This is a genomic window from Mesorhizobium sp. LHD-90 (assembly GCF_030929505.1).
Taxonomy (GTDB): Bacteria; Pseudomonadota; Alphaproteobacteria; order Rhizobiales; family Rhizobiaceae; genus Kumtagia.
In genome coordinates this window covers 1-55981 of sequence record NZ_JAVFVV010000018.1, presented here as the reverse complement: position 1 = coordinate 55981, position 55981 = coordinate 1, and the positions used below count along the sequence as shown (strand labels likewise).

The 55981-nt window shown below is 64.7% G+C and carries 59 protein-coding genes (1 of these 59 cut by a window edge); 12 read left to right on the top strand and 47 right to left on the bottom strand.

All coding sequences use genetic code 11. The features are described 5' to 3' along the window. From RB623_RS22860 to RB623_RS22735, 26 genes are all read right to left on the bottom strand, one after another. On the bottom strand, positions 1–633 hold the beginning of the coding sequence (locus tag RB623_RS22860) for a heme lyase CcmF/NrfE family subunit (protein ID WP_308059399.1). Its footprint begins 1356 nt before the window's first position; the window shows 633 of its 1989 coding nt (coding positions 1–633); it begins with the start codon at positions 631–633; its stop codon lies off the left edge, out of view. Next, complete coding sequence (gene ccmE / locus RB623_RS22855) at positions 633–1085, bottom strand: cytochrome c maturation protein CcmE (protein ID WP_308059316.1); 453 nt, start codon at positions 1083–1085, stop codon at positions 633–635. The genes RB623_RS22860 and ccmE overlap by 1 nt, the downstream gene beginning before the upstream one ends. A gap of 7 nt (positions 1086–1092) precedes the next feature. After that, the gene (gene ccmI, locus RB623_RS22850) at positions 1093–2229 is read right to left on the bottom strand and encodes a c-type cytochrome biogenesis protein CcmI (RefSeq protein ID WP_308059315.1); all 1137 of its coding nucleotides are present in this window, start codon (positions 2227–2229) and stop codon (positions 1093–1095) included. A gap of 179 nt (positions 2230–2408) precedes the next feature. After that, positions 2409–2828, bottom strand: coding sequence for a hypothetical protein (locus RB623_RS22845; RefSeq protein ID WP_308059314.1), 420 nt, complete (start codon positions 2826–2828; stop codon positions 2409–2411). A 107-nt stretch (positions 2829–2935) separates the two neighbouring features. Further along, positions 2936–4354 (bottom strand): ATP-binding protein, encoded by a 1419-nt coding sequence (locus tag RB623_RS22840; protein WP_308059313.1) that lies wholly within the window; start codon positions 4352–4354, stop codon positions 2936–2938. Next, positions 4351–5016 carry a response regulator transcription factor gene (locus RB623_RS22835; RefSeq protein ID WP_308059312.1) on the bottom strand — a complete coding sequence of 222 codons (666 nt, stop codon included), beginning with the start codon at positions 5014–5016 and terminating at the stop codon, positions 4351–4353. Before RB623_RS22835 ends, RB623_RS22840 begins: the two co-directional genes overlap by 4 nt. Positions 5017–5085: 69 nt before the next feature. Beyond that, a complete protein-coding gene (locus RB623_RS22830) occupies positions 5086–5391 on the bottom strand; it encodes a hypothetical protein (protein ID WP_308059311.1) in 306 nt (101 codons plus the stop codon). Positions 5392–5471: 80 nt separating this feature from the next. Then, on the bottom strand, positions 5472–5678 hold the full coding sequence (locus RB623_RS22825) for a hypothetical protein (protein WP_308059310.1): 207 nt from the start codon (positions 5676–5678) through the stop codon (positions 5472–5474). 32 nt (positions 5679–5710) lie between these two features. Continuing rightward, the gene (locus tag RB623_RS22820; RefSeq protein WP_308059309.1) at positions 5711–9610 is read right to left on the bottom strand and encodes a glycoside hydrolase/phage tail family protein; all 3900 of its coding nucleotides are present in this window, start codon (positions 9608–9610) and stop codon (positions 5711–5713) included. Positions 9611–9697: 87 nt separating this feature from the next. Continuing rightward, positions 9698–10144 carry an NlpC/P60 family protein gene (locus tag RB623_RS22815; RefSeq protein ID WP_308059308.1) on the bottom strand — a complete coding sequence of 149 codons (447 nt, stop codon included), beginning with the start codon at positions 10142–10144 and terminating at the stop codon, positions 9698–9700. After that, positions 10141–11031, bottom strand: a complete 891-nt coding sequence (locus RB623_RS22810) for a DUF2163 domain-containing protein (RefSeq protein ID WP_308059307.1) — start codon at positions 11029–11031, stop codon at positions 10141–10143. The genes RB623_RS22815 and RB623_RS22810 overlap by 4 nt, the downstream gene beginning before the upstream one ends. Continuing rightward, complete coding sequence (locus RB623_RS22805) at positions 11028–11675, bottom strand: DUF2460 domain-containing protein (protein ID WP_308059306.1); 648 nt, start codon at positions 11673–11675, stop codon at positions 11028–11030. The genes RB623_RS22810 and RB623_RS22805 overlap by 4 nt, the downstream gene beginning before the upstream one ends. 151 nt (positions 11676–11826) lie before the next feature. Beyond that, the gene (locus tag RB623_RS22800; RefSeq protein WP_308059305.1) at positions 11827–12393 is read right to left on the bottom strand and encodes a phage tail tape measure protein; all 567 of its coding nucleotides are present in this window, start codon (positions 12391–12393) and stop codon (positions 11827–11829) included. Between the two features lie 42 nt (positions 12394–12435). Beyond that, positions 12436–12660, bottom strand: coding sequence for a rcc01693 family protein (locus RB623_RS22795; protein ID WP_308059304.1), 225 nt, complete (start codon positions 12658–12660; stop codon positions 12436–12438). Continuing rightward, a complete protein-coding gene (locus RB623_RS22790; protein WP_308059303.1) occupies positions 12657–12998 on the bottom strand; it encodes a gene transfer agent family protein in 342 nt (113 codons plus the stop codon). Before RB623_RS22790 ends, RB623_RS22795 begins: the two co-directional genes overlap by 4 nt. Further along, positions 12995–13411 (bottom strand): phage major tail protein, TP901-1 family, encoded by a 417-nt coding sequence (locus RB623_RS22785; RefSeq protein ID WP_308059302.1) that lies wholly within the window; start codon positions 13409–13411, stop codon positions 12995–12997. The genes RB623_RS22790 and RB623_RS22785 overlap by 4 nt, the downstream gene beginning before the upstream one ends. A gap of 170 nt (positions 13412–13581) precedes the next feature. Beyond that, positions 13582–13992 (bottom strand): DUF3168 domain-containing protein, encoded by a 411-nt coding sequence (locus RB623_RS22780; RefSeq protein ID WP_308059301.1) that lies wholly within the window; start codon positions 13990–13992, stop codon positions 13582–13584. Next, positions 13973–14161 (bottom strand): hypothetical protein, encoded by a 189-nt coding sequence (locus RB623_RS22775; protein WP_308059300.1) that lies wholly within the window; start codon positions 14159–14161, stop codon positions 13973–13975. Before RB623_RS22775 ends, RB623_RS22780 begins: the two co-directional genes overlap by 20 nt. Next, on the bottom strand, positions 14158–14493 hold the full coding sequence (locus tag RB623_RS22770; RefSeq protein WP_308059299.1) for a phage head closure protein: 336 nt from the start codon (positions 14491–14493) through the stop codon (positions 14158–14160). The genes RB623_RS22775 and RB623_RS22770 overlap by 4 nt, the downstream gene beginning before the upstream one ends. After that, the gene (locus RB623_RS22765; RefSeq protein ID WP_308059298.1) at positions 14493–15062 is read right to left on the bottom strand and encodes a head-tail connector protein; all 570 of its coding nucleotides are present in this window, start codon (positions 15060–15062) and stop codon (positions 14493–14495) included. The genes RB623_RS22770 and RB623_RS22765 overlap by 1 nt, the downstream gene beginning before the upstream one ends. Before the next feature lie 339 nt (positions 15063–15401). Beyond that, positions 15402–16655, bottom strand: coding sequence for a phage major capsid protein (locus RB623_RS22760; protein ID WP_308059297.1), 1254 nt, complete (start codon positions 16653–16655; stop codon positions 15402–15404). Beyond that, the gene (locus RB623_RS22755) at positions 16652–17344 is read right to left on the bottom strand and encodes an HK97 family phage prohead protease (protein ID WP_308059296.1); all 693 of its coding nucleotides are present in this window, start codon (positions 17342–17344) and stop codon (positions 16652–16654) included. Before RB623_RS22755 ends, RB623_RS22760 begins: the two co-directional genes overlap by 4 nt. Further along, a complete protein-coding gene (locus RB623_RS22750; protein ID WP_308059295.1) occupies positions 17341–17673 on the bottom strand; it encodes a DUF6107 family protein in 333 nt (110 codons plus the stop codon). The genes RB623_RS22755 and RB623_RS22750 overlap by 4 nt, the downstream gene beginning before the upstream one ends. 117 nt (positions 17674–17790) lie before the next feature. Continuing rightward, positions 17791–18966: a phage portal protein gene (locus tag RB623_RS22745; RefSeq protein WP_308059294.1), complete on the bottom strand. Its 1176-nt coding sequence runs from the start codon at positions 18964–18966 to the stop codon at positions 17791–17793. Positions 18967–19077: 111 nt separating this feature from the next. Then, positions 19078–20400, bottom strand: coding sequence for a terminase large subunit domain-containing protein (locus RB623_RS22740; protein ID WP_308059293.1), 1323 nt, complete (start codon positions 20398–20400; stop codon positions 19078–19080). Continuing rightward, positions 20315–20812, bottom strand: coding sequence for a hypothetical protein (locus RB623_RS22735; RefSeq protein WP_308059292.1), 498 nt, complete (start codon positions 20810–20812; stop codon positions 20315–20317). The genes RB623_RS22740 and RB623_RS22735 overlap by 86 nt, the downstream gene beginning before the upstream one ends. 379 nt (positions 20813–21191) lie before the next feature. On the opposite strand from RB623_RS22735, the gene RB623_RS22730 reads away from it, so the two are divergent. Further along, entirely contained in the window at positions 21192–22382 is a 1191-nt protein-coding gene (locus RB623_RS22730; RefSeq protein WP_308059291.1) for a TIR domain-containing protein, read from the top strand. A gap of 152 nt (positions 22383–22534) precedes the next feature. On the opposite strand, the gene RB623_RS22725 is transcribed toward RB623_RS22730, so the two are convergent. After that, positions 22535–23401, bottom strand: a complete 867-nt coding sequence (locus tag RB623_RS22725; protein WP_308059290.1) for a bile acid:sodium symporter family protein — start codon at positions 23399–23401, stop codon at positions 22535–22537. Positions 23402–23567: 166 nt separating this feature from the next. Here RB623_RS22725 and blaOXA point away from each other — a divergent pair, with 166 nt between their 5' ends. Continuing rightward, a complete protein-coding gene (blaOXA, locus tag RB623_RS22720; protein WP_308059289.1) occupies positions 23568–24359 on the top strand; it encodes a class D beta-lactamase in 792 nt (263 codons plus the stop codon). Positions 24360–24395: 36 nt separating this feature from the next. Here blaOXA and RB623_RS22715 read toward each other — a convergent pair whose 3' ends face one another. From RB623_RS22715 to RB623_RS22685, 7 genes are all read right to left on the bottom strand, one after another. Next, positions 24396–26534 (bottom strand): calcium-binding protein, encoded by a 2139-nt coding sequence (locus RB623_RS22715; protein ID WP_308059288.1) that lies wholly within the window; start codon positions 26532–26534, stop codon positions 24396–24398. A gap of 175 nt (positions 26535–26709) precedes the next feature. Then, entirely contained in the window at positions 26710–26967 is a 258-nt protein-coding gene (locus RB623_RS22710; RefSeq protein ID WP_308059287.1) for a DUF1127 domain-containing protein, read from the bottom strand. Positions 26968–27694: 727 nt separating this feature from the next. Beyond that, the gene (locus RB623_RS22705; RefSeq protein WP_308059286.1) at positions 27695–28261 is read right to left on the bottom strand and encodes a dihydroxyacetone kinase subunit L; all 567 of its coding nucleotides are present in this window, start codon (positions 28259–28261) and stop codon (positions 27695–27697) included. Positions 28262–28296: 35 nt separating this feature from the next. Then, complete coding sequence (locus tag RB623_RS22700) at positions 28297–29295, bottom strand: dihydroxyacetone kinase subunit DhaK (RefSeq protein ID WP_308059285.1); 999 nt, start codon at positions 29293–29295, stop codon at positions 28297–28299. Between the two features lie 34 nt (positions 29296–29329). After that, positions 29330–30349, bottom strand: coding sequence for an ABC transporter permease (locus RB623_RS22695; protein ID WP_308059284.1), 1020 nt, complete (start codon positions 30347–30349; stop codon positions 29330–29332). 87 nt (positions 30350–30436) lie between these two features. Beyond that, on the bottom strand, positions 30437–31903 hold the full coding sequence (locus RB623_RS22690; protein WP_308059398.1) for a sugar ABC transporter ATP-binding protein: 1467 nt from the start codon (positions 31901–31903) through the stop codon (positions 30437–30439). A gap of 102 nt (positions 31904–32005) precedes the next feature. After that, the gene (locus RB623_RS22685) at positions 32006–33031 is read right to left on the bottom strand and encodes a sugar ABC transporter substrate-binding protein (protein ID WP_374121729.1); all 1026 of its coding nucleotides are present in this window, start codon (positions 33029–33031) and stop codon (positions 32006–32008) included. Positions 33032–33503: 472 nt separating this feature from the next. On the opposite strand from RB623_RS22685, the gene RB623_RS22680 reads away from it, so the two are divergent. The 5 genes from RB623_RS22680 (at position 33504) to RB623_RS22660 (ending at position 40892) form a co-directional block, all read left to right on the top strand. Further along, entirely contained in the window at positions 33504–35741 is a 2238-nt protein-coding gene (locus RB623_RS22680) for a calcium-binding protein (RefSeq protein WP_308059282.1), read from the top strand. A 308-nt stretch (positions 35742–36049) separates the two neighbouring features. After that, a complete protein-coding gene (locus tag RB623_RS22675) occupies positions 36050–38206 on the top strand; it encodes a PBP1A family penicillin-binding protein (RefSeq protein ID WP_308059281.1) in 2157 nt (718 codons plus the stop codon). 108 nt (positions 38207–38314) lie between these two features. Continuing rightward, a complete protein-coding gene (locus RB623_RS22670; RefSeq protein ID WP_308059280.1) occupies positions 38315–38893 on the top strand; it encodes a DUF1214 domain-containing protein in 579 nt (192 codons plus the stop codon). Beyond that, positions 38886–39491: a DUF1254 domain-containing protein gene (locus tag RB623_RS22665; protein ID WP_308059279.1), complete on the top strand. Its 606-nt coding sequence runs from the start codon at positions 38886–38888 to the stop codon at positions 39489–39491. The genes RB623_RS22670 and RB623_RS22665 overlap by 8 nt, the downstream gene beginning before the upstream one ends. A 378-nt stretch (positions 39492–39869) precedes the next feature. Then, a complete protein-coding gene (locus RB623_RS22660; protein WP_308059278.1) occupies positions 39870–40892 on the top strand; it encodes a hypothetical protein in 1023 nt (340 codons plus the stop codon). Here RB623_RS22660 and RB623_RS22655 read toward each other — a convergent pair. From RB623_RS22655 to RB623_RS22645, 3 genes are all read right to left on the bottom strand, one after another. Beyond that, positions 40879–41223, bottom strand: coding sequence for a DUF1491 family protein (locus tag RB623_RS22655; RefSeq protein WP_308059277.1), 345 nt, complete (start codon positions 41221–41223; stop codon positions 40879–40881). The genes RB623_RS22660 and RB623_RS22655 overlap by 14 nt on opposite strands. A 72-nt stretch (positions 41224–41295) precedes the next feature. Continuing rightward, positions 41296–42144 carry a peptidoglycan-binding domain-containing protein gene (locus RB623_RS22650; RefSeq protein WP_308059275.1) on the bottom strand — a complete coding sequence of 283 codons (849 nt, stop codon included), beginning with the start codon at positions 42142–42144 and terminating at the stop codon, positions 41296–41298. After that, a complete protein-coding gene (locus RB623_RS22645; RefSeq protein WP_308059274.1) occupies positions 42119–43891 on the bottom strand; it encodes a HAMP domain-containing sensor histidine kinase in 1773 nt (590 codons plus the stop codon). Before RB623_RS22645 ends, RB623_RS22650 begins: the two co-directional genes overlap by 26 nt. A 441-nt stretch (positions 43892–44332) precedes the next feature. On the opposite strand from RB623_RS22645, the gene RB623_RS22640 reads away from it, so the two are divergent. Both RB623_RS22640 and RB623_RS22635 read left to right on the top strand, forming a co-directional pair. Continuing rightward, positions 44333–44707, top strand: coding sequence for a DUF5330 domain-containing protein (locus RB623_RS22640; RefSeq protein WP_308059273.1), 375 nt, complete (start codon positions 44333–44335; stop codon positions 44705–44707). A gap of 123 nt (positions 44708–44830) precedes the next feature. Then, entirely contained in the window at positions 44831–45250 is a 420-nt protein-coding gene (locus RB623_RS22635) for a SufE family protein (RefSeq protein ID WP_308059397.1), read from the top strand. Between the two features lie 19 nt (positions 45251–45269). Here RB623_RS22635 and RB623_RS22630 read toward each other — a convergent pair whose 3' ends face one another. After that, positions 45270–46091, bottom strand: a complete 822-nt coding sequence (locus tag RB623_RS22630) for a DUF6456 domain-containing protein (RefSeq protein ID WP_308059272.1) — start codon at positions 46089–46091, stop codon at positions 45270–45272. Position 46092: 1 nt separating this feature from the next. Then, positions 46093–46503: a helix-turn-helix domain-containing protein gene (locus tag RB623_RS22625; protein WP_308059270.1), complete on the bottom strand. Its 411-nt coding sequence runs from the start codon at positions 46501–46503 to the stop codon at positions 46093–46095. Between the two features lie 204 nt (positions 46504–46707). On the opposite strand from RB623_RS22625, the gene RB623_RS22620 reads away from it, so the two are divergent. Beyond that, positions 46708–47067 (top strand): cytoplasmic protein, encoded by a 360-nt coding sequence (locus RB623_RS22620; protein ID WP_308059269.1) that lies wholly within the window; start codon positions 46708–46710, stop codon positions 47065–47067. Positions 47068–47081: 14 nt separating this feature from the next. On the opposite strand, the gene RB623_RS22615 is transcribed toward RB623_RS22620, so the two are convergent. Beyond that, a complete protein-coding gene (locus RB623_RS22615) occupies positions 47082–47507 on the bottom strand; it encodes a MucR family transcriptional regulator (RefSeq protein ID WP_308059268.1) in 426 nt (141 codons plus the stop codon). Positions 47508–48029: 522 nt separating this feature from the next. On the opposite strand from RB623_RS22615, the gene RB623_RS22610 reads away from it, so the two are divergent. Further along, positions 48030–50144 (top strand): S9 family peptidase, encoded by a 2115-nt coding sequence (locus RB623_RS22610; RefSeq protein ID WP_308059267.1) that lies wholly within the window; start codon positions 48030–48032, stop codon positions 50142–50144. A 9-nt stretch (positions 50145–50153) separates the two neighbouring features. Here RB623_RS22610 and RB623_RS22605 read toward each other — a convergent pair whose 3' ends face one another. Next, positions 50154–50507 (bottom strand): helix-turn-helix domain-containing protein, encoded by a 354-nt coding sequence (locus RB623_RS22605; protein WP_308059266.1) that lies wholly within the window; start codon positions 50505–50507, stop codon positions 50154–50156. A gap of 105 nt (positions 50508–50612) precedes the next feature. Here RB623_RS22605 and RB623_RS22600 point away from each other — a divergent pair, with 105 nt between their 5' ends. Next, on the top strand, positions 50613–51317 hold the full coding sequence (locus RB623_RS22600; RefSeq protein WP_308059265.1) for a glutathione S-transferase family protein: 705 nt from the start codon (positions 50613–50615) through the stop codon (positions 51315–51317). A 63-nt stretch (positions 51318–51380) separates the two neighbouring features. Here the strand turns inward: RB623_RS22600 and RB623_RS22595 are convergent, their stop codons facing one another. The 6 genes from RB623_RS22595 to RB623_RS22570 all read right to left on the bottom strand — a co-directional run. Continuing rightward, positions 51381–52322: a DMT family transporter gene (locus tag RB623_RS22595; RefSeq protein WP_308059264.1), complete on the bottom strand. Its 942-nt coding sequence runs from the start codon at positions 52320–52322 to the stop codon at positions 51381–51383. Between the two features lie 192 nt (positions 52323–52514). Further along, positions 52515–53468, bottom strand: a complete 954-nt coding sequence (locus RB623_RS22590) for a cytochrome c (protein WP_308059263.1) — start codon at positions 53466–53468, stop codon at positions 52515–52517. Positions 53469–53479: 11 nt separating this feature from the next. Further along, on the bottom strand, positions 53480–53917 hold the full coding sequence (locus tag RB623_RS22585; RefSeq protein ID WP_308059261.1) for a cytochrome c: 438 nt from the start codon (positions 53915–53917) through the stop codon (positions 53480–53482). Between the two features lie 174 nt (positions 53918–54091). Next, a complete protein-coding gene (locus RB623_RS22580) occupies positions 54092–54691 on the bottom strand; it encodes a superoxide dismutase (RefSeq protein ID WP_308059260.1) in 600 nt (199 codons plus the stop codon). 180 nt (positions 54692–54871) lie between these two features. Then, positions 54872–55747, bottom strand: coding sequence for a branched-chain amino acid aminotransferase (locus RB623_RS22575; protein WP_308059259.1), 876 nt, complete (start codon positions 55745–55747; stop codon positions 54872–54874). A 53-nt stretch (positions 55748–55800) separates the two neighbouring features. Continuing rightward, the coding region (locus RB623_RS22570) for a hypothetical protein (RefSeq protein WP_308059258.1) at positions 55801–55981 on the bottom strand (181 nt) is incomplete at its 5' end.

The following is a 55981-nucleotide window of genomic DNA, read 5'->3' as shown; positions in this document are numbered from 1 at the left end:
CAGCGTCCAAGGGCGGACCCAGCGTGCCCAGGCGGCGTCGATGCGTCCGTCGATCAAGGCCGCGACGGCGAAGGAGAAGCACACCGAGAAGCCGACATAACCAAGGTAAAGCAGCGGCGGATGGATGGCGAGCCCGACATCCTGAAGGATCGGGTTCAGGTCGCGGCCTTCGAAAGGCGCGGGCTCAAGCCGGATGAACGGATTGGACGTCGTCAGCACGAACAGCAGGAAGGCAGCGCCGATCCAGCCCTGCACGGAAAGCACATTGGCGCGCAGCGTCGCCGGCAGATTGCCGCCGAACACCGCGACGAGCGCCCCAAAGAAGGTCAGGATCAGCACCCACAAAAGCATGGAGCCTTCATGGTTCCCCCAGGTGCCGGTGACCTTGTAGAGCATCGGCTTCGCCGAATGCGAATTCTCCCAGACATTGGCCACGGAGAAATCCGACTGGACATAGGCCATCACAAGCGCGGCAAACGCGATGCCGGTCAGCGCGAAGCCGGCGACGGCGACGGGGCCACCGGTGGCCATCAGCCGCGCATCGTTCGTGCGGGCGCCGACCAGCGGCACGAGCGACTGCACCAGCGCCAGCGCCAAGGCCAGGACCAATGCGAAATGGCCGGTCTCGACGATCATGATCCCGGCCTCGCGGTCTCGTCCTGCCAGACGCCTTTTGCCTTCAGGCTGTCGGCGACTTCCTTGGGCATATAGTTCTCGTCATGCTTGGCGAGAACGCTGTCGGCGGCGAACACGCCGTCTGCACGCATCGTGCCCTCGGCGATCACGCCCTGTCCCTCGCGGAACAGATCCGGCAGGATGCCCACATAGGCGACCGGCACCGATTTCTCCTGGTCGGTGATGGCGAAGGAGATCTCCGTGCCCTGCCCTCGCTTCACCGTGCCGGCTTCGACCAGCCCCCCGAGGCGGATGCGCTGGCCGGGCTCCAGCACAGCCGCCTGGAGTTCCGTCGGCATGTAGAAGAATGAAGCCTTTTGCCCAAGCGCATAGAAGGTGAGCGCTGTCGCCGCGCCGAGGAAGGCCAGCGCGCCGGCGATAACGGACAGTCTCTTCTGCTTGCGGGTCATCAAATTCTCATTCCGTCGAAGCCAGGCCGAGGGAGGCCGCCAGCGAAGTCAGCCGTTTGCCGTCTTCGCTGCCGCTGTCTAGCGCCGCCAGTCCGCGTCCCAGAGCCTCGCGCGCCTGATCGGCCTTGCCAAGCACGACATAAGAACGAACCAGCCGCATCCAGCCTTCCACGTCCTTGGGGTTCTCCCGCAGCTTTGCGTCGAGGCCGCTCACCATCTGCTCGATCATGGCGGTGCGATCGTCGGCCGTCATCGACGCGGCGGCGTCCATCTCCTCCTGGGTCGGGACGGGCCCGGCGGGCTTTTGCACGGCGGCGCTGCGGCGGTTCGCCTCCGTGATCGCCTCCTGCACCGGGCCTCGCCAAGGACTGTCGGCTGGCAGGCCGCCAAGCAAGGCCTGCCAGGCGGCGGCGGCTTCCTGCAGCTTTCCCTCCTGAGCCAGCCCGCTCGCCAGGTAAAAGCGCGATTTCGGATGATCGGGCTGGGCGGCAAGCGCCTGCTTGAACGCATCTTGCGCCTCGGCCGTCACGACCCCACCGGCCCCATAGGACAATGCCTCGCCGAGGCCCGCCAGCCTGTCGGCGCTGCCGCCGAGCAATCTGATGGCGTTGCGGTAGGCCGCTGCCGAATCCTCCGAACGGCCGGTCCGCAGATAGATCGGCGCCAGCACATCCCAGCCACGTCCGTCCTCTGGGTTGGAGGACAGATGCGCCTCGGCGCGCGCCACCAGCTCCTCCATCGTATTTTCGGCCGGATCGGCTTGAAGCCTAGCGTTGAGTGGCTGGCCGGGCAGCAGCGGCGAACCAAGCTCGGCATAGAGACCCCAGCCGACGATCGGCACGGCCAGCACCGCGGCCGCGCCGACCACGCGTGGCAGCCGCGCGGGCCTATCCGCACCGCCGCCATCCTTCGTTCCGGCCAGCTTGAGAATGCGACGGCCGATCTCGGCGCGGGCTTCCTCGGCCTCGGCGGGCCCGATCAGCCCGCGCGCGGCGTCCTTGTCCAGTTCGCCTAGCTGGTCGCGATAGACCTCGATGTCGTGATCGCGGGCAATGTCCGCCTGCCGGTTCTTCACGCTCAACGGCAGCATCACCGCCAGGCTGGCGGCCAGTGTCAGCAGCGCTGCGACGATCCAGAATAGCATGCGCCTTCAATATCCGTCCCGACGCGGTCTGCCAATTCGCCGGCACTGCGGCTGATTGACTGCCGCCTTGCTACTCCGAACCATCGTGATGCGTCGAAATTCAGGTTGGTGTTGGCGATTTAGGCCAGGCCGAGCCGAAAACGACGGGTTCCGGGTTATTGCGCAGCGACCTGCGGAATCTAGCTCAGCGTCGCCCAGCTTCCGTCGGCATTGCGGCAGGCCGTACCGCGCGCCGTCCTCGTGGCGCCGTCGATCACGATCGTGTGCGAATACTGCCGGCAGTCCTGCGATCCGACCCGGTAGGGCTGCGCCGGCACCACGCTTCCCGACCGGCCGTCCCGGTCGCCTGTCCAGGTCACCGTCTGACCGCTTCCGGTATATTCGAGCGCCTTGTATTCGGCCTCCAGCGCCTTGCGCCTGTCGCCCGCGCTCAGGCCCTTTCCGGCATCGCCGGTGACCAGCCCGTCGACCATGCTCGCCTTGCCGCCTGTAACCGTCGGCGTATCGACGGTCGATCCCGGCTTGCCGCCGAGGCTCGACGTCGTCCCGCAGCCGGCCAGAACCAGCAGAGCGGCAAGCAGCGCCAAGCGAATCGTCATGTCCACCACCGATCGAGGCCGCCTGCGGCATGGAAACGGACCGCCGCGATACTGTTGATGTTTGACCGAAATTTGGCCGCAGCCGCACGATTCCGGCCCAGCCCTGTCTACTCGACGCGTCGCAGCAGTACAACCGCCCTCAGCCCACCGAGCGCCGCGCGTTCGAGGCTGATCCGGCCGCCATATTCGTTGACCAGATCTGAGACGATTGACAGACCGAGCCCGCTGCCGGGCTTGGTCTCGTCCAGCCGCTTGCCGCGCTGCATCACCTCGCGCGCCCTGTCGGGCGGAATTCCCGGCCCGTCGTCCTCGATCACGATCGAAAACATGGCGTGCTCGTCGATCGGCGGCGCAGCCGCGAGCGACACCACTACCCGGGCCCTCGCCCATTTCATCGCATTGTCGAGCAGATTGCCGACGATTTCCTCCAGATCCTCACGCTCGCCGGCGAAGATCATCTCCTCGGCCGGCGGCGCGAAGGATATCGCCGTGCCGGCGTTGAGCTTGGCCATCACCCGAACCATGCGCTCGAGCAACGGCCGCACCGGCGTGCGGTAGACGACGCTGTCGCGCTGCGCTGCGATGCGGGCACGTTGCAAGTAGTGTTCAAGCTGGCTCTGCATGGCGCTCGCCTGGTCGGCGATCAGCCTGCCCCGGTCGCCGCCCAGCGCCCGCGCCTCGTTGAGCAGCACGGCCAGCGGCGTCTTCAGCGAATGCGCCAGATTGCCCACCTGGGTGCGCGAGCGCTCGACGATGCGGCGGTTGTTCTCGATCAGCGCGTTGGTCTCGTTGGCGAGCGGCTGGATTTCTGTCGGAAAAGTGCCGCCGAGCCGTTGCGCGGTGCCCTCGCGCACCTGCGCCAGCGCCGCGCGCACGCGGCCAAGCGGACGCAACCCGAACAGGATGGCGACGGCGTTGATGGCGATCATGCCGACGCCGAATAGCGACAGATAGGTGAACAGTCGCCATTCGAAGATACCGATCTCGGCATCGAGTTCCGTGCGGTTGCCCATGACGCGAAAACGCGCCACGCGGTTCTGCGCGTCGAGAACGAACTCGCTCTCGAAGACTTCCAGTTCCTCGCCACCGATGCCGTCGGTCAGGTAGTTGCGCTGGAAGCTGGCGTTGAATGGCGCTTCCACGATGCTCGGCGAGGGCACGGACCGCGTCATGGATAGTGACCGCAAGCGCCCGCCGAGGCCCTCCGAAACGGGCTCGACTTCCCAGTACCAGCCCGATTGCGGCTCGGAAAACCGCAGGTCACCGAGGTCGGGCGAGCCGGTGAGAAAGCCGGATTGGGAGACGCCGACCGAACCGATGAGATTGAACAGATGCGCCGAGAGCAGGCTGTCGAAACCGCGCTCGCTGGTCTCGCGATAGAGCGCGGCGATCACCGTGTAGATGACGATCAGCGTGACGATCGCCCAGATGGTCGAGAAGGCGACGACGCGAAAAGCGAGGGAACGCGGCGCGCCGGAGAGCAGCCAGCCGCGCCGACTGATGCCTGCTTTGGCCTCCGCCGTCACGCCTCCGGCTCGCGTATGCGATAACCCATGCCGCGCACCGTCTCGATCATGTCGATGCCCATCTTCTTGCGCAGACGCCCGACGAACACCTCGATCGTATTGGAATCGCGATCGAAATCCTGGTCGTAGAGATGCTCGACCAGCTCGGTGCGCGACACCACCTCGCCCATGTGGTGCATCAGATAGGCTAGCAGCCGGAACTCATGCGAAGTCAGCTTCAGCGGCATGCCGTTCATGTCGGCCTTCGACGCCTTGGTATCGAGCCGCAGCGGTCCGCAGGTGAGTTCCGAAGACGCGTGGCCCGCCGCCCGGCGAATCAGCGCGCGCAGCCTGGCCAGCACCTCCTCGATATGGAACGGTTTCGTCACATAGTCGTCGGCACCGGCGTCAATGCCCGACACCTTGTCGCTCCAGCGGTCGCGGGCCGTCAGGATAAGCACCGGCATTTTCCGGCCGTCGCGGCGCCAGCGCTCGACCACGCTGATGCCATCCATCTGCGGCAGGCCGACGTCCAGCACCACGGCGTCGTAAGGCTCGGTGTCGCCGAGGAAATGCCCTTCCTCGCCGTCGAAGGCTTTGTCTACCGCGTAGCCGGCGTCGGTCAGCGCCTGGACAAGCTGCCGGTTGAGGTCCTTGTCATCCTCGACGACGAGTATCCGCATGGAATCATCCGTCCGAACTGGGTGCGGCCACCTTACAGGAGCTATGTATTGTGGTGAAATCGAGTGCCGTCAGTTCAGCGGCACCACGATCTCTGTGCGGCGCGGGCGCTGCCCGTCCTTGCCGGGCACCAGCACGACGATGACGCAGACCGGCTGGCCGCCCCGGCTGGACTGGCTGGCGCGCGCCAGGGTTCCTCCGTTCTGCGCGGCGACCTGCTGGCCGATTGCGTAGCAGTCGGACTGGGCAAGCTGGATGGGCAATGCTTGGTCCGATACCTGCGGCAACAGCGGCATGGCGTTCACCTGGGCCACAGACAGACCACCTGCGCAAAGCAACGCCGCAAATGCCTGAAGGTATGAGAAAGCCCTGTTCATGCGGTCGTTCTAGCCCATTCCTTCTGAACACGGAATGAACACGTCTTACAATAGCGAGCCCGTCGAAACACGGCTTTTCTTCATTCTATCCGCGTCTGCGCCGCAACCCGGCCAGCCAGGGCGACGACGCCCGCGACGGCGGCCACCGCCTGCAGGATCGCGTCGACCAGCGCGGCGTCGTCGACGCCGTCCAGCGGCACGCCGAACAGGCCGAGCAGCGCGGTCGCGATGGTGACGAGCGCCGCCCAGACCGTGCGGGACATGAACCAGGGTTTGGTGTCGTTCATGGCTTTCCTTTCAAAGGGTTGAGAAGGTTTGTTTAGAAATTGAATCGGCGCGTCGCCGCAGTTCCCCAGCCGGCCGACAGGCTGAGCTGGCACACTGCCGCTTCGATCTCGGTCGGCAAGCCACCGAAATCCACCACGATTTCTGCCTCCGGATAGGTCCATGCGGCGACGCCCACGGTCTGTGACCGGACCACCGGCTCGCCCGGCAGCGAAATGTCGATCCGGTACTTTTCCACTTCCTCGCCGAGCGGGATTTCGGTCGCCGCCCAGTCGTCGGCATCGAAGCGACCGCGCCGCACCCAGGTGAAAGCGAGGTCACCGCTGGCCTGCGGTTTGCAGCGCAGATGCACCGGCGCCAGAGGCAGCCGCGCCCGCAAGCCGCCCGTCGCCGACTGGCTGACGAAGGTTTCGTCGGAGACGATCGCTCCCGACGGTCCGATCTTCCAGTTGAGCGAAAGGCCGATCTCGCCAGCCAGCAGCCCCGCCGGTTTCAGGCGATCGTCCAGAAACACGAACGGCGCGCCGGCGGACGCACCTGCCGCCATGGCGTCGCCGGTGCCGAGCTGCCCGCGCAGCAGGTACCCGAGGCGCCAGACGCCGGGCTCGATCTCCTCCGCGGTCTCGAACTGCACGATCTCCCAGACGCCGCTTTGGCTGCGCACGGCAGCCGCGTTGGCCCCGGAAAGCAATTGCATGCGGCTGACGCCGGCGGCCTCCGAGTCGAAGAGCATGACGGTAAGCACTGACGAACGGTCCACCCGTCCCTCGACGCTTCCGGGCGGCAGCGCCTCTACCAGTTCGCCGAGGTCGGCTGGATGATCGATCGTCGCCCGCGGCTGGAATCCCGTTTCTTCGGGTGACGCCAGCAACACCTGGCTTTTCCAGGGCTTCCGCCAGGCCGCCACGCGAAAGTGGTGCTGCGGCGGCAGGGCTGTCGTGCGCGCCGGAAGATCGAGAAACAGCACATGCGGCTTGCCGGCATGAATGACCGGCGGCGCATCCGCCGGCCCGGGGGTGCTCGTCCACGGAACGGGCGCGCCGCGCTCGATGCGCATGGCTTTGAGCCTCCGCACCAGCCCGTCCTCGATCTCTGTGACAAGGAACTCGCTGCCGTCCTCGCCCGGCAGCCGGATGATGGCTCCGGGCTCAAATCCCCGGCTGTAGCTCGCAAGCGACAGCACCACATTTTCACGAGCGGCCCACAGCCGACGGTGCCAGTCCGCCACAAGCGCGGCGCCCTGCCCCTGCTCCAGCACGCCGGGAAAGCTGACCATCCGCTGCAGCCGCCCGGCCGCACCGGCGTGAAAGCTGCGCGCCGAGGCCGACTGGTAGCCGGCAAGATGGTCGCGGAACGCAAGCACCGCTTCCGTCGGCAGCTCGTGATCCGGAACACGCACGCGTTCGAAGTTCGCGACACCTTCCTCCACGACCGCCTCCGCTATCACCAGCGGCGCGGCGGCGCGCGCCCGGGCCGAACGGAGGACCAGCCCGTCCGGATGCTCGCCGACCGCGAGGTCAAAAAGGTCGACCAGCGGTTCCAGCGCCGCGCGGGCCGATCCCGGATCGTCGATGACAAGACCCTGCAGTGTGCCGTCGGCGTCTGCCACATCCGCCACCGGCAGGCCGTGATCCGCAAGGATGGCGTTGATGACCGCGCCGAGATCTGGCGCTTCCAGCCGGCCGTTCAGCCAGTGGCCGAAATGCCAGTTCGAGCCGTCGGCCCAGACTTCGCCTTGAAGCGGAAAGGCAGGAAACGGCCGCGCGTCCCAGCACCAGACATAAATTCGCTCATGGTCGAGCATCCGCCCGCCATAGACCGGCGAAAGCGGGTTCTTCACTGGGTCGAATGTAGGGCTGGCCGGATCCCAATGCGCGGCATGCGCTTCAAGGAACCGTTTTGGCGCAAGGTCGCTGCGGCCGCCGTTCGAGAAGTATGGCGTAAAACTCTCGCTCGACTTCGGATCGACAAAGACGTTCGGCTGGTTCGGCCCCTTGTCGATCGCCGGGCAGCCCAGTTCGGTCAGCCAGATCGGCTTGCCGCGTGGCGTCCAAGCCGTCGGCGTCGGCAGTTCGATGCCACCGATGCGATCGAAATGCTGGCTCGACCACCAGCCGACGAGGTCCTTGGTACGGAACACCCAGGGCTTTCCGTAAGCACCGTCCTCGATCGGCGTGCGGTTGCGCGCCTCGCGGTCGGCGGCGCTTGCATAGAACCAGTCGAACCCCTCGCCGGAATCGATCGCCGCGCGCAGCGTCTTCGGATCGTAAGGGCCGCTCGCCCCGTCGGGATTGCCGGAGCGGTAGTCCGCATCGCGCCAATCCGAAAGGGGCATGTAATTGTCGACGCCGACGGCACTTATCGACGGCCGCGCCCACAGCGCATCGAGGTGGAAGAACAGATCGCCCGACCCGTCGCGCGGATGATGGCCGAAATATTCGCTCCAGTCCGCACCGTAGCAGATGTCGGTTCCCGGCCCGAGCAGCGCCTTGACCTCGTCGGCCAGCGTGCACAGCGCTTCGACGAAGGGAAATGCGTTGATCCCGTCGCGCAGGGTGGTGAGCCCGCGCATTTCCGAGCCGATCAGGAAGGCGTCCACCCCGCCGGCGGCCTGCGCCAGATGCGCATAATGCAGGATCAGCCGGCGAAAACCCCAGTCACCCTCCGCCCCGCCGAACGCCACAGTCCCGCCGCCGGCCGAAAACTCGCCAACCTCGGCCTCGCCGCAGAACGCCTCGACCTGCGTCCGGGCCGTCGCCGTCTCGTCAGCGGAACCCGGCGCTTCCGGTCCAGGAAAACACGAAATCCGCCCGCGCCACGGATAGGCGGCCTGCTCTTCGCCGCCATGTGGATCGGGCAGGCCGTTGCCCTCGGCGATGTCCATCATGATGAACGGATAGAGTGCCACCCGCAGCCCGCGCGACCTGATCTCGGCGATCGCCGCCATCACCGACGCATCGGTCGGTGTCCCGCCATAGGCCGAGCCGCCGCCATGGCTTGAAACCGCCAACGCTTCGGAGCGCGCGATGCCCGAGACGATCCAGGGTTTCGAAAAATCGGCGCCCGCCGCCGCTGTGACGCCTGGCCGGATGCGGCACTCGCCGGCGCGCAGATCGTCGCCGAACCACGACACCACCAGCGCCACGTCGGTCAGGTTGGGGCAAAGCATCTGCAATTCGTCGAGCGAGGCGACGATGTCGCTCGGCGCGAAGAGCACGTGGCGGTTCTCCGCCACCTCCTCGCCCGGCCTGGCCTTCTTCACCACCACCGTCGGATCGAGCCCGTGTTCGGTCGAGCCGGGGATCAGCGCCACGCCCCTTATGTCATGGCGCAGCCTGCCCACCGGCCGCAGCACCTCGAACTGCAACTGCGGGATACGATTGCCATAATCGCTCAGCGGCAGCCGCTCGAACACGGCATAGGCGATGCCGCGATAGGCCGGCGTATTGTCCGTGCCCTGTCTCGCGGCGATCAGCGGTTCCGGCGGCTGGTCGGCGCCGCCCTTATGCACACGCATCTCGATGCCGTTGAGATCGAGCTCGCGCCCGTCCGCCCAGACGCGCCGCACGCCCGCGATCTCGCCCTCGCACAGCGCGAAGGCCACGTTGGCGAAATAGCTGTATTCGGTGACTTTCGCGCCGCCCTTGCCGCCCTGACGGCGGGTGGTCTTGGTTTCCTCGAAGCGCGTCGCCCAGATGATCGTGCCGCCCAGCCGCGCCGTGCCGTAGAGGCGCGGGATCGGCGCGCCCTCCTCTGCCGAGAAGGGCCTTGCGCCGGCCAGCCGCGGCCCCTCGACGCGGCGCGTACCGTCGATCAGCGCGCGGTCCAGCGCATAGCCGGCGAACGCGCCCGCCGCAGTGCCGACCGCGCTGCCGATCGGGCCGAACAGACCGCCCAGGTAGGCGCCAGCCGCCTCAAGGAGAAGAACCGCCATCGCAAAATCCCGTTGCGCCGGACGGCCGCTCCCGCTTCATGCGGCCATGCGACTTCCGGAAATTTTCGATGAAAAATCGAGAGAAACTCAGCCGATCTCGGGAAAGGCGAACGCCGCCGCGATCCGTTTGCGCCATTGGGGGACCAGCGCGCTGACCACCACCGCGCTGCCCTCGTAGGCGTGCACGAAGCGGTCGGGCGCCACCAGGATCGCCGCGTGCTTGGCCGGCAAATGCGCCCGCCAGCGGAACAGGATCAGGTCGCCCGCTATAGCCTCCGCCAGCGGTTTCTCCCGGCAATGCCGCCGCGCCGCCTGCAAAAACCGATCGCAGCCGCCCGTCTCCGCCCAGTCGACCGAATACGGCCCCGGCTCCTCTGGAACCGCGCCATAGACCGCCCTCCAGACACCGATTAGCAAGCCGAGGCAATCGCAGCCGACGCCTTTGCGCGCGCCCTGATGCCGGTAAGGCGTTCCCACCCAGCCGAGCGCTTCCGCCACGATGCGGGCGTTCACGTCATCGGTTCCGTCGCTCATGGCACAAGCGGCCCGCCATCGAACACGTCGCCGTCGACAGCGTAGCCATACGCTGCGTCGTTGCCCGGCAAATGCGGAAAGCCCTGAAAGTTCACGGCATTGCCGAACTTTTCTCGACAGGTCGAAAATGCCTTATCACAGCCCGCCCGCACCAGGAACGCGTCGCCTGTTTCGGGCGAAGGCCCTTCTTCCGGCTGCAGCGACAGGCTGACGCCGCCGGCGGCTTTCAGATGCCCAATGACATGCGACTTGGCCCCGGCCCGCGCCCCGCTCGTCCATTCGACCAAGCCGAACGAAAACCAGCCGGCGGCAAAACCCTCCAGCCCCGAGACCCGCAGCAGATCCGGCGCCTCGATGGCCAGCACCGTCCCCGTTGCCGAAAAGCCGGGCTGGTCGAGCACGAAGCGGCAGCGCGCGTCGCCCAGTTCAGCGTCGCAGCGGCGCGCGATCACGCGGCCATTGACCTGGTCCAGCGCGTGCATGCGGCTCTTCAGCTCGGCGACGAAAGCGCCGTCCCGCCGTGTGATCTTGCCGATCGTGGCGCGGCGCAGCCGGGCGAACTCTCCCGGCGCGCGCCAGTTGACCAGAAACGTTTCGACCGTCGCGTCGTCATAAAACCCGCGCGCGATGTCGGCCTCGTCGATCTCGTCGGAAGACAGCGCGCCCTCGACATCGACCGTGTCGACCGCCAGTCCCATCGTGTCGCGCGCCTCCGTAGCGCTGAAGCCGGTCAGCGGCCGGAACGTAGTCCCGTCCACCGTCAGCGCGTTGTCGTGGTCGGTAAAACCCTTGACCGTGCCGTCGCGCCGCGTCAGCCGCCAGCAATGGCAGACGGTCGTCGCCGTGCCGGCGAGATGCGCGGCCAGCGCCTCCGGATAGATCGTCACAGCCTCACCTCCACCAGCGGGATCGAGGGGATGGCACCCGCCTTGAAGGCGCTGATGCCGACCTCCAGCCGGTCGATGTCGAAACGGACCGGCACGTCGAACTCGAATCCGGCAGTCACCGCTTGCCCCTCCTCTGGAATGGCGGAAGGCGAAAAGACGATGTCGCCGGTCGAGTCGTCGAAGCTGTAGTCGGCCGGCGCGGCGATGATGCCGGTGACGGCCACCGCCAGGCTGGTCAGCACCGGTTTTCGGATCGGCCGCGCATAGGCGCCGTCACCCGCGCCATACAATTTGACCAGCGGAAACCGCGCCGTCACGCCGTCACCGGTGCCGAGCATCTGGTCGGAGGGAGACGGTGTCGCGTCCGCCCGGCACGACTTCATGTCGAACGGATCGCGGAAGCGGAAGGCATGCAGCGAGCCGCGCCGCGCTTCGAAGAAGTCGACGATCTCGTAGAGATCGGCCAGCGAGCGCAGCCCGGTGCCGACGTCGTAGCGATGCCGCGAATGGGCGAAGCGCGCGTTGCGTTTCTCGCGGCCCGACGTCAGCGTGACGATCTCGTTGCGCCGCTCCGGCCCGCCGGTCGCGCCGAAGGACACGGCGGTCGGAAGCCGTACGTCGTGGAAGGCGGAAAGTTCAGTCATGTGGATCCCTAAAGAGGGGAGTAGGGGAGTAGGGGAGTAGGAAAAGGCTCTCATATGCGGCCGGAACTGCAATTCGCCATTTTTCAGGGAACGACAGCCTCCCCTATTCCCCTATTCCCCTATTCCCCTATTCCCCTATTCCCCTATTCCCCTAAAACGTCCTCATCCCCCGCGACACCGCCCGTGCCAGCATGCCGGTCACCTGCGCTTCCGATTTGCGGAAGGAGGCCGCGTCCTGGGTGGTGACGTTGAAGACGATGTTGACCGGCCCGCCGCCATTGCCCTGCGCGGCGACGCCCAGCCGTCCGTCGGCGCCGCGCCTGAGCGGCAGGATCGCCTCGGCACCGGCCTCGCCCATCAGGCCAAGGCCGCCGCCGGCCGGAAAATAGGTCGGCGCCGAAACCACGCCGCCGGAGGCGAACGGCACGACACCGCCCTTGGCAAAGGGCAGCGCGCCGGAAAGTCCGCCCGTCAGCCCTGAAAACAGCGAACCCACCAGGCCTTGCAGCGGCTGCAGCCCCTGGTTCAGCGCCATGCCGGTCAGGTTGAGCGCGATGCGCCGCAGCACGCCGTCCAGCTCGCGCCCGTCGATAACCGCGCCGCGCAGCGCACCGGTCAATTGCGAGCCGAATCCCGCGGAAAGCCGCTGCAGACTGTCCAGCGCCGTCAGGAACGGCTGCGTGTCGGCCTCGATCGAGACCACGACATTTTCGGCCATATCAAGAACTTCCCATGCAGGAGTGTGCCGGGCTCACCGGCCTCATCGGTTTGGCAGCGCGTCCGGGAATGCCATCATCAGCGCCGCCAGCTCGTTGCGCCCCGGCGGCGCGCTTGCGCCGGTCTTGAAAAAGCTCATGGCCCGCTCGATCTCGCGCGGCGTCATTGCCCAAAAATCGTGCGGAGAAAGCCGCAGCAGGCCGAACCCCACGGCCATCGCCGTGTCCCAGGGAAAAGGTTCGCCGCCTTTGCCCGCCGCGGCGCTCAAGGGTTTTGCGACATCTCCGCAGGCTGCTTCGCGCCGAATGTCGCTGCCAGCAGGTCGGAGACGATTTTTGCAAAACCCGCCACCCCGTCCGCCGCCTGCATGCGCGCCACCTCCTCGTCGGAAACCGGGTTGCCCCCTCCCCGCAGCCCTGCCCCGACGATGCGGATCAGATCGCGCGCCGACAGCCGGCCTCCGGCGAAACGCTCGATCAGCGCGCCGAGATCGTCGGCTTCATAGGCCGCCTCCAGCTCCGCCAGCGCACCCAGCGTCAGGCACAGCCGAAAGCCTTGCCCGTCGAGTTCCGCGGCCACCTCGCCGCGCCGCCGGTTGACGCTCATGGCGCCACCGCGAAGCTGATGGCGCCGGCCGATTCCAGCCCGATCTCGAAGGTCATTTCGCCGTCATGATTGCCCGAATATTCGAGCGCGGCGATCTGGAACGGCCCCTCGACCACGCCGAAATCCGGGATCGCCACCTGCCAGTCGACGATCTCCGCCGAGAAGAAGCGGGTGCGGATCGAGGCGTCGGACTGTGCATCCCTGAAAATGCCGGAGCCGCTGACGGAAGCGCGCTGTACGCCGCTGCCGGCCAGAAGCTCGCGCCAGCGTCCCGCCGAATCCGCGTCCGTCACGTCGACGGTCTCGCTGTTGAAGGCGAGCCGCCGCGCCCGCAGGCCGGCGACAGTGATGAAATTACCGAGACCGTTGAGATCGATCTTGAGCAAGAGGTCCTTGCCCTTCTGTGCAGCCATCTTTTGGCCTCCCGAGATGATTTTTTTAGTGCGCCGCCGCTTACTCCCGTCGAGCGCATATGGGCTTGCGTCGTCCAATGATCCTCCACGCCTCGCCTACGGCGAGACGCGTAGGAGAGACGAACCGGCAAAGCCGGATCGGACAGGATAATTGTCCGTATGCGATTGGACTACCCCGCTACCTCTATCAGCGCCCGGAACCGCATCAGGCCGTGATGCACCGATGCGTCCTCGTCGAAGCGCACCTCCGAAAACTCCAGGCGCAGGCTGACCAGATGATAACCGACAAGTTCCAGCGGCGCGTCATGGAGCAGCGTTTTCGCGCGCTCCATGATCGCCAGCGTCTCCTTCTTGCCTTTCGCCGTGGACCAAACATGCAGCGTGAACAGATGCTCGTCGCCGCTCTCGGTGCCGGTACTCCAGTCGAACACGCTGGTTCGGCCGAAGGTGATGTAGGGAAAGGCCACATGCCCCGGCGCGAGGTCGTGGATCTTGCCGGCGCCCAGCAGCGAGGTCAGCGCGGCGTCGCCGCCCAGCGCGGCGAAGATCGACTTCTGCAGTTCAGCGGCGGATTTCGTCATCGTCGGCATCCATCATGGCGGGCGGCGCCGGCCGGCGGCGGGGCGTGGAGAGGCCGCCCTCGAAGCCGCTCTTGATATCGGGATATTCCACTTCATCCGCAAGCTGTTGCGCCTGGATTCTGAGAGTTCGAATCAAGCTGTCCACGGTCAGCTTCATCGACAGTTTCATTGTCCGGCCTCGCGCACGCGGCAGCTCAGATAGCGTCCCGACTCGTCGGGATCGTGAACGGTCAGGATCTCGAACAGCCGCGCCAGCCGGACGAAACGCATGCCAGGCAAGACGTGGTCGCGGCGCCGGATGGTGATGCGGTGGGTGTTCTCCTCCAGCGTCTGGTCGGCGCCTAAGCGGCTGGCCTGCGAGACCGGTTCGATCAGCCCGAACACGGTCGCGACCTCCTGCCAGGTCTGGATATGCCCACCCAGCCCGTCGGCTGCCAGCGCCGCCGCCTGCAACGACAGTTCGATGCGCAGCGCGCCCGGATCGAGAAAGGTCGAGCGCATCAGAGCCTCCTGTCGCGATGGGCTGCGATCATCCGCTCATATTGCGGCGGATAGGCCACAGGCTGCTCGTCGGGGCCGAAACTCGCGCGGAATTCGTACCAATGCGCCACCAGCACCAGGATGGCGCGGCGCAGCAGGTCGGGCACGTCGGGTCCCGCCTCGCCGAAGCCGGCGCGGAAATCGATCTCCAGCCCGTTCAATGCCCGCATCGGCTCGGGTCGCGCGCGGAAGAAGAGTCTCGCCGGCCGCGAAATGAGGTCGGCCTGGTAGTCGCCCGCGCTCACCAGCGCGGCTTCGCCTTCGGTGCCGTAGGCGGTCACCGCGATGATCTCCCGAACGGGATGGCGCATCAGCAGGACGACATCGCTGCGGGGGACGGCGTCCAGCGCCAGCCGCCAAGTCTGGTCGATCAGCGCCAGCCCGGTCGCCCGCTCGACGTCTTCGCGCGCGGCACGGATCAATCCCTCGATCAGCGTGTCCTCGGACGAGCCGGCGAGCCGCAGGAAGCTTTTGGCCTCCGAAACGGTGACGGGCTCCGCCTCCGGCGCTCCGGTGAGAACCAGTGTCATCAAAAACCTCGCGGTTGAGAGACCGTCTGAAAATGGTTCAGGGCGGAACGCCGTTTGCAGCCCGCCCTCAGCCATTTTCAGACGATCTGGGAAAAGGAGCGGCCCCGGCGGGAGAAGACCGGGGCCGCGACGGCACTCGCGACGCAGGGCGCAGGAATGAGTGACCGCCCGTCGGCTATGTGCCGTTTAAGATGGCTCCAAGCCTGCCCATAAAATTCGTCAGGCCGTGGCGAAAAGGGTGTTTGGAGAGCACCGGAGCGGAACGTACGTTAAGTACGTGAGCACCGGAGCGCAGCCAAACGCCATTTGCAGCCCGGCATGGCGGATTTTCGGGCAGGCTTACGTCGTGCCGTATTTCAGCAGCTTGATCGCGTCGAAATCCTGCACGCCGCCGCCGACGCGCTTGGTCGTGTAGAACAGCACGTAGGGTTTTGTGGAATACGGATCGCGCAGCACGCGCACCCCGGTGCGGTCGACCACCAGATAGCCGCGGGCGAAATCGCCGAAGGCGATCGGCGTCCCGTCGGTGGCGGCGTCGGGCATGTCCTCGGCCTCGACCAGCGGAAAGCCCATCAGCATGGCGCGGCTGCCCGGCGTCACCGGCGGCTGCCACAGATAGTTGCCGTCGGCGTCCTTGAGCTTGCGGATCGCCGCCTGGGTTTTGCGGTTCATCACCCAGTTGGCGTTCTGCCGGTAGCCGGCCTTCAGAGCGTAGACCAGGTCGATGAGCTTGTCAGACGGGTTGCTTGCCGGCAGCGCGCCGGCCACGCCCGTTGCGACATAGCCGATGTTGCCCCAGGTCCAACTCGCTTCGGCCACATTGCCGTAGTCGAGAAAGCCCTTCGGCTTGCTGGTGCCGTTGCCATTGACGAAGGCCGTGCCCTCCTGCTCGGCGAATGCGGTCTCGATCTCCGCCGCGATCCACTGGTCGAGATCGACCACCGCATCCTCCAGCAGCGCCGGCGTCGCCGCCGGCATGGCATAGAGTTCGGCCGTCGGAAACTGCAGCTCCTCCAGCGTCGGCGAGTTGGTCTGCGGCCGCGCCGCCACCTCCGCCACCCAGCCGACCGCCGGCCCGGTTCTCGAGAACGGCTTTTTCAGCACCGCCGACGAAACCTGGCGCACCGAAGCGATGGCGCGGATCGGCGAAATCTGCGCCAGCCGCTTGCCGATCTCGGCCTCGATCTCGTCGGGCACCAGGTAGCCGCCGTCGGCGCCGGAGCCGATCGACATCGCCTTCAGATCGAGCGCCCGCATCGCCCGCTCGTCGCCGCGCCTGAGATAGGCGTCGAACGCCGCCTTGTGCTCGGAGGGCGCGGCCCTGCGGCCGGCGTCGCCGAGCGGCGGGCGCACCCGCTTCAGCGCCAGTTCGTCCAGCGCGCGTTTCTGCTGGTCGAGCGCCTTCGAGATGCGCTCCACCTTGTCGGTGGTGACCGCGTCTGCGCCGAGCCGCCGCTCGATCTCCGCCAGCTTCTCGTCATTGGCCTCCTTGAAGGCCTCGAATGTCGTCATGAAGTCGCCGAAAGCCTCGGCGAGGCCGGTGGCGTCCGCCGACTTCAATTCCAGCCCCGTGGGGCCCGTGCGTTCCGTCATGGTCGTGAAATCCTTGTTGGATGCATGATGCGTGTGGCCTCGCGAAGCCTGCTCACGAGGTCGTCCGACGATCCCGGGGCGGCGTCCCGCTCGCCCACGAGGGTGGCGTAGCCCTTGGCGATCACCGTGCGGGCCTCGCCGCGCGTCAGCCCCGCGTCCCGCGTGAGCCAGCGTTCGAATGTGCGCACCGTGGGCAGGCTCGCGCGGCCCTTCACCGCCTCGACGCGCGCGCCGGGCAGCATCGGGAACGTCACCACCGAGATCTCCCACAGGTCCGCCTCGACGATGCGGCGCACGCCGCTCGCCGGGTCGGTCGTCGCCTTCACGGTGCGAAAGCCGATCGACAGCCCGTCCAGCGCGCCGGCGCGCATCAGCGACAGCACCTCGCGCGCCCTGGCCGCGTCCTTGGCGAGCCGGCCGCGCACGAACAGGCCGCGCGCGTCCTCCGAAAGCTCTGTCCAAACGCCGATCGGCTCGCTCGGGTCGTGCTGGTAGAGCATGCGGATGCCGGCGATGCCCCGGTCGCGCAGCGAGCGGGCGAAGGCGCCGCGCATCATCATATCCTTGCCGAGGTCGATAGCGCCGAACAGGCTGGCATAGCCGCGAAAGCTGCCGTCTCCCTCCACCTGCGCCAGTCTTACGCCGGCATATTTGCGCTCGGCCGCCAGCGCGCCGTTTCGTCTGTTCATTTGCCGCTCCTGAAAATCCTGCCGGCGATGCCGGCCGCGAAGGCGCGGCTGATCAGGCCGAGCGCCCACCAGGCGCAGAGGCTTGCAAGCGCCGCACCCATCAGCACCATCTCGCCGGGGCCGATCGCCTTCGCGATGCCGAGTTCCGTGGCGATCTTCAGCCCGGCGGTGCCGCCGAAGACGAGGCCGCAGACCAGCCCGACGGCGAAGCGTATCGCCGCCTCGCGCGGTCCGGCCGGCAGCATGTAGGCAAGCGAGATCGCCGAGCCGGCGACAGCACCCGCCCCCTTGGCGGCCCATAGCAAGGCCGCTTCGTTGAAATCGGTCATGATGTGATTGTCCGGTGGAAAATCAGCGAATAGCGAATAGGGAGTAGCGAATAGGGAAGAAATCCATTGACTTGCCCCTGCCCGCACCAACGCTCGCTATTCGCTATTCGCTATTCGCTATTCGCTTCTTCCGTACCCCACCGCCTGCCGCTTCTCGTCGTCGGTCAAGAAATCCGCAGCCCCCACTCTCGTCCACAGGGCCTCGCGCTCGGCGGCAAGCCCGTCGACCTGGTCGGCGTCGTACCAGAGCCGCAGGCCCTCGCCGAAAGCCGGCGCCAGCCACGCGGAGAATTCTCGCAGGGTGCGACCCACCATCGGCAGCACGGTCATGCGGTAGAAGGCGCGGTTCGCCTCCTGGTAGTTGGCGTAGGTCAAGTCGCCCGGAATGCCGAGCAGCATAGGCGGCACGCCGAAGGCCAGCGCGATGTCGCGGCTGGCCGAATGTTTGGTCTCGACGAAATCCATGTCCTTCGGCGACAGGCCCATGGCCTTCCAGTCGAGCCCACCCTCCAGCAGCATCGGCTTTCCGGCGCGTGCTGCTCCCGAATATTGTTCCTTCAGATCGGCCTTCAGCCGGTCGAACTGCTCGTCGGTGAGGTTGCCGCCGTCCTTCGGAGCATAGATCAGCGCGCCGGAGGGCCGCGCCGAATTGTCGAGCAGCGCCTTGTTCCAGCGCCCCGCCGCATTGTGCGTGTCGAGCGCCATCAGCGCCGCCTCCAGCGGAGGAAACCCACGATGGTCGTCGAGCGGATGGAACAGCGAAAGCTGCAGCGCCCCGCCCTCGTCGGCCCGGCCGAGCGGCACGGCGCGCCGTGCCTTGTCGGTGCGGTATTCAAGTACGGCCGGCCAGCCGGCTGCGTCGCAGGTCACCGACACCCGGTCGGGTCGCAGCAAGTGTAGCTCGCGCAGCACCTCGCCGGCCTCGACCAGCTCGACATAGGCGTTGCCGGAAATCAGCAGGTGTCCGTAGAGCGCCTCCAGGAACGTCGCGCCGGCCTGCCGTCCGTTCGGCCGCTCCAAGAGCGCCAGCAGCGGATGTTGCGACAGTTCGGCCTCGCCCTCGTAGAGCAGCCACGGCACCGCCGACGCCGTCTCGGCGATCAGCCGCACCGCGCGGTGCACGACCGGGTTCTTCATGAACCCTTCGCGCGCCAGCGTCGCGTAGTCGCGCCGCGTCCACGCCGCCTCGGCCTGCATGTGCAGGGCGACGAAACCGCCCGGCCACGTGCTCTTGGCCTCGGGCACAGTTCCGCCGTTCCGGGCGCTGCCGCGCCAGGGCCATTTCAGTCGCATCGGCGATCCTCGGTTAAGAGCGAATAGCGAATAGGGAATAGGGAATAATTCCATTGACTTGGCCGGAACCAAATCGATCCTCGCTATTCGCTATTCGCTATTCGCTATTCGCTATTCGCTCAGAGTCCTGATCTTCGGCTCCGAATACCTGTCCGGCAGCAGTTCGCTCACCGCCCACACCAGCGCGTCGACGCGGTCCGGCGAGCGGCCGCCGGAGAGCCCGTCGGGACCGAAGTCGCACATCTCGTCCTCCAGCGCGGCGAAGCGGCCGGCATGCACAACCCTGCGCTGCTGGTAGAGCATCGCCACCGGCTCGGCCCGCGTCCATTTTCCGCGCCGCGCCCGCACCGCTTTCACCGGCACGCCGGCATCGAGCGCGCGGATCACCGCGCCCACCATGTCGCCGCCCTGGTTGACCTCGGCGACGATGCGATCGGCCTCCAGCAGGTGGAACAGTTTCACCGCGGCGCCCGCCCAGTCCTGCGGCTTTGCCGCGCGCAGCGAGGCATCGGCCAGCACCACCACCCGCCCGTCGCCGGCCAGTCCCGCCGCGACGATGCCGCAGGCATCCGACGAACGCCCGGCGCTCGCCGGCGGGTCGACCGCCACGACGATGCGCCCGACCTCCGGCACATCCGCCTTATAGGCTGCCTCGACCTGCTCGCGCGACCACAGCGCGTCCTCGCGGTCCTCGATCAGCTCGCCGTCAAGCTCCTGCCGCCCGAACCTGGTCTCGCCATAGCGCTCCTTCACCGCCGCGATGAAACCCGGCGCCAGGTTCTTGGCATTGCCCACCGTCGCCAGCCTCGTTACGATCACCTTCGGGTCGGCGATCAGCCGCTTCATCAGCTTTGTCGGCCGCGGCGTAGTGGTGATGATCTGCCGGGGCAATATCCCCAGCCGCAGCCCGAACTGCAGCATGTCGAAGGTCGCCTGTGCGTTCTTCCACTTGGCCAGCTCGTCGCACCAGGCTGCCTCGAATTGCGGCCCGCGCAGGCTTTCCGGATCCTCCGACGAAAACACATGCGCCACCGCGCCGTTCTGCCAGACCAGTCGCCGCCGGCTCGGCTCGTAGCGGGCGACATTGTCGCGCGCCGTCGCCCTTATGCCCGACGGCCCCTCGATCATCACCTCGCGCACGTCCGACAGCGTCTCGCCCACCAGCGCGATCAGATTGTGCCGCCGCCTGCCCTTGGTGAAAGGCGGCAGGCCGCGCGCCACGGCATTGATCCATTCGGCGCCGAGCCGCGTCTTGCCGCCGCCGCGCCCACCGGTCACCAGCCAGGTCGCCGGCTGGCCGAGCAGCAGCGGATATTGCGGCGGACGCGCCTGCGTGACCCACTGCCCGTCAGCCAGGCTCGCCCCGTACAGGCCCAGCACCCTGAGCGACCATTGCCGCTGCAAATTCCTTTGCGAGACGGACAATTCTTTCATTAACGCGGTCAAGGACGTCTGCGAGGTCTTCATCTCTTCGGATCTGGTTTTCCCGCGCACTCTCTTCGGAGCGCAAAATCTCGTCGATCTTCTCCAGCCCGCGGATCATGGCGAGCAGCGTGTCGATCTCCTGCCTGTCGTTCTTGCCGTCATCGCCGTCTTGCAGCGCCTCGACCTTGTCGAGCAGCCCGGTCGCCATCGCCCGCAGCCGGGCGCCGATGTCCGGCTCCGGCTCGCGGCCGATCGCCCAGCCCTCCTTCTTCGCGTCGGCCCGCAGCGTCCTCAGCGAGCGCGCGCTGGCGTCGGCCAGCAGTTCCAGCGTCGGCTTTGCGCCCTCCGCCAGCATCCGCAGCGCCCGCTGGCGCGACAGCGGCCGGTTCGCCCGCTCCCTGAGCGGCGATTCTTTTGTCATTTTCGATTTTCCCTGATTGTGCCCGAACGGCGCCACAGGGCCTCTTCCCCGTTGAGGAGGAGATGGCCGGCAGGCCAGAGGGGGTCGCCGGCGATTTGCTCACCTGCGCGCCACTCACACTTTTCGGACGATAGCTGAAACCTACCAGACCACCGTCACGCCGTCAAGGACTTTCTTCCTATTTCGTTTAGGGATCAGAGGTAGGTTTTTGGCATGTGGACGACTGCATGTGTTCTTAGCGTAAGGGCCGCTCTCTCCCCAATTTGTGACTATGCAGCATATCGCACCCAGCCTTTGCCGGCGCGAATCGGAATAGGCTCTACCGACGCGTCGCGACCGTGCTATTCTTGAATCAAAGATTCGACGTCGAGGACGCATCTTGAAGATTTTCCTTGGATATCCTTCCGAACACGAGAAAGTCGCGTGGAAAGTCTATGGGTTTCTCAACGAGAAGGGAGACGACGTGTGGTTCGACAAGGAATCGCTCGTCGCCGGAACAGACTGGGATAGGGAACGCGACAAGGGACAGCGGGAAGCGGAACTTGTCATCCACCTATGCTCAGAAGCCATCCTCAAACGGTCTGGCGTAGTAAACCGGGAAATCCGGCAGACGTTGCGGCTCGTCGAGGACCAGCCGCTGGGAGCGCTCTATGTGATCCCGATCCGGCTCGAACCGATCAAGCTGCCCGTCGAACTCACCCGCTTCCAGTATTTTGATTTCGGCGACGACTGGAAGGAGCGCCTGTCAGAAGGTGTTGAGAAGCGGCGGGCGCAACTGTCGGGCGACGCGCCTAAACCGCCGAGGCAGCAGACTGTGATCGAGCAAAGGTCGTTAAAGGGATCACAGAAAATCGAGTTCGATGACATCACCAAGTCCTACGAATGTCGTGGAGAATACCTCCACTACGACGAGGAAGGACTGTACTGGACTTACCTGAACGGCGCGATCGCCTCCGAGGTACTGGAAGGGTTTTACGGAGCCCGCAGCGATTTCAAGAGACTCTTTGTCGAAGACGGCGAAGAGATGAACGAGAATGGCCAAAAGCATGAATGGTCGATCAGCACGGAAGAATTTTTCCGTTCCGATGATATGTTGTCCCTGAGATTCTATTCATACATCGGTTTTGTTGGTGCTGCACACCCTAATCACTACATCACGACACTAAATTTCTTTGGAGAGGATGCTGGATCGCTCGATATCCAGAATCTGCTCGGACATTCGGCAGAGTTCGCGCAGAGAGTCATAGCCTACTGCGAGAAGATCATCCTCGCGGAGTTCGAAGGCGAGATCGGCAAGAACTCCTTCTTCGAAGGCTATAAAGAAACCGAGGACGACCTCTGGAAGTTGCTTGGGCAGTTCGGATTCGACAGGAAGGGACTGACCTTCAACTTCTCGCCTTATGACGTCCTACCATTTGTTTTCGGTTCGCACGAAGTACAAGTACCCTGGCGCTTCCTCGAAGGCCTGATCTCGGATGACTACAAGGACATCATTGAGAAGCTTACGAACCGGCAGCAGGCCATGCCGAGCGGCTCGCTTCGCGAGCCCTTCCCCCAAGAGGGAGGGTAAGCCGGCCGCGCCACTCACACTTGTCGGATGATAGCTGAAACCTACCAGACCATCGTCACGCCGTCAGGGACTTTTTTCCTATCATTCGCAAAAAAGCCCAAGAGCGAGAGGTTCGGGTTCGGAACCGAGCTTCGTTCGCTCGGCAATGCCGCTCATGCCGGCGCGCCGCGATTGAGCGCCCAGACAAAAAAACCGCCGACGATATAGGCCACCAGCCCATAGGCCGCAGGCGGGATCGCCATTTCGGGATTGTTCAGCATGTATTGGCTCATCGCCAGCGCGATCACGAGCGCGGCGTTGTGCACGCCGGTCGACATGGCGAGCGCGACAGCCTGCCGGCGATCGACCCCGAGCATGCGCGGCACGAAATAGCCGAGCCCAAAACTCATCAGGCTGAAGACCAGCACGAGCGTGCCAACCGAAAGCCCCCACGTGGCCAGCAGCCTCCATTGCCCTATCAGTGCGGCCAGGACGACCGCCGCCAGGAACAGCGTCGCCAGCAGCTTCACCGGCCGGTCCATGCGCTTGGCGAGCGCGGGATGTTTTCCGTGGATGAAGGCGCCGATCAGCGCCGGAACGATGGCGATCAGGAATATCTGCAGCACCTGACGGAATTCCAGCCTGACGGCAGTCGCCTCGCCGTAAAAGGTCGTCAGCGAGAGATTGGCGACGATCGGAAGGGTGGCCATCGCCAGAAGCGAGCCGACCGCTGTCATGGCAAGGCCGAGCGCCACGTCGCCGCGCGCAAGATGCGTAAACAGCGCGGCCGAGGTTCCGCCGGGACTCGCGGCCAGCAGCATCATGCCGACGCAGATCGCCGGCGGCAGGCTGGAGACATAGACCAGCGCAAAGCACAGCGCCGGCAAAAGAATAGCCTGACAGACGAGCCCGACGATCAGTGGCCCCGGCCGCGCCAGCACGCGAGTAAAATCTTCGAAGCGCAGCGACAGGCCGAGCCCAAGCATGATTATGCACAGGGCCACCGGAAGGCCGATGCTCAATGCCGGACTTGACTGCATGCGCGCGCTCCGGGTTCGAGGCGCATAATAGTTCTGAGAAATCTCCGAAGTCTTACCGCGATCCCGCCATGCCGGCGCCCGGTTCGAACGGATGATGACTCATCTCCGCTTAACCCTCGCCCGCTATCCCTGCCTCGGCGGGCCCAATCAGACATGGAAACGGAAAATGCGTATCCTGATCGCTCTTGCCCTGGCGCTGCTGCCCGTCTCGGCCCAGGCCAAAACCCTATGCACGGCGCTGGCCGACGCCGCCACCGGAAAGATGCTCATGCAGGAGGGCGATTGCGAAACGCGGGTCACGCCGGCTTCGACCTTCAAGATCGCGCTCGCCCTGATGGGCTACGATTCCGGTTTCCTGAAGGACGAGCACACGCCGCTGCTGCCGTTCAAGGAAGGCTATCCGGACTGGATCAAGGCATGGCGCACCGACACCGATCCGGCCGCCTGGATGAAAAAATCCGTCGTCTGGTATTCGCAGCGGATCACCGAAAACCTCGGTGAAGAGCGTTTTCGCGCCTATACCCAATCGCTCGGCTACGGCAACGAGGACGTTTCCGGCGATCCGGGCAAGAACAACGGGCTGGAGCGCTCGTGGATCGGCTCGTCGCTGAAGATCTCGCCGGCCGAGCAGGTCGGCTTCCTGCGCAGGCTGGTGCGGCGCGAGCTGCCGGTCTCGCCGGCCGCCTTCGACATGACCGCCGCGATCACCGCCCAACCACCGCTGCCCGGCGGTTGGGAGCTGTACGGCAAGACCGGCTCCGCCTTCTTGCGCAAGCCCGACGGCTCGCAGGACCGCACCCGCGCCTATGGCTGGTTCGTCGGCTGGGCGGCGCGCGGCGAGCGCTCGATCGTCTTCGCCCGCCTCATCCAGACCGAAAAGCGCGAAGCCATCGGCTCCGGCCTCGTCGCCCGCGACACATTTCTGAAAGAACTGCCGGGGCTGCTGCCGAAATCCTGAGCCGGCCGCGGCCGGCTCGACCGAGACGACGACACCTCAGATGATGAAGAAGTCGCCCGCCGTCAGGCCCGGCGCTCCGGTGAGGGTGGCGATGACGGTCACCCCGCCGGCGGCGGAGCCGTTGGCGTCGTAGCGCAGGATGCCGGTGTCGGTCTCGTAGACGAAGCGCTGGTCGAGCGTCGTCGCAACGCCGGTCGCATTCGCAACGAAATATTTGGCGGCGAGCGCACCGTTGGCGAGACCGCCGAATACATCGCCCTCGAAACGCAGCGCATCGTTGTTGCCCGTGGAATTGCGGAACTCGCGGATGGTGTCGCCGCCGTCGCTCAGCGCCAGATAGTCGAACCTGTCGTTGCCGGTCCCGCTGCTGAGCGTATCCTTGCCGGCGCCGCCGACGATCACGTCGTTGCCGGCGCCGCCGGAGATCGCATCGTTGCCGCCGCGCCCCTCGAGCTTGTTGATGCCGCTATCGCCGCGAAGCACGTCACCGAAGTTGGACCCGACTACCGCCTCGACCCCCAGTTGGTTGTCGCCCTCGGCGTCGCCGGTGCCGGCAAACGCCCCGTCGAGCGCGAAACGCACACCCTTGTCCGCGCTGGCGTAGCTGATGGTGTCAAAACCGTCGCCGCCTTCTAACCGGTCGCGCCCGGCGCCGCCGTCCAGTACGTCGTTGCCGGCCTCGCCGTGAAGCTGATCGTCGCCGCTCCCGGAGATCAGAACGTCGTTGCCGCCCCGGCCGCCGATGGCGTCCTTGCCGGCGCCGGTCTCGATCACATTGGCGAGGTCATTGCCGATGCCGATGAAATCGCCGGTCGCCAGCGAGGTCAGTTTTTCGAAATTGTCGCCGAGCTTGTAGCTGTTCAGGAAGCTGAGAACCGTGTCGGTGCCCTGGCCCGCAACTTCGATCACCACATCGCCGATGGCATCGACGACATAGACATCGTTGCCGATGCCGCCCTCCATGGTGTCGAGACCAGTGCCGCCATCCAGAAAATCGTTGCCGGTGCCGCCATAGAGCCGGTCGGCGTCGGCGCCGCCATAGAGCTGGTCGTTGCCGGTCTGGCCGAAAATGTCGTCCTCGCCCGCTTCGCCGAAGATCAGGTCGTCGCCGCGGACGATGACGACCGAATTGTCTTCGAAGGCCGTTTCGCCATAGATGCGATCGCTGCCTTCGCCGCCGTAGATGGTGTCGTTGCCGCCGACGACGCGAGCGCCGTTCTCGATCCGCTCGGCATCGCCGGAGATGACGTCGTCGCCACGATTGCCGCGCAGCCGGTCGTCGCCCGCATACAGGCGCCCGCCGGTGACATACTGGACGTCGCCGTAGATTTCGTCGCGCACCAGGCCGCCCTCGATCCGGTCGTCGCCGCCATAGACCAGCGTGTCGGAGTTCTGCGCGGCCGCGTCGCCGATCAGCGTTCCATGAAAATCGGGGCCGGCGGCGATGTAGTCGTTGCCGCCAATCAGTTGAGCCACCCGGCCCTTCATGCCTTCGACGATCACCACATCACCGACCGCCATTGCCTGGGCGTGTGTCGACTGGATGTAGATGGTGTCGTTGCCGCCTGTGAGCTTTCCGGAAGCAAAAAGGACTTCGGCATCGCCGGAGAAGGACTGGAACGCCGTGGTGGCGGCCCCGGTTATGTCGTCCACGCCGCCGCGGTAGTCGACGAGCGCGGAAGTCGTGCTCCTGCTTCCAACCTGGGAAACGTCGCCCATTGCGGTGGTGTTGGCATCGCCGGGCTGGATGATGTCATTGCCGCCGGTTGCGCCCGCCCGCGCGGAAATACCGTCGCCGAACAGCTTGAACTCGGCATCGGGACGGGCAGTCGTCAGCGAGGCGCCGGTGATGACGTCGTTGCCTTCCAGGAACCGCCAGAAACTGTCAGGCCCGGCGAGCAGGGCCTGTGGTTCGAGGGAGACGCCGGTGATGACGAGCTCCGGCCGGTTGGCGTCGTAGGCGCCGGTATCCAGTTCTATCTTGGTGACAGTGCCGGACACCGGCCGGCCGCCGCCATAGGTCATGTTCTCACCCTGCAAAACGACGGAACTCCCGGCGGGCGTGAGATAATTGAAGTAGAACGGCAGTGTCGCCCCCGCCGTGCCGAAGGTGACGAGGTTGGGGTCCGTCATGTCGAGGGACGCGGTTGCTTTGGTGAGATCCAGGGTAGCCATAGTGATAGTTCCTTTTGAAGTTGGTGATCCGGCAGCGAACACACGCGCCGCGACGGCCTCGGGCCGTTTGGGGATCGAACGAGTTGAATTGATTCAGGCGAGAAGACGCGGCGGAACGAGGCTGGCTTTCGAGCCGGCTTCGTTCTCCGCACCGGTGGCCGGGGAAATCAGCAGGTCATTCGCCGGATCGCCGTAGCCAGCCTGCGGACTTCGCCTTGGGGAAACGCATCGGGAATGAGATCTCGCAGCGCGTGATGCCGATGTCCTTCAGCATGTGGTCCGGCATCGCGCGCAGGCTGGCATGGCTCAGCCTGATGCGGTTCGCGCGCTGCACAAAACCCGTTGCCCGGCCGAATTTCGGCCCGAACGCGCGGGCGATCGTCATGACATCGAATATGCGGGAGGCGGGCTGCGTCCTCCTGGAAGTGTTCATTGTCTTTCTCCTTTGGCATCTTGCCTTGTGCCCTTAAGGAGACATGTTGAACCTTCAAACAAGTTCTAAAACTGTACCTCGTTAAAAAATCAATGATTACCTAGAATCGGCTCGCATCCGGAAATGCCGAATTCAACATTTCTTGTGCATCTTTCCAACCAAATCGTCGAAGGAAAAATCGAGGCACGCCACCGCGCTGCCGGCACGCTTCCCCGTGAAGTACCTATAGCGCTCACACGTCTCGGATGTTGGACGGTGGCTTGCTGATTGGCCAAACACCGCTGGGTTCTTCACCGGCTTTGGCTTCACCGCTGTCGAGGACTGGATTCCGGACACTCTCCGCTTCGCTTCGCTCGCTCACGAGGTCGGGAATGACGACAGACACGACCCGCCTCGGTTAATCTCCAACGTTGACGATTAGCTGAAACGGATAATGACTGTCGTTATTCCCGACCTCGTGAGCGAAGTGAAACAAAGCGGAGAGTGTCGGGAATCCAGGCCTCGGATTCGACGCTACAAAGGCGGTGCGGAATCCCCCGATGTCAGGCAGGCTGAAACCGACTCTTGGCATCATGCGTGCCGGGTGCGTGGTGCACGTGGCGACGCGGGCGTGCCCCGATGGTGGGGCACGCCCGCAGCCAGCCGATTCAGTTTCAGTATCGCCTGCGACCGGACCGAACACAGATGCGGGCAATCCGCGGTAAGGAGCTCCGTCGCTAGTCGCGCCTCAAACCGCGTCGATCATCACCTTGAACGCCACCATGCCCGGATCGTCCATGCCGATGGTGCGTTCGGCAAAAATCCGCGCCCGTCCGATCTTGTTCGGCCTGTCGCGGAATTCGGCCATCGCCCGGTCCGTGCCTTGCCGCAACGCCGCCAGCAGTTCCGCCGGATCGTCCTTGCCGGCCCCCGCCTTCGCCGCGCCCGAGACTGCGTCCATGACCGTCTTGTCGCCGAGGCTGGCCTTTCCGCGCGCCATCATCGCCTCGACTGCCTTGTCGAGAAAACCCGGCACCTCGTTCCAGGCCACCTCGGTCCGGCCCTTGGTCAGTTTCGCCGCCGCCATCATGCTGGTCGCCAGCAGCGTGCCGAAGCTCGAACTCGAAACCTTCGACACCGCGCCCGCCCCCTGCATCAGCGCCATGCCGACATCGTCCGGCCAGGCATCCTTGGTGCGGTCGAGTTCGCGAAACGCTTTTATCAGCGTGATCCCCAAATCGCCGTCGCCGATCTGCCCGTCGAGAGAGGTCAGTCTTTCATGCTCGGTTTCCAGCACCGCCAGAATTTTCGCCACGACACTTCTAAGTTGAACGACCGTCAGCCCCACAATCACACCTTCCAGAAGGCGCAGGCCGCCGGCGCGGTCAAAAACTTTTCCAGTTCGCCGTCCAGCGGCAGGACGGTCAGCGAGGCGCCCGCCATCTCCATCGAGGTCGCGTAGCGGCCGACCAGCGGATGGGCGATTTTCAGCCCCGCATCCTCGATCCGATCCGCGATGCGATCGTAGAGGATGAACAATTCCTCGACCGGCGTGGCGCCGAGGCTGTTCACCAGCACCGTCACCCGCTCTCCGCGCGGCAGCGACAAGTCCGCCAGGATCGGATCGAGCAGCGCGTCGGCTATGTCGTTGGCCGGCCTCAATTTTCCGCGCTTCACGCCGGGTTCGCCATGGATGCCCATGCCGACCTCCATCTCGTCGTCGCCTATTGAAAACGTTGGCTTTCCGGCCTGCGGCACGGTGCAGGGCGACAGCGCCACGCCCATCGAGCGGCAGCCGTCGGCTGCCTTCTGCGCCACCCGCGTCACCTCGTCCAGGTCCAGCCCGGCCTCCGCCGCCGCGCCGGCGATCTTGAATGTCAGCACCATGCCGGCGACGCCGCGCCGCTTCTCGCGCTCATTGAGCGGCGCGCTCGCCACGTCGTCGGCAAGCAGCACCGTGGTCGAGGAAATGTCATCGAATTCAACCATTTCGCCGGCCATGTCGAAATTCATGACGTCACCGCCATAGTTGCCGTAGAGCCGCAAGACCCCTGCCCCGCCATTGGCCTCGCGCATCGCGGTCGCCATCTCGTCGGCGGAGGGAGAGGCAAAGACGTCGCCGCAGGCGACCGCGTCAAGAAACCCCGGCCCGACATAACCGGTGAAAATCGGCAGGTGCCCAGAGCCGCCTCCCGAGACTATCCCTACCTTGCCCTGGATCGGTCCGTCTGCTCGAACAACAACCCGTGTCGTATCCTGTGCGAGGCGATAGTATTGCGGATAGGCGCGGCAGAGTCCGCGCAGCGTTTCCTCCGCATAACTGAACGGGTCATTCAAGATCTTCTTCAAGGCAATCCTCCGAAACGATGCCGCGCCGGGAAAATTACTCGCGCGCGCTTTCCCTGAGCTTCTGCGCATAGACATTGATCACCAGCGCCGCCAGCAGGATCAGGCCGCGGATCAATATCTTCAGGAAACTGTCGATCTGGATGTGGTCGAGCCCGTTGTTCAACACACCCAGCACCATCAGGCCAATAATGGTGTTGCCGATGCCGCCGCGCCCGCCGAACAGGCTGGTGCCGCCGACCACCACCGCGGCAATGGCGTCGAGCAGGAACGTGTCGAACTGGTTCTGCTGCGCCGAACCGAAATAGGCGACGCCGATCATGCCGGCGATGCCGGAGCACATGGCCGAAATCACCATGACCGCGCCGATGATCATCTTGACGTTGACGCCGGAAAACTCCGCCGCCTCGCGGTTTCCGCCGACCATGTACACGTAGCGGCCGAAGCGCGTGTAGGTCAGCACCAGATGCGCCACCAGCATGAACAGCAGACAGACGATGATCGACCATTTGACCCCGAGGATCGTGCCGGAGCCCAGCGTGGTGATCAGGTCGGGAAAATTGTAGGCGATCTGGCCGCGTACCAGCATGGCAGACATGCCGTTGGCTATCTGCATCATGGCAAGCGTCATGATGAAGGAAGGGATGCCGATGCCCACCACTCCAAAGGCGGTTACCAGCCCCAGCGTCAGGCAGGCCGCCAGTGTCAGGATGATGGCGATCCAGCCCTGCACCGGCAGGTTGGCGATGTTCACGTATTCCGGCTGGATGGTGAAATAGGCCACCAGGATCCCGATCGCGTTGGCGATCGCCGCCACCGACAGGTCGATCTCGGCGGTCAGGATCACGAAGGTCAGGCCGACGGCGATGATGCCGGTGATCGAGGCCTGGCTCAAAATGTTCATGAAATTATCGAAGGTGCGGAAGCTCTCGGCCTGGGTCGAGAAGAAGATGACCAGCACGATCAGCGTGAACACCGGCGCGATGTTGCGCATCTGCTCGGCGAGGAACCGCTTCAGTTCGAAGGGTTTTGGGCCGGTCTCGGTTTGCAAGGTCATTTCGAACCAGTTTCCCTCTGTACTGACTTACCTTGCCGATGCTTCACGACCAACATCCGCACGTCGGCCGACCTCTCGCTTCGACCCTTACGCCGCATCGAGCAGGTCCGTCTTGTCGATGTGGCCGCGCGTGAATTCCTTTGCCACCACGCCGCGCTTCAGCACCGTTACCCGGTCGGCCAGCGTCAGGATCGTCTCCGGCTCGGTCGACAGCACGAGGATGGCGACTCCACGATCACGCAGCGATTTTACGATGCGGATGACGTCCTCCTTGGCGCCGACGTCCATGCCGCGCGTCGGCTCCGACAGGATCAGCACCTTCGGCAGTTCGGTCAGCCATTTGGCCAGCGCAACCTTCTGCTGGTTGCCGCCCGATAGATTGCCGAGCGCGATCTCCGATTTCGGCGGCCTGATCTGCAGGTCCTGGATGTGCCGGGCGGCGATCTCCCGCTCCTTGCGCGGCTTGAGCAGGATCGGGTGGATGCGGCCGAGGATGGCGATGGAAATATTCTTGAACACCTGCTCGGTGCGGAACAACATCATGCGCCGGCTCTCCGGCAGGTAGGCGATGCCGGCGCGGCGCGCCGACGCCGTCGAGCCGAAGCGCACCGTCTTGCCGCTCAGCGCCAAGGTGCCCGCCCTGAGGCTGCCCTTGCCGAACAGCACGCGGGAAAGCTCCACCTGTCCGCAACCCATGAAGCCGTAGACGCCGGTGATCTCGCCGGCCCTGAGTTTCAGCGAAACGTCGCGGACCATCTGTCCGTCGCTCAAGCCGCTGGCTTCCAGCACGACGGGCTTGGCATCGTCGCCGCTGAGTTCCGAGCTTTCGCCCATATGCATGTCGGCCGCGCCGCGGCCGATCATGTGGGCGATGACGGAATCCTTGGTCAACGCCCGGGTTTGCTCGGTCACCACCTTGCGGCCGTTGCGGAACACCGTGACGCGGTCCGAGATCGCCAGCACGTCGTCGAGGAAATGCGAGATGAAAACGATGGTGCGGCCCTGGCTTTTCAGCCGCCGCAGCGCCTCGAACAGCCGCGCCACTTCCGGCGGAGACAGGGCGGAGGTGGGCTCGTCGAGAATGATGATCTTTGCGCCGGAAAACAGCACGCGCGACAATTCGACGAGCTGCTGGATGCCGACCGGCAGGCTGCCCATGCGAGCTGTCGGCTCGATGTCGAGACCGAGGCTTTTAAGCTGCACCCTCGCCTCGCGGCGCATGCGGCGCCAGTCGACGACGCCGCCGGCGACCAGCGGCTGGACGCCGAGGAAGACGTTTTCGGCCACCGTCAAATCCGGCACGATTGACAGTTCCTGGTGCACCATGCCGATGCCGGCAGCCAGCGCCTCGCCCGGCGAGCGGAAATGCACGCTCTTGCCGTCGACGCGCATGTCGCCCTCGAACCCGTGATGGACGCCGGCGATGATTTTCATCATCGTCGACTTGCCGGCGCCGTTTTCGCCGACCAGCCCGTGGATCTCGCCAGGCGCGAGGTCGAAATCGACGTCGCGCAAGGCATGCACGCCGCCAAAAGCCTTCGACACGCCGACCATTTCCAGGATCGGCGCGCCAGGCGAGGCGGCGGATGAATTGGCCGGGGGCTCGGTCGAGCCCCCGGCCGCTATCGAAGCGTTGTCAGCCAAAGTCGCGGCCGGTCAGATCAGAAAATTCTTCTGCAGCCAGAGATGGCCGGGAGCCGTCTCGGCGGTGATGACCGGACCGTCGGCCCAGATGTAGTTCGGGATATCCTTGCCGGTCTTCTCGCCGCCGTTGACCGCGGCCACGCCGGCCGCGACCGCCCAGCCATGGATGCGGCAGGACGGATTGCGCACGGTCGCGACCATGGTGCCGTCGAGAACGGCGTTGACCGCCGGCGGCATGGCGTCGACGCCGCCGATGAAGATGCCGGTGCGGCCCTTGGCCTTCATGACGTTGTGCGCGGCCAGCGCCATGTCGTCATTGTGGAAGAAGGCGCCGGCGATGTCCGGATACTTAGTCAGCAGCGATTCCCAGATGCGGGCAACCTTGGTGACGTCCCAATCCGCCGGCTGGTCGTCCACCAGCTTCACGTCCGGGAAGTTGGCGATGACTTCCTTGAAACCCTTGGCGCGGCCCTGGGCGCCGGTATGGCCGAGCGCGCCCTGGGTCATGACGACGTTGCCCTTGCCGCCGATCGCCTTCATCAACTGGTTGGTCACCACCGAGCCCATGAAGATGTTGTCCGGCGCGATGAAGGTGTGCAGCGCAAGCTGGCCTTCCGGCGCCATCATCGTGTCCATGGCGATCACCGGCGTACCGGCATCGATCACCTTCTTGATCGGGTCGTTGAGCGTGCCGATGCCAAACGTTTGCAGGGCGACGAAATCCCACTTCTGCGTGGCGAGGTTATCGACCGCGGCGCGCTGCTTGGTGGCGGACAGTTCACCGTCGAACCAGGTGATTTCGACATTCATGAGCTTGGCCCAGGCTTCCGCCGCCTGCTTGCCTTGCGCGCACCAGCTTGCCTGCAGGCCGGCATTGCCCATGGCGGCCTTCAGCGGCTTGGCCGAAGGCTTCAGTTCCTGCGCCATCGCCGGGTCGAAACCCGCCGAGCCGAGCAGCGCGCCGGCAAGCGCGGTGGCGCCGATCGCCTTGAAGATATCGCGGCGCGTCTTGGATTCCTCGATAAGATCGTCGAGCACTTGAATTCCTCCCATTGCCCCGGCCGCCCGGCCGGATCGCGTTACCATCCGTCGCGCCCGCAACCGGTTTCGGGAAGCACTCCTCTCGCTCGCCCAAGGGGTTTTCTGCGCGCCTCGAAAAATAGGGTCGAAACCGCTGAAAGGTCAACACGATAAGGTGCCGATTTTGTCGAATGCCAGTGGGGGTGAAAAATGTTGGACCTTGGGTATGGCGAACCGGACCTGACGCAGCGTCACATCACCGATTGCCCATTATATTGATCGAATTGACTGCCCTTGGAGAAATCCTCCAAACTGTGCGGTATTGGCTGCCGGAGCACCAACAAGACACAAAAAACCGGATATGCAAAATCTACTCAACGGTGCCTTGTCTTCGAAGATTGATGCGTTTATTCGATCTACAAGGCAGGGCACACGCCAATTTGTCCTTTGGTCTGATTTGGCGCAAACGACTCGAAAAAGGGGCTAAAACGTGGGGTTTCAAAGGGACGGCAGCGAATTTCTGGTTAACACTACGACTAATTGGGATCAGTATAATAGCAGTGTAACGGCGCTGAACGATGAGCGTTTTGTCGTTACCTGGACGGATTATTCAAAAATAGACACCGATATACGGGGACAAATCTTCAACACCGATGGCTCGAAGGCAGGTGGAGAATTTCTGGTCAATACCACAATCGCTGGAGATCAATATGGAAGCAGCGTGACGGCGCTGTCAGACGGACGATTTGTCGTAGCCTGGACGGACGAGAGCCAAACTGGAAACGACACCAGCAATACCGCCGTCCGCGCACAGTTCTACAACGCGAATGGTTCCAAAGCAGGTGCCGAACTCTTGGTCAACACCACTACGATGGGCGAACAGCGGGACCTCAGTGTCGCAGCGCTGACCAATAATCGCGTCGTCTTCACGTGGACAGACCGAAGCGATATGGATGACAATATCAATATCTTCGATATTCGCGGACAAATCTTCGGCGCCGACGGATTGAAAAAGGGTGGCGAATTCCCTGTCAATACGATCATTGAGGGCCAACAAACCGGAAGCCACGTGGCCGCACTAGCTGACGGCCGCTTCATAGTTACCTGGTTTGATCTCAGCCTAGGTGGTGGAGACGGTAGCGATTCCGCCGTGCGCGCGCAATTGTTTAATGCCAATGGCTCAAAGGCTGGCGGGACCTTCCTGGTAAACACGACAACTAACAATTTCCAGGGTGGGCCAAGCGCGATAGGCTTAACCGATGGCCGCTTCGTCGTCACTTGGACCGATGAGAGCAAAACAGGTGGTGATTTGAGCTCAGAGGCCATTCGAGGACAAGTCTTCAATGCGAACGGCTCCAAGGCAGGAGGCGAATTCCTGGTCAACAGCACAACCGAGCGTGCGCAAAACAGCAGCAGCACAACGGCCCTCAAGGACGGTCGTTTCGTTGTTACTTGGACAGAAGAGAGTCAGTTCGACCGCGACCCTTATTTCGCAGTCGTGCGCGCACAAGTCTTCGCAGCCGATGGTTCGAAAAGCGGCCGCGAGTTCATTGCAGGCACAACCACGAAGGGTCAACAAAGCAGTAGCGTAGCCGCGCTGACCGATGGTCGTTTTATCATTAGTTGGACGGACCTAAATGGCACCGGCGGAGACAGCAATGGCAGGGCCGTGCACGCACAGATATTTGACGCCACACGCTACATCGGCGATGCCACAGCCGAAAACGTCACCGGTGGTGCCTTCGCCGACACGTTCACGGGCCTAGGTGGAAATGACGCGCTGGGGGGGGCCGCTGGCAATGACAAACTGTTCGGCGGAGACGGCATCGACCTTCTCATCGGCGGCCTCGGCGCCGACTACCTCAGCGGCGGAACCGGCCGCGACACCGCCTCCTATGCGCAAGCTGTCGTCGCCGTCAGAGTCAACCTCGCCGATGCCTCGCTCAACGCCGGCGAGGCCAAGGGCGACACGTTCAACTCCATCGAGAACCTCGAAGGTTCGGCCTTCAACGACACGCTGGAGGGCAATGCCTCCGCCAACCATATCGAGGGCGGTGCCGGCACCGACACGCTCAGCGGCCTTGCCGGCGACGACAGGCTCTCCGGCGGCGACGGCAACGACACACTGCGCGGCGGCCTCGGCGCCGACTACATCAGCGGCGGGGCCGGCACCGACACCGCCTCCTACAAACTCGCCACCGCCGGCGTCGCCGTCAGCCTTGCCGACCCCTCTCTCAACGCCGGCGAGGCCAAGGGCGACACATTCTCCTCCATCGAAAACCTGTTCGGCTCGGATTTCAACGACACGCTCGCCGGCAACGGCGCCAGCAACGCGATCCAGGGCGGGCTGGGCAACGACACCATCCGCGGACTGGGCGGCAACGACAAGCTCACCGGCAATTCGGGCAAGGACATTTTTGTCTTCGACACCGCGCTCAACGCCGCAGGCAATGTCGACGCGATCGCCGATTTCAAGGCTGTCGACGATACGGTCAATCTGGAAAACGCCGTGTTCAAGGCGCTGACGGCGACCGGGGCGCTGGCCGCTACCGCCTTCAGCGCCAACACGACCGGCCTTGCCGGCGACGCCGACGACCGCATCGTCTATGAGACCGACACCGGCAAACTCTTCTACGACGCAGACGGCAATGGTGCGGGTGCCGCCATCCACTTCGCCACGCTCACTGGACTGCCGGCTATTGCGGCGGGGGATTTCCAGGTCGTGTAGGCCCCGACGAGCGCCGGCCCCGACGCTCCCGAAATGCTGCCTCCTGAGGCGCGGCAACTCACCTTGCCGCGCCTTTGCGCCAGCAACGCCGTGCGACGCCTGGGCTGGCCAAACTGTCCCGGGCAGCGTTCGCGCATCCATCCGCCAGGCTCCAGCCCGATTCACCGCTCCGTCGAAAAATCCCCGCGCCGGCATCGCCTGCGCTTGCCTTCATCCCGACTTTTCGCCGATAAAACGCTGAATTTCTTCGCCCTGAAAATGCCTGCATGGGCAGGAAATGTAGTCGCGTAACAGGCCGGGCGCCCTTGATGGACGATCCACTGAGCCAAAACAGACCCAAGGTGCCGAAGGCCGGCATCCTGCTCGCCATCGACGCATGGATCGATTCCACCGTCTACGAGACCGGCTTCAGGCTCGGCGAAGCCTACGAGAACCTCACCATATTCTTCCGCCGTTTCCGCGTCTCGGGCTGGCGGCGTGTGCCGGTCGAAATCTTCGGCGAGATCGTGGCGCTCGGCGCGGCCGGGTCGGTGGTGATGCTGGCGCTGGCACTGCCTGCCTTCGAGGAGACCAAGGGCGACTGGCGCAGGCAGGGCGACTTCGCCGTCACCTTCACCGACCGCAACGGCAAGGAGATCGGCCAGCGCGGCATCATCCAGCGCGATTCCGTGCCAGTCGACGCGATGCCGGACCATGTCGTAAAGGCGGTGCTCGCCACCGAGGACCGCCGCTTCTACGAGCATTACGGCATCGACTTTCCCGGTCTGGCGCGCGCCATGACCGAGAACCTGCGCGCCAATTCCGTGGTGCAGGGAGGTTCCTCGATCACCCAGCAGCTCGCCAAGAACCTGTTCCTCTCCAACGAACGCACCATCGAGCGTAAGGTCAAGGAGGCGTTTCTGGCGATCTGGCTGGAGGCCAACCTATCCAAGAAGGAGATCTTGCAGCTCTATCTCGACCGAGCGTATATGGGCGGCGGCACGTTCGGCATCGCGGCCGCCGCCGACTTCTATTTCGGCAAGGAAGTGAAGGATTTGAACCTCGCCGAGGCGGCGATGCTAGCCGGCCTATTCAAGGCCCCTGCGAAATACGCGCCGCACATCAACCTGCCGGCTGCGCGCGCCCGCGCCAATGTGGTGCTCGACAATCTGGTCGACAGCGGCTTCATGACCGAGGGCCAGGTTCTGTCGGCCCGCCTGCATCCTGCCGACATCGTCGACCGCGGCAAGCAGAACAGCCCCGACTATTTCCTCGACTACGCCTTCGACGAGGTGAAGCGCATCGCCGGGCCGACCGGCCACCGCTCCGTCGTGGCGCGCACCACCATCGACCTCGACCTCCAGCGGGCGGCGGAGGAATCGCTCGAATTCAACCTGCGCCAGCACGGCAAGGACTATCGCGTCAGCGAGGGTGCGATCGTGGTGCTCGACACAGACGGCTCGGTGCGCGCCATCGTCGGCGGCCGCGACTATGGCGAGAGCCAGTTCAACCGCGCCACCCGCGCCCTGCGCCAGACCGGCTCGTCGTTCAAGCCCTATGTCTATGCCACCGCCATGGAGCACGGTTTCAAGCCGGATTCGATCGTTTCCGACGGGCCGATCAACTGGGGAGGCTGGCAGCCGAAGAATTACGGCCGCAGCTATTCCGGCCGCACCACGCTGGCCTCGGCGCTCATCCGCTCCATCAACACCGTGCCGGTCAGGCTCGCCAAGGACCATCTGTCGATCCCGCCGATCAAGGCCATGGCCGAGGCGATGGGCGTCGAATCGCCGCTCAACGGCCACAAGACCATGGTGCTTGGCACCTCGGGCATGACGGTGATGGACCAGGCGACCGGCTACAACACCTTCGCCAATGGCGGCTTTGCCGGCACGCGCCACGCCATCCTGCAACTGTCGACGCATTCGGGCGAAGTCTTCTACGAATATGCGCGCGATGCACCTCGCCCGAAACGCGTCCTGTCGGAACAGGCGATGAAGTCGATGAACTCGATCCTGGTGCAGATTCCCGAGGTCGGCACGGCGAAACGCGCCGCCCTGCCCTACATCCGCTCGGCCGGCAAGACGGGCACGACGCAATCCTACCGCGACGCCTGGTATGTCGGCTTCACCGGCAACTACACGGCCGCCGTCTGGCTCGGCAATGACGACTTTTCGCCCACCAAGGAAATGACCGGCGGCTCGCTGCCGGCCATGGTCTGGCAGCGGCTGATGATCTATGCGCACCGCGACGTCGAACTCAAAGCCATCCCGGGCATCGAAAAGCCCTTCGTCGACGCCGACATTGCGGCCCGCGCCGCCGAGGCCGAAAAACGCCGCCTCGCAGAAGCCGCAGCCGGCACGTCGCCCAGCCCCGCAGTGCTTTCGGGCGCGACCACGATTTTTTTGCGGGAACTCGCCAAGACGTTTCGCGACGCGCCCGTCATCGCGCTGCCGAAGGAGCCGGAGACGCTGTCGGCGTTGTGAGGCGATTGGGGAAGCACGCATGAGGGCACGCTCCGGGAAAACTACGGCGCGGGGAGGGCCGTTGCAGGCTGCTTGCCCTCACGCCGCCCACGCGATACGCCAGGATCGATGCTGAGGACCGTCCTGCTCACGCTGCTTGCCCTTGCCGTCGCCATCGGCGGCGGTGCGGCGAGTGTACTGGTGGCGCTGGACGCGCTCACCGGCCCGGTCCGCGTCGGCGGCTGGACCGTCTATCCCAACGCGGCCTCAGCGGATGCCGACCCCTACGCAAAGGCACGCGCCGCGCGCGACGGGTTGTTGCCGCTTGGCCGTGCCGAGGGACTTGCCTTCGTCGCGACGCGGGATTCGGCGGGCGACACCTTGCGGCGCGAGTGTTCCTATACGGTCGAGGGCGCGCTGCCGGCGGCGCGGCTGTGGACACTACACGCCGCCGGCCGGCCGATGCAGGCGTCTTCCTCCGACTTGCAAAGCCCGGAATTCCTGAGTTCCCGCGACGTGCTCTACCTGCCGGACGATTCGCTGCTGATCACCGTCGACGCACGGGCATCGCCGGGCAACTGGCTGGCAACCGGCGGCAGCGGCCCGATGCGGCTGGTGCTCGTCTTCTACGACACGCCGCTGGCGGCCGATGCCGACCTTGCCGCGGTCGCCATGCCGCAGGTGATCAAGGCGGGTTGTGGTGGCTGAGCGCGCGGAGTTTTCGCCGGGCCTTCTGGCCCCGGTAGATCCGCAGCGTCCCGGCGCATCGCGCTGGCCGCTTGCCTACGCGCTAATAATCGGCCTCGTCGGCGCCGGCATCGTCCACATCATCGTGCTGCTGCTCGTCCCCGAATTCGCCGACCGCAACGCCTGGACACGGCTTGCGGCGATCGCGCCGCTCAACAGGACGACGCCGCTCGAAGGCGATGCCCTGGACCTGATCGCCTCGCCGGATCCCGCCTTTCAGGTCGCCGCCTGCCGCTTCGACCTGGCGTCCGGCACGCTGCATGTCGCGGCGGCGGGCAAGGTGCCGTTCTGGTCGGCCTCGGTCTACGATCGCGGCGGCCGCGCCCTTTTCAGCCTCAACGACCGTTCGGGAACCGGCGAGGCGCTGGATTTCGTTGTGCTGACACCCGAGCAGATGATCGGGATCCGCCATGACCTGCCGGAGGAGTTCGCAAAGTCGGTCTTCGTGGAGATCCCCGCCGACGAAGGCATGCTGTTGGTGCGGGCCTTCGCGCCGGACGCGAGCTGGAAGCCACTCGTCTCGCGTTTCATCGCGGGCATGCGCTGCGCCCCGCAGTGAGATGCAATTCCTCGCAGAACCGCGCGGTTAGCTCGTCGGCAACGGCTGCGGCTGAAACTGTGCCATCCAGGTCGTCGGCGACCACTTTTGGCCGCTCGCCACTTCAGGCGCGCGCTCGTAGCGGACCCCGGGAAAGATGATGACGGTGGCGGGCGCACCTTGTTTATGAGTGTTTCCACCGGATGACTTACGCGGACGAAATGCCAGTACGTTGCCCATGTCGTTTGCCTCTCGACTGTGGGGAGCAAGCACGCAACGCCTCCACCCTCGATAAGGCCAGCAGACGGTTAACAGTCTTCTAACAAATCTTGGCTAATTTTCATTTTTGCCGGTCAGTTCTCAAAAGCCGGCGTGTGTCGAGTATCGGGCGTTCCCTCCGTGTCAGCATCAGACTTCCGGGACATCGTCGTAAAGGGTGACGCCGGCAAGGCCGAGCGCCTGTTCCGCGCCGCGGTGTCGGCCTTCTGCTCCATCACCCGGCCGTCGCGGCGCGAGGTGGCGCAACTCGAGGATCTGACGTTGCCGCTTTTCGACCAGGTGTCGGCCGAGGCCAGGCGCTACGTCGCCGCCGCGCTTTCCGAATGCGAGATCGCGCCGGCCGGCCTTGTCGCCAGGCTGGCCGACGAACGCATCGACGTCGCCGCGCCTTTGCTGATGCGCTCGGCGCATCTGCGCGACGTCGACCTGATCGCGCTGATCGGCAAGCACGGCATCGCGCATGCCCGCGTCATTGCCCGCCGGCCGTCGCTCAACCCGACCATCGCGCAGCTCGTCCGGGCGTTGGAAGCCTCCATCTCTGTCGTGCCGAGGATCGTGCGCGCCGCCGAGCCGGCGCCGAAACCCGCCCAGCCGGGCACCCTACCGCTACAGGACAGCGGACACGCGGCGGAAGAGGTGCGCGACCGGCTGCGCGAGATGATGCGCTCCGACCTGCGCTCGGCCTATTCGCTGGAAACCCGCGTGTCCGGCGACAATTCGGTCTTCCCGAAACTGCGCGACACCGCCTTCACCGGCAATGACACCTTCTTCCAAACGGCGCTTGCGGACGCGCTCGGCATGAACCTCGCAGCCGCGCGGGCCATCACCGAGGCCTCCAGCTATTCCTCGCTGCTTGCCGCCTTGCGCGCGCTCGATCTCTCTGAAGAACAGGCATTCATGATCGCCGCGGCGGTGTTCCCGGGGCAGTTCGCGCATGCGGAGGCGATCCGCATGTTCGCCGTGCGCTATCGCGCGCTCGACTACGAGACAGCGCGGGAAAGGGTGCGCGGCTGGAAGCTGGAGATCGTCGCCACCTGGCTGCAATGGAGTTCCGCAGCCGGCCGCGGCAGGCGCGCCGCCCGCTCCGGAGCTTTCGACACGCCGGCCGCCACCGGCGCCGCAAGCCGTCTCAAGGCGCCGTGACGGACAGCAGTTCGGCCGGGCTTTCGCCGCCCGCCTCGATCTCCACCACCCAGATGTCCGGATCGAAACGCTGCTCCTTGGCGAGCCGCGCTTCGACTTCGGCGTCGCCGCCCCGTATCAGTTCTGCGAACAGCCGCTCGTCCGGTTTTGCATCGTCGTAGCTCGCCTGCGCCGCCGGGCCGAACAGCGTCGTCTCGCCGAAGCGATCGCGGCTAGTGACGAAGATGGCGCCCGCCTCGAAGGCGCCGCGTCGCATCACCGCGCCATAACCGCCGCTGGCAAACACCCGCCTCAGCAGGGCGGAAACGAAAAGATCAGAAGTAACGCGCATGGGTTGGGCCGTAAACTGCAACAGCTTTTCTGGTTGTGCGGCGCCCGCCACATGGCCGCCTGCCGCCGCAAACTACTTCACGTAGCCCAGTTCACGCATTTTCCGGTAGAGTTTTTCGTCGGGCTCGCCTGTCACCGGCAGGCCGAAGATCGACTGGAATTCTCGGATGGCGTTTCGGGTCTTCGTACCCATCATGCCGTCGACGTCGATGCCGTCATTGCCGAACGCCTTCAGCCCGCTCTGCACCTTCTTGGTCAGGTTCACCTGCTCGACCCTGACCGTGTCGTCCGGCTTGTTGACCGCTGGCTCGGGTCGCGCTGCGGGCGCGGATTTCACGGCGACCTGTTGCTTCGGCTCGGCGGCCGGGCGCGGCGCCGGCGACGGGCGGATGCCGGCGGTGGTCGGCTCGATGCCGAGTTGGACCAGCAGTTCCTCGTCGATGCCGCTCTCGCCTGTCAGTCCGACCTTCGCACGGTAGGCGTCGATCGCGCGCGCCGTCGCCGGGCCGGACAGGCCGTCGACCGTGCCGTCGTAGAAGCCGAGTTCCTTGAGCACGCCCTGCACCTGCGCGGTCGCCGGATCGGACACGGCCGCCGGCTTTGGCGCTGCCGGCAGCGCGGACCTCGTCCCCAGCTTCTCAGGCGGCCGCTCGATCAGGAAGGTGGTTTCAGGTTCGGCCGCGTTCCGGTCGGCATCGGATGTGCGGACGAACTCGCGGGTGGGGAAGATCGCGCCGCGATGCGCGAAGGGCTGGTACCAGATGGCGTTGGCGGAGACGTAGCAGAAGGCCACCAGGAAGGCGGTCGAACCGCCCGCGATGACCGGATTGCGCGCGATCACGGCGCCCAGCGCCGACACGCCGCCCAGCCAGGACGCGCGCTTGGCCGGCGCGCGTTTAGCTTGCTTTGCGGAGCGTGCCATTCACGTCTTCTCCACCTCTTCCGCCGCGCAACCGCGCCAGCCCGCCACCATTCGCGCCTGCCGGCCCGTCGATGGGCAGGCCGATCGTCACCGTCGTTCCCTTGCCGAAAGTGCTGTCGATCGACATCGTGCCTTCGTGCAGCGCGACCAGGCCCTTGACCAGCGCAAGCCCCAGTCCGGTCCCTTCCACCTGCCTTGTATAATCATTCTGCACCTGCGCGAAAGGCTGGCCGATGCGGTTGAGATCGTCGGCGGCGATGCCGATGCCAGTATCGCTCACCCAGAAATGCAGCCGCGAGCCGATGCGCTTGGCGCCAACGGAAACCTCCCCGCCATCTGGCGTGAATTTTATCGCATTGGACAAAAGGTTGAGCAGCATCTGCTGCACCGCCCGCCGGTCCGCCTTCACCTCGCCGTTGCCGGTCGCGATGTCGGTCAACAGCCGGACCTGCTTCGCCTCGGCCTGCAGCCGCACCATGGCCGTGCAAAGTTCTGCCGCCTCGCCGAAGCGGAACGGCTCCGGATTGGTGGTGTAGGAGCCCGCCTCCATCTTCGACACGTCCAGGATCGAATTGACCACGGCGAGCAGGTGGTTGCCGGCCTCGCGCACGATCTCAACCGTCTCACGCTGGCGCGGATCGGCGAAGCGTCCATGCACCTCGCACAGAAGCATGTCGGAAAAGCCGATGATGGAATTCAGTGGCGTGCGCAATTCGTGGCTGACGGCGGCAAGGAAGCGGGTCTTGCCTGCCTCCAGCGAGGCATTCGCCTCCCTGGCTGCCGCGAGGGCGGCCCGCAGGTCGGCCACTTCCGAATTGTCGCGCAACGCTCCCGCTATGCCGGCTCCGGTCGTCGCCTGCGTCAGGTCGAGCGCCAGCGCGCGATGGAAGGGAGCGGCGCCCTCCTGGATTGCCGGCAGCCGCAGCCGAACCTCCACCTTGCGGCGGTCGGCGCCATCGCGCAGGTCGGCCAATGCACAGAGCAGCGCCACCCTGTCCGCGACATGGACCCGCTGGAAAAAGCCGGTGCCGATCAAGAGGTCCGGGTCGATGCCCAGCAGGTCCCGCGCCGCTGCGTCTATGTCGAGCAGGTCGCCATTGGGCGCGAACCGTACGCCGATCCTATCCTCATCCGTCACCGCAATGCTCTCGCTTGCGGGTCTGCGCGCCGCGCCAAGCGTCCCACTAGCGCGCGGCAAAAGCAGCGCCGCATAGGCGAGTGGCAGCAGCCATTGCCAGGCCGCCGCATCGGCACCCGCAAACAGTCCTGCAGCCGGAATGCCCTGCGAAAGGAGTACGGCCGCCATGGCGCCAACACCCCAGCCGAGCGCCCGGCGTGTGCGCAAGGCCAGCCACGCCTCGACTGGCAGCGCCGCCGCGATCAGCGTCAGCGGCGACTGCAGGCCGCCCGCCGCTGCGATCAGGAAGGCGATCTGCACCGTTGCCAGCGCCAGCATAGCCGCCAGCACAGCCCCCGCCGCGCGGCGCGCCATCACGGCGAGTGCCGCCAACCCGCAGCCGATGAAAGCCACGCAGGTGAAGGCCAGCGTCAGGTCCACGCCGATACCGGCCGGCAACAATGGCCAGGCGGCGATCGAAGCCAGGAACGGGTAGACGAGCAGCGTGCCGAGGATACGGCGCTGCACGGCGCGTTCGGCATCCACGGTCATGCGCGGGTGCACGATACGGTCGCAACCGTCGGCGACGGCACGCTTCAACTCGGCGTATCTGGTCGCGAAAAAACTCAACTCAACGCTTCCGGTACTGTCCGCTTCGCGGATCGATCTTGATTGTTTGGACCCTCGCACCGAGCCTTTAAGGAATGAATAAAAGCGGCTCTCTCGTGCAGTGCCCCGGTCGCGAAAATGGCCGAGCGCCGGCAAGGCCCCTCAAGACTTCGATCCATAGTAAACGGAGCGTTTCGGCGGGCCGGCTATCTCGTTTCGGATCAATTCCGGAATTGATTCAGGAAAAGTACGCATGATCAATGAGTTATATGGTCACCAAAACGTTAAATCGAGCTCATGCAAATTTATACTGATTTTCAGACAAGTCGAAACCTTTCCAATTCGTTTCAAACTTGCAGAAAATTCACTGAACGGGAACAAGTGCTTTTTCGCAGGCTTGTGTCAAAGTGTCCGTGTTGAGTCGGGGGAGCGAAACGCTCCGCCATCGACGGAGACGGTGACATGGGTTTCCTGTTGCGAATCGCATTCTGGTTTTCGCTGGTTCTGTTGGTTCTGCCGCTCGACATCGGCAGTGAGCAGAAGGGCGAAGAGCCGGTCGGCGCCATCCAGACGTTCCTCGCGGCCCGCGAGGCCGTCACCGATCTGTCGGCCATCTGCGAGCGCAAGCCGGACGTGTGCGAGGTCGGCAGGTCGGCCATGAACACCATCGGCGTGCGCGCCCGCGAGGCCGCCCGTATCGCTTATGAGGTGCTCGACGAGAATTTTGGCGAGACCGACAAATCCGCCACCGGCACCGTCAGGCGGCCGGCCGCCGAGGTCGAGGGCACTGCTGCTGTCCCCCCAGCAAAGCCCGAGCCGGCCCTCACCAAATCCTGAGCGGGATCGCCCGGCCTGTCCTCTTCGCCGGGCGCGGCGAACCGGGTCGAATACCTTCTGCAACTGCGGCTCCATCGCCGCTTTTTCCGTGACGCGGCGGTCTTCCACCCCTATATCGTGCCCATCATGAACACGATCCAGGCCATCCGCGACGACTTCGCGTTCCTCGACGAATGGGAAGACAAGTACCGCTACGTCATCGATCTCGGCGAGTCGCTGCCGGCTTTCCCGGAAGCCGCACGCGACGCGGCCCATAAGGTGCAGGGCTGCGTCAGCCAGGTCTGGCTCGTCACCCAACGCGGCGAAGGACCGGACCCCGTTCTGACCTTCCTGGGCGATTCGGACGCTCATATCGTGCGCGGCCTTGTCGCCATCATGCTCGCCCTGTTCTCCGGCCGGCGCGCCGGCGAGATCGTCTCGACTGACGCCGAGGGGCTGATGCGCTCGCTCGGACTCAACGAGCACCTGACCCCGCAGCGCGCCAACGGCCTGCGCGCCATGGTCAAGCGCATCAAGCAGGACGCCCAGGCGGCGCTGTCCTGACACGCGCACAAGGCCGCCTTCACCCCTGCGCATTGAGATCCGGCCTGAAACCTTCCGCCCCCCAGTGAAACATGGCCTGTGCCCGGCTTTTCGCCGGCGGATAATAGTGCCGCGCCAGCATCCCCAGCGCGGTCTTCAGCAGCATCTTCGCTGACCGCGCCGGCCAGCCGCGCTCGCGCTCAACCGTCTCCAGCCCTTTCAGGAAGCAGCATACGTCCACCAGCAGGCCCGAGAGTTCCGGTCCGACGGCCTTCAGCGCCAGATCGACCCGCTGTCGCGCCGCGAGTGCCGCGTCTGTCAGATCGGCGATGCCGTTAGTGTCGCCGCGCCGGCCATCCGCTACGTCAGCCTCCCAATTGGCGCCCAGACGCTGCATGATGTGGCCGCGCGTATAGTCGCTCCGCAGCCTTTCACCCGCCTCGAACTCGGCGCTGGTGAGAAAGCGCCGGCCGCCCTTCGCTTTCAGTCGCATCAACTGCGCCAGCGGCGACTCCGCCAGATTGATCTCGGCCGCCACCGAATATCCGTCGCCGGACGGCACCGGCGCGGTCTCGATATGCCGATGCTGGCGCTGGAATGCATCGCCCGCATCGCCAGCGTCGGCGCATCGAGCCAACGCCATGCGGCCCGCCGCGGTGATCATGACCGAACGGCCACGCCGCACGATCGACCCGCCGCTGGCCATCCGCCGCAGCACCACGCCGTCGACAGAAAGAGCGCCCGTATCGTTGCGCAACAGCGCCGTGTCGTCGCCCACCGCCGGTTCGACCGTCGCAGGACCGCCACCGAGCAACGACAGCACCCGCACCGTCATCTTCTGCTGACCATCGCAATTCGTCATTCTAAACCTCCAGGCGTCCTCGGAAGGCGGCAAGCGCCACCTTTTCCGTTGTGGCAATCGCGCGATCGAAGTCCTCGTCCTCGCGCATGTCCTCGATGAGATGGCAGGCATGGCGCACCGTGGTTCGATCACGGACGAAGCCGCGCCCGACCTCATGCATGCTGACGCCCAGCGAGACATGGGTCACGTACATCGCGATCTGCCTGACGCGCGCCACGTCGGCCTCGCATCTGCCGGTCTGGCGCATTTCCTTGCTGGGCACATTGTAAAGCGCCGCACAGATATCGATCATCGCCTCGCAGATCTCCATGGTGCGTTCGCCTCGCTTGCCACGATCCAGGGGTTCGTCCCGCACGCGTGCCGGCGGTGCCGCCTTCATCGGTTTCATCGCCAACGCCGTCTGGACCTGCACTGCAACCCCCTGTTCTAGGAATATCTTCTTATATCAGGACGCGCGCAGGGTGTGAACAAAATGCGAACAAGAAAAGCAGGCCGACACGTCTTTCCATTTGAAAACATTACTCTTTTTCTGTCGGCTAAACTTTTTTCAGGTCGAATTTATCCCCCTCCCCGAAACGGCCTTTAGCCTTCCGCTCATCCAAGGAGCGAAAGCGACATGAACGACCTCGGTTTTGAAATCCGGACTTTCCTCGCCGGCAAGAAGGAGGAACGGGCCAAGGCATCGCAGCTCGTTGCCGTGCAGATTGTCTGCGGGCAGGATCTCTCGGCACTGCTCGACGCGGGCAAGGAAGCACGGCAGACAGCGCTCGGCCGCATCCGGCGGCTACTGGCGCGCGAACGCCTGAAAGGCCTGTCAGGCCACTGGAGCTATGATCTCAACCGCCACATCGCGCTGAAACAGGCTTGCGACCGGCTACAAGACGTGGACGCCGTGCGCGGCTCGGGCGACATCAAAGCTCCAGGAACGCGAAACGGCGCCCGAAGGCGCCGTCCGCAATCATCCAGAATAGGATAGGCCGTCGGGACGGCTCAGCGGGTCTTCTTCTTGCGGCCCAGGCCCATCTTCTTGGCGAGCTGCGAGCGCGCGGAGGCGTAGTTCGGCGCGACCATCGGATACGCCGGGTCGAGAGCCCACTTCTCACGATACTGCTCGGGCGTGAGATTGTAGTGGGTCATCAGGTGACGCTTAAGCGACTTGAACTTCTTTCCATCTTCCAGGCAGATGATGTAGTCGTCATTAACCGAGCGCTTCGGGTTCACGGCCGGCTTCTGCTTTTCTGCCACCGGCTGCTCGGAAGGCGTTCCAACGCGGCCCAGCGCGGCATGAATGTCGGCGATGAGGTTAGGAAGTTCGCCAACTGGTACAGGATTGTTGCTGACATAAGCAGCCACGACATCCGCGGTCAGTTCGATCAGCATTTCACCATTTTTTGCGGTCGTATCGGAGATATCCATGGTCTTCTGGCCCCAAGAGAGAGTGATCTAGCGCCCTGTCTTTGCTTGAACCATGCAGGGCTGCGACTGACTTGACACGAACGCGGACGTTACGAGTCGCATCGACCCGACTAAATGGAGCGGTTCTCAAGTCAAGTCAACACACAACTTGGTCTTTATTGCTGCCCGAAGCAGTCGATCACAATGTTGCGTTCGAAAACTGCTGCTGTCGTTTTTTCCAAGATCAGTCGCAACCAACTGTTGTGCGGACCTTGACCCTGCGTCACTGAAGGTTTTTGGGCTAACCATTGCCAGTCCATTGGTCTAATCAGCCCGATTGTGCCCGTTTTTGTGGATTTGCCGCCCTGGCAACTTCCGCAGTACCCTGAGACAAAAATCGGCAGCCGTCCGCCACATGCCCGCCAAGGGTGTTCGATATCGGTCCGCTTCTGTATATCGAGATTGCGTCACCGACGGCCCGCCAAAGGCACCGGCCGGCGGGGTGTCGTGCGCGTTCCTTCCACCTCGTCTCAGCGAGATCTTATGAAACAGCCTCTCTTCCCTTCCGCCACCCCGCCGGCCACCGAGGAGCGCAGCTTCACCGACACGCGCCACGGCATCACCCGCACCGACGAGTTCGCCTGGCTGCGCGCCGACAACTGGCAAGAGGTTTTCCGCGATCCGTCCGTGCTCGACCCGGCCATCCGCAAGCATCTGGAGGCAGAAAATGCCTACCAGCAAGTCTTGATGTCCGACACCGCGGACCTGCGAAAGACACTGTTCCAGGAAATGAAGGGTCGCATCAAGGAGGACGATTCCTCCGTCCCCATGAAGGACGGGCCGTACGCCTACGGCTCTTCTTACAAGAAGGGCGGCGAGCATCCGCGCTTCTTCCGCACGCCGCGCGACGGCGGCGCGGAGGAAATCATCCTCGACGGCGACGCCGAAGCCGAAGGCAAGGCCTATTTCAATCTTGGCGGCATGGACCATTCCTCCGATCACAATCGCCTGATCTGGAGTTTCGACGACAAGGGTTCGGAATTCTTCACGCTGAAGACACGCGACCTTGGCATCGGAGAAGACCTTGCCGACATTATTCCCGATACGTCAGGTTCGGGCGTCTGGGATGCCGGCAATGCGGGTTTCTTCTACACCCGTCTCGACCCCAACCATCGTCCGTCGAAAGCCTTCTATCACCAACTCGGCACCGACATGGCCGACGACCGGCTGGTCTACGAAGAAACCGACGCCGGCTTCTTCATGGGCGTCGGCGGCACCCGCGACAGCCGCTGGATCATGATCGGCATCAACGATCACGAAACCTCGGAATACCGCATCCTCGACGCCGCCACGCCGGACGCCGAGCCGAAGCTGGTGGCGGCGCGCGAAGCGGGCCTGCAATACGACCTCGAGGAAGGCGGCGACGTGTTCTTCGTGCTCACCAACGCCGACGGCGCCAAGGATTTCAAGATCATGACCGCGCCGGTCGACGATCCGCGGCGCGAGAACTGGGTGGAACTGGTCCCCCACGAGCCCGGCCGCCTCATCCTTTCGGTCGTCGGCTTCAGGGATTTCGTGGTCCGGCTGGAGCGCAAGGACAGCCTGCCGCGCATCGTCATCCGCGACCGCGCCGACGGCAGCGAGCACATGATCGCCTTCGACGAGGAAGCCTATTCGCTCGGCCTGATGGGCTCCTACGAATACAACACCGACGTGGTGCGCTTCTCCTATTCGTCGATGACCACGCCGGGCCAGGTGTTCGACTACGACATGCGCACGCGCCAGCGCACGCTACTCAAGACCCAGGAAGTCCCATCGGGCCATGATCCTGAGCACTATGTCACCCGCCGCCTGATGGCGCCCTCCCATGACGGCGAACTGGTGCCGATCTCGCTCATCCATCATCGCGACACATCGATCGACGGCTCCGCGCCCTGCCTGCTCTATGGCTATGGCGCCTACGGCATCGCCATCCCCGCCGGCTTCAACACCAACATCCTGTCGCTTGCCGATCGCGGCTTCGTCTACGCCATCGCTCACATCCGCGGCGGCAAGGACAAGGGTTTTGCCTGGTACGAGGACGGCAAGCGGCAAAAGAAGACCAATACTTTCCTCGACTTCATCGCCGCGGCGACACACCTCGTCGCCGAAAACTACACCCGCCATGACCGCATCATTGCGCAGGGCGGTTCAGCCGGCGGCATGCTGATGGGCGCGGTCGCCAATCTCGCGCCGGATGCGTTCGGCGCCGTAATCGCCGAGGTGCCCTTCGTCGATGTGCTCGACACCATGCTCGACGACACGCTGCCGCTGACCCCGCCCGAATGGCCGGAATGGGGCAATCCGATCGCCTCCGTCGAGGACTACCGGACGATCGCCGCCTATTCGCCCTACGACAATGTCGGTGCGAAAAACTATCCGCCGATCCTGGCGGTGGCCGGCCTCACAGACCCGCGCGTCACCTATTGGGAGCCGGCGAAATGGGTGGCGCGGCTGCGCAAATTGAAGACCGGCGACAATCCGGTGCTGTTCAAGATCAACATGGATGCCGGCCATGCCGGCGCATCCGGCCGCTTTTCGCGGCTGGAGGAGATCGCGTTTAATTATGCCTTTGCGCTGAAAGTCACCGGCAAGGTCGACGCAGCAGTCAGCGCCTGACGACGACGGTCACGCCGCCGGCCGCAGAACGGCCGGCTCAACCTGCCTGGCCCCGCGCCTCGTGTCTTGCCACCAGTCGCCCAGTGCATCGACCAGCGGCAGCAGGGCGAGGCCGGCCGGCGTGAGATCATAGTCGACGCGCAGCGGATAGCCGGAATGGGCGGTGCGGGTGATGATGCCCGCCGCCTCGAGTTTTCGCAGTTCCAGCGTCAGGATGCGGTGCGACACGGTCGGGTTGTCGCGGCGCAGCTCGTTGAACCGCTTGGTGCCATCCTTCAGGTAATAGATCAGCAGCGTCGGCCAGCGGCCGCTCAGCACCCGCATCACGTCCTCGATCGGGCAGCTCGAAACCGTGTCCTTCATCGGGCGCTCCTGGTTACAAAATTGTGCGTAATTTACCTGGGCTCTTCCGCCACCTAGATCAAGCTCCGCTGCGCAGCGTGATTTCTTTCATCACGGAGCTGAACTATGGAACCTATTCTCGTCTACGGCTTCCCGGCGGGAAGCTCGATGGGCCTCGTCGCCGCCTTCGAACTGATGGGCCGGCCCTACCGGCTGTGCCGCGTCGACATGCTGAACGACATGAAGAACGACCGTTTTGCGCGCATCAACGGGCGGCAGGAAACACCTGTCCTGATCACCGAGGAGGGCCGGGCGCTGACCGAGACGATGGCGATCATCCATTGGATAGAGCAGCGCGACACGGCGCGCCGCGTCACCTTCGAACCGAAGTCGCCGGAGGCCGACCGGATGTATCAGCTCGCGGCTTTCGTCAACACCGGCTTCACCGGCGCATTCAGCCCGCTCTGGGTCGCCTACGAGACCGAGGACGGCGATCCCGCCTATCTCGACGCGCTCCGCCGCTACGGGCGCCAGGCGGTCAAGGATCGTCACGATCGTCTCGAAGCCATGATCCCGCAAAGCGGCTTCCTGGTCGGGGATCGCATGACGGTCGCAGACACCACGCTGATCGGCGTGGCGCGCTGGGCGGAGTTCCACAAAGCCATCGACGGCGGCGACTACCCGAAGCTCGCGGCGCTCAGGCGGCGCATCGAAGCCGAGCCAGTAGTGCAATTTGCCGAAGCGTTGGAATATGGCGACCTTCCCGCCGGTTCCGGCGCAGTCCTCGGACACGTCCCGCTGGACGAGGTGATCGACCGTTTCGGCGCGTAGGCACGCGCGCCGAATCGCCTCGGGAGGCAATGCCTCCCGAGGCTCCGGATGCCGAGGTTGCGGCTACCGCCGCCCGCGAATGACAAGCACGTTGCCGACCGCCACCAGAACCAGGCCCGCCAGCGCAAAAAGCGTCCAGCGATAGCCCTCGAGGCCGGTGGAGATGAGGAGCGCGAAGACCGGAAAGATCACGGTGGCGTAACCGGCCCGGGCCGGGCCGATCCGGTTGAGCAAGGTGAGGTAGGCGGCAAAAGCCATCACGGTCGAAACCACGGCCAGGAAGACCAGCGATCCGAGATAGGTGACAGTGGGCTCGATGATGAAGCGCTTGCCCTGGACGAGCGCCAAAACCGCGCTCCACAACGTGCCGTAGAGCATGCCCCAGGCATTGGTCGTGACGATCGGCAGTCCGCGCCGATAGCAACTCGCCGAGATCAGGTTTCCGAAGCAAAACGACAGGGTTCCGCACAGGCACAGCGCGAGGCCGATCAAGGTGCTTCCGGAAAATCCGTCGCGACCGATCTCGGGCAGGAACATCAGCGCAATGCCGGAAAAACCGAGCAGCCCGCCGATGAGCACGCGTCCCGCAGGACGTTCGCGCATGACGACGGCTGCAAGGGCGAGATTGATGACGGACGCCAGCGAGAAAACGACGGACAGAAGTCCGCTGACCAGATACTGCGCGCCGTAGTAGAAGAACAGGAAGTTCGACGAGAAGATCAGGACGCCGAGCGCAGCGATACGCAGGTGATCGGCAAGCGCGATGCGCAGCCTACCGCCGGACACCACGAGCCATCCGAACATCAACAGCGTCGCGATGGCGAAGCGCCAGACCAGGTTGACCTCGTTGGGCACCGTGCCGACCTGCAGCTCGATGGCAAACCACGATGCGCTCCAGGCAACGACGGTCAGCGCGTAGAGCCCATAGTCCAGCGGCTCGAAGCTTCGATCCGTCGGGCGTTTCGGCGATACGGGCTCGGTCAGCGGCGCGGGGCGGATGTTCATGAAGGGTCCTCTCTGCAAGGGCCCATAGTTGGCCGCCAGCGCGACGTCCAACCAATTTGCCTGATGCATCCTTCAATGCGCCGGAAGAGCGCAACCGGGGGTCTACGAGGACGGTGTGATGCGGATCTCTACAGGGCCGGGACCATCGCGCCCTACTGCCCTACTGCCCTACTGCCCTACTGCCCTACTGCCCTACTGCCCTACTGCCTGCCCCCTCGCCGGATATCCATTCGCATGCGGCGGCACCGCCTTGAGATACGCCGCGATCGCCGCGCGGTCCTCCTGCGCCAGCCGCGCCATGTTCTTCTGAACCTCTACCATCGAACCGCCGACCGAATCGAAATCCGGGGTAAAGCCACTCTCCAGGAGATAGGCGATGTCGCCCGCCGACCAGCCGTCGATACCCCCTTCCCCACCGGTGATGTTGGGTACGTTGCCCTGCCCCTCTGCGGCGACCGCGCCGGCCAGCCACTGCGACTTTTCCGGCCCGCCTATAAAATCGCGCGGCGTGTGGCATTCGCCGCAATGGCCCGGTCCCTCGACCAGGTAGCGGCCGGCCAGGATTTTTTCGTCCGTGCCCTCCGGAAAACTAACGACCGGCTGGTCGCTAAGATAAAGAAGCTTCCACAACCCCAGCCCGCGCCGGATGTTGAACGGGAAGCTCAACTGGTGTCCGGCCGCCTTGCCGGGCACCGCCGGCAAGGTCTTCATGTAGGCAAAAAGGTCGGCAATGTCGGCGGATTTCATCCGCGCATAAGACGCATATGGGAAGGCCGGATAGAAGTGCGAGCCGTCCGGCGAGACGCCCTTCAGCATGGCGTTCGCCAGGTCGCCGACGCTCCAATTGCCGATGCCGTCGGCCGGGTCCTGCGAGATGTTGGGCGCGACAAAAATGCCGAACGGCGTCTTCAGTTGAACGCCGCCGGCCAGTTGCAGCCTATCCTCGCCCTGCGACCCCGGCTTGGCGTGGCAGGACGTGCAGCCGCCCGCCCAGAAGATGCGTTCGCCGCGCGCCGCGTCGCCCGTACCAAGGCTCGCAACCGTGACCTCGTCCAGCCGCTGCGGCGCCGACAGCACCCATCCGGCCACCGCCGCGGCGCCGGCCATAGCCGCCACACCGATGGCAAGCTTGTCGAAGAAGCCCATCCCGCGCGGGATCAGCCTTTCTTGATCCGGAACGTCTCGTGGCAGCCGCCGCAATTCGCCCCGATTGCGCCAACAGTCGCCTTGACCCCATCGGCGTCGGCCGGCGGCGCGGCAAGCGTGGCAGCGGCGTCGGTCCTGAACTTGTCGGCCTTGGCTTGGAAACCGGCCATGTCTTCCCAGATCTTCGGCGAGGCGGTTGTGTCGCCCTTGTCGCTGCCTGCAGGGAACAGGACTGCCACGTCAAGATTCTGCGCATCGTCGTTCAGCGTCTGCAGGGCCGCAAGCACGACGGCGGCGTCGAAGGGCGCCTCGCCCTTGGTGATCGCCACGAGTTGCCCGATGGCCTTGCCGTTTGCCTTCATCAGCGCCTTGCGGTCGGCGATCGGATCGGCGCTCACCGCCGGCGCCGTCAGCGCGAGCAGGGAGATGGCGAGAAGCAGTTTTTTCATGGAAGTCCCTCTGGGTTGCGGATGGCTGCCTGAGGAGGCTAACGACGAGCTTGCACGAGTTCTTGCGACGCGCAACTTCACGGTTTCGTGAACTTTATTGGGACTTCCGAGCCGCCCAACAAAAAAACCCCGGCGAACCGGGGTTTTCGATAAGGACTCAGATGCTTGACGGGCTCACTTCGCCTTTTCGTAGAGCTCGAGCACGTAGTCCCAGTTAATCAGGCTGTCGACGAACGCCTCGAGATATTTCGGTCGGGCGTTGCGGTAGTCGATGTAATAGGAATGCTCCCACACGTCGACGCCGAGGATCGGCGTGGCGCCGTGCACCAGCGGGTTTTCGCCGTTCGGCGTCTTGGAGATGGCGAGCTTGCCGTCCTTGACCGACAGCCAGGCCCAGCCGGAGCCGAACTGCGTGGTGCCGGCGGCGATGAAGTCGGCCTTGAACTTGTCGTAGCCGCCGAGATCTGCGTCGACAGCCTTTTGCAGCGCGCCGGGCAGCTTGTTGCCGCCGCCGCCCTTCTTCATCCATTTCCAGAAGTGGATATGGTTGTAGTGCTGGCCGGCATTGTTGAACAGGCCGGCATTCTTGCCGAACGACTGCTTGACGATCTCTTCCAGCGAAAGGTTTTCCATGCCGGCTTCGGCGGCGAGCTTGTTGCCGTTGTCGACATAGGCCTTGTGGTGCTTGTCGTGATGGTATTCGAGCGTCTCCTTCGACATGAAGGGCTGGAGCGCCTCGTAATCGTAAGGCAAAGCGGGCAGTTCGAAAGCCATGGCAATACTCCCTCGTTGGCTAGAGATCGGCCTTGTTGGCCGGGAGAAGACGGGTCACGACCGCTGGGAAAACTCCGCCGCGGCGCGTCGGTTCCCTTCTAAGCAGGTTCCGGAAAACTGTCACACGGTTTTCCTTCCAAAACCTGCGGCGAAATGAGAATCAAACCATCGCCTTGCGGCTCACGCGGCGGTCGCGTGCGCCCATTCCCAGTAGAGTTCGCGCGCCTTGCGCGCGACCGGGCCGGGCTGCAGGTCGCGGTCCTCAATGCGGGTCACCGGCACAACCTTGGAGTAGTTGCCGGTGGAGAAAATCTCGTCGGCAAAGCGGAAATCGCGCGGCGTCAGCGTCTTCTCGATTGTGCGAAAGCCGTAGTCGCCAAGCAGGCCGATGGTGCGCGAGCGCGTGATGCCGGAGAGGAACGTGCCGTTCGGCGACGGCGTGAACACCTGCCCATCCTTGACCAGAAAGATGTTGGAGGATCCCGTCTCGGCGACATTGCCCAGCATGTCGAGCACCAGCGCGTTGTCGAAGCCGCGCATGAGCGCCTCCATGATTGCGCGGCCATTGTTGGGATAGAGGCAACCGGCCTTGGCGTCGGTCGGCATGGTCTCCATGGTCGGGCGGCGGAACGGAGAGACGGTCAGCGAGAAGCCGCCCGGCGCCGGCATCGGCACCTCATAGAGGCACAGGCAGAAACGCGTCGATTCCGGGTCGGGCGGCACGCCCATGTAGCCGCCATGCTCGGCCCAATACATCGGCCTTATGTAGATCGCCGTCTTGCCGTCGAATTTTTTCAGCCCGTCCCAGGTCAGGCCGACGATCTCCTCGGCCGTCTTGGTCGGCCTGAGGCCGAGGCTGATCGCGGAAGCGTTCACCCGCGCCGCGTGACGATCGAGGTCGGGCGCCACGCCTTCGAACCAGCGTGCCCCGTCGAACACGCTGGAGGCCAGCCAGAACGCATGGCTGCGCGGCCCCAGGATCGCGACATTGCCCTCGTGCCAGTCGCCATCGACATAGGTCCAGGTGGCGGTCTGCGCCGCTGCGGCGAGTGTCATGGTCGAAACGCCTCCGGTTGGATGGCCATGGAAAGCCGCTTTGCGCCGGCAGGTCAACCGGGACGGCGAGGCAAAACGGTGGGCCACACGACATCGGACATGACGTTGGGCGACCGCTGACCTGCCCCCGGTAATTTCCTCCAGTTGAGATTAGAGTCCGGCCCTTGTTTGAAGGACGGACTGATGAAGAGAAAGCGGTTTACGGAAGAGCAGATCATTGCGGTTTTGCGCGAG

What these genes read in the sequence shown, in the direction of transcription:
- RB623_RS22790 (WP_308059303.1), bottom strand. Translation starts at nt 12,998, where the DNA reads ATGAGCGTCAACCGGCGGCGCGGCGAGGTGGCCGCGGAACTCGACGGG.
- RB623_RS22695 (WP_308059284.1), bottom strand. Translation starts at nt 30,349, where the DNA reads ATGACCTTGCAAACCGAGACCGGCCCAAAACCCTTCGAACTGAAGCGG.
- RB623_RS22610 (WP_308059267.1), top strand. Translation starts at nt 48,030, where the DNA reads ATGAAACAGCCTCTCTTCCCTTCCGCCACCCCGCCGGCCACCGAGGAG.
- RB623_RS22805 (WP_308059306.1), bottom strand. Translation starts at nt 11,675, where the DNA reads ATGACTGAACTTTCCGCCTTCCACGACGTACGGCTTCCGACCGCCGTG.
- RB623_RS22735 (WP_308059292.1), bottom strand. Translation starts at nt 20,812, where the DNA reads ATGACAAAAGAATCGCCGCTCAGGGAGCGGGCGAACCGGCCGCTGTCG.
- ccmE (WP_308059316.1), bottom strand. Translation starts at nt 1,085, where the DNA reads ATGACCCGCAAGCAGAAGAGACTGTCCGTTATCGCCGGCGCGCTGGCC.
- RB623_RS22605 (WP_308059266.1), bottom strand. Translation starts at nt 50,507, where the DNA reads ATGAAGGACACGGTTTCGAGCTGCCCGATCGAGGACGTGATGCGGGTG.
- RB623_RS22830 (WP_308059311.1), bottom strand. Translation starts at nt 5,391, where the DNA reads ATGAACAGGGCTTTCTCATACCTTCAGGCATTTGCGGCGTTGCTTTGC.
- RB623_RS22585 (WP_308059261.1), bottom strand. Translation starts at nt 53,917, where the DNA reads ATGAAAAAACTGCTTCTCGCCATCTCCCTGCTCGCGCTGACGGCGCCG.
- RB623_RS22775 (WP_308059300.1), bottom strand. Translation starts at nt 14,161, where the DNA reads ATGAAACTGTCGATGAAGCTGACCGTGGACAGCTTGATTCGAACTCTC.
- RB623_RS22825 (WP_308059310.1), bottom strand. Translation starts at nt 5,678, where the DNA reads ATGAACGACACCAAACCCTGGTTCATGTCCCGCACGGTCTGGGCGGCG.
- RB623_RS22785 (WP_308059302.1), bottom strand. Translation starts at nt 13,411, where the DNA reads ATGGCTGCACAGAAGGGCAAGGACCTCTTGCTCAAGATCGATCTCAAC.
- ccmI (WP_308059315.1), bottom strand. Translation starts at nt 2,229, where the DNA reads ATGCTATTCTGGATCGTCGCAGCGCTGCTGACACTGGCCGCCAGCCTG.
- RB623_RS22845 (WP_308059314.1), bottom strand. Translation starts at nt 2,828, where the DNA reads ATGACGATTCGCTTGGCGCTGCTTGCCGCTCTGCTGGTTCTGGCCGGC.
- blaOXA (WP_308059289.1), top strand. Translation starts at nt 23,568, where the DNA reads ATGCGTATCCTGATCGCTCTTGCCCTGGCGCTGCTGCCCGTCTCGGCC.
- RB623_RS22640 (WP_308059273.1), top strand. Translation starts at nt 44,333, where the DNA reads ATGGGTTTCCTGTTGCGAATCGCATTCTGGTTTTCGCTGGTTCTGTTG.
- RB623_RS22800 (WP_308059305.1), bottom strand. Translation starts at nt 12,393, where the DNA reads ATGGCCGAAAATGTCGTGGTCTCGATCGAGGCCGACACGCAGCCGTTC.
- RB623_RS22715 (WP_308059288.1), bottom strand. Translation starts at nt 26,534, where the DNA reads ATGGCTACCCTGGATCTCACCAAAGCAACCGCGTCCCTCGACATGACG.
- RB623_RS22580 (WP_308059260.1), bottom strand. Translation starts at nt 54,691, where the DNA reads ATGGCTTTCGAACTGCCCGCTTTGCCTTACGATTACGAGGCGCTCCAG.
- RB623_RS22670 (WP_308059280.1), top strand. Translation starts at nt 38,315, where the DNA reads ATGCTGAGGACCGTCCTGCTCACGCTGCTTGCCCTTGCCGTCGCCATC.
- RB623_RS22595 (WP_308059264.1), bottom strand. Translation starts at nt 52,322, where the DNA reads ATGAACATCCGCCCCGCGCCGCTGACCGAGCCCGTATCGCCGAAACGC.
- RB623_RS22600 (WP_308059265.1), top strand. Translation starts at nt 50,613, where the DNA reads ATGGAACCTATTCTCGTCTACGGCTTCCCGGCGGGAAGCTCGATGGGC.
- RB623_RS22650 (WP_308059275.1), bottom strand. Translation starts at nt 42,144, where the DNA reads ATGGCACGCTCCGCAAAGCAAGCTAAACGCGCGCCGGCCAAGCGCGCG.
- RB623_RS22820 (WP_308059309.1), bottom strand. Translation starts at nt 9,610, where the DNA reads ATGGCGGTTCTTCTCCTTGAGGCGGCTGGCGCCTACCTGGGCGGTCTG.
- RB623_RS22755 (WP_308059296.1), bottom strand. Translation starts at nt 17,344, where the DNA reads ATGAACAGACGAAACGGCGCGCTGGCGGCCGAGCGCAAATATGCCGGC.
- RB623_RS22770 (WP_308059299.1), bottom strand. Translation starts at nt 14,493, where the DNA reads ATGCGCTCGACCTTTCTCGATCCGGGCGCGCTGCGCATCGAACTGTCG.
- RB623_RS22725 (WP_308059290.1), bottom strand. Translation starts at nt 23,401, where the DNA reads ATGCAGTCAAGTCCGGCATTGAGCATCGGCCTTCCGGTGGCCCTGTGC.
- RB623_RS22815 (WP_308059308.1), bottom strand. Translation starts at nt 10,144, where the DNA reads ATGAGCGACGGAACCGATGACGTGAACGCCCGCATCGTGGCGGAAGCG.
- RB623_RS22780 (WP_308059301.1), bottom strand. Translation starts at nt 13,992, where the DNA reads ATGACGAAATCCGCCGCTGAACTGCAGAAGTCGATCTTCGCCGCGCTG.
- RB623_RS22835 (WP_308059312.1), bottom strand. Translation starts at nt 5,016, where the DNA reads ATGCGGATACTCGTCGTCGAGGATGACAAGGACCTCAACCGGCAGCTT.
- RB623_RS22590 (WP_308059263.1), bottom strand. Translation starts at nt 53,468, where the DNA reads ATGGGCTTCTTCGACAAGCTTGCCATCGGTGTGGCGGCTATGGCCGGC.
- RB623_RS22750 (WP_308059295.1), bottom strand. Translation starts at nt 17,673, where the DNA reads ATGACCGATTTCAACGAAGCGGCCTTGCTATGGGCCGCCAAGGGGGCG.
- RB623_RS22620 (WP_308059269.1), top strand. Translation starts at nt 46,708, where the DNA reads ATGAACGACCTCGGTTTTGAAATCCGGACTTTCCTCGCCGGCAAGAAG.
- RB623_RS22615 (WP_308059268.1), bottom strand. Translation starts at nt 47,507, where the DNA reads ATGGATATCTCCGATACGACCGCAAAAAATGGTGAAATGCTGATCGAA.
- RB623_RS22710 (WP_308059287.1), bottom strand. Translation starts at nt 26,967, where the DNA reads ATGAACACTTCCAGGAGGACGCAGCCCGCCTCCCGCATATTCGATGTC.
- RB623_RS22655 (WP_308059277.1), bottom strand. Translation starts at nt 41,223, where the DNA reads ATGCGCGTTACTTCTGATCTTTTCGTTTCCGCCCTGCTGAGGCGGGTG.
- RB623_RS22630 (WP_308059272.1), bottom strand. Translation starts at nt 46,091, where the DNA reads ATGACGAATTGCGATGGTCAGCAGAAGATGACGGTGCGGGTGCTGTCG.
- RB623_RS22675 (WP_308059281.1), top strand. Translation starts at nt 36,050, where the DNA reads ATGGACGATCCACTGAGCCAAAACAGACCCAAGGTGCCGAAGGCCGGC.
- RB623_RS22740 (WP_308059293.1), bottom strand. Translation starts at nt 20,400, where the DNA reads ATGAAAGAATTGTCCGTCTCGCAAAGGAATTTGCAGCGGCAATGGTCG.
- RB623_RS22760 (WP_308059297.1), bottom strand. Translation starts at nt 16,655, where the DNA reads ATGACGGAACGCACGGGCCCCACGGGGCTGGAATTGAAGTCGGCGGAC.
- RB623_RS22765 (WP_308059298.1), bottom strand. Translation starts at nt 15,062, where the DNA reads ATGACACTGGTTCTCACCGGAGCGCCGGAGGCGGAGCCCGTCACCGTT.
- RB623_RS22745 (WP_308059294.1), bottom strand. Translation starts at nt 18,966, where the DNA reads ATGCGACTGAAATGGCCCTGGCGCGGCAGCGCCCGGAACGGCGGAACT.
- RB623_RS22575 (WP_308059259.1), bottom strand. Translation starts at nt 55,747, where the DNA reads ATGACACTCGCCGCAGCGGCGCAGACCGCCACCTGGACCTATGTCGAT.
- RB623_RS22690 (WP_308059398.1), bottom strand. Translation starts at nt 31,903, where the DNA reads ATGGTCGGCGTGTCGAAGGCTTTTGGCGGCGTGCATGCCTTGCGCGAC.